This window comes from Pseudomonas sp. FBF18, assembly GCF_024261405.1.
GTDB classification, from domain to species: Bacteria; Pseudomonadota; Gammaproteobacteria; order Pseudomonadales; family Pseudomonadaceae; genus Aquipseudomonas; species Aquipseudomonas palmensis.
Genome location: NZ_QKRS01000025.1, coordinates 4,717 through 55,327, shown reverse-complemented (window position 1 = coordinate 55,327; position 50,611 = coordinate 4,717). Strand labels below are relative to the sequence as shown.

The 50,611-nt window shown below is 67.5% G+C and carries 28 protein-coding genes; 17 read left to right on the top strand and 11 right to left on the bottom strand.

From position 1 onward, the window contains the following. Window positions 1–12,320 (bottom strand): non-ribosomal peptide synthase/polyketide synthase (locus DN387_RS25120; protein WP_254506389.1); only part of this gene is annotated, 12,320 nt, incomplete at its 3' end. 251 nt (window positions 12,321–12,571) lie between these two features. On the opposite strand from DN387_RS25120, the gene DN387_RS25115 reads away from it, so the two are divergent. The 9 genes from DN387_RS25115 to DN387_RS25075 all read left to right on the top strand — a co-directional run bounded on the left by DN387_RS25115 (window position 12,572) and on the right by DN387_RS25075 (window position 19,905). Continuing rightward, window positions 12,572–13,534 carry a siderophore-interacting protein gene (locus tag DN387_RS25115; protein WP_043862414.1) on the top strand — a complete coding sequence of 321 codons (963 nt, stop codon included), beginning with the start codon at window positions 12,572–12,574 and terminating at the stop codon, window positions 13,532–13,534. 198 nt (window positions 13,535–13,732) lie between these two features. Further along, window positions 13,733–14,932 (top strand): PepSY domain-containing protein, encoded by a 1,200-nt coding sequence (locus tag DN387_RS25110; RefSeq protein ID WP_054915564.1) that lies wholly within the window; start codon window positions 13,733–13,735, stop codon window positions 14,930–14,932. Beyond that, window positions 14,929–15,468 (top strand): hypothetical protein, encoded by a 540-nt coding sequence (locus DN387_RS25105; RefSeq protein ID WP_054915565.1) that lies wholly within the window; start codon window positions 14,929–14,931, stop codon window positions 15,466–15,468. Before DN387_RS25110 ends, DN387_RS25105 begins: the two co-directional genes overlap by 4 nt. Continuing rightward, window positions 15,468–15,806, top strand: a complete 339-nt coding sequence (locus DN387_RS25100; RefSeq protein ID WP_043862411.1) for a hypothetical protein — start codon at window positions 15,468–15,470, stop codon at window positions 15,804–15,806. Before DN387_RS25105 ends, DN387_RS25100 begins: the two co-directional genes overlap by 1 nt. Next, window positions 15,803–16,381 (top strand): DUF6162 family protein, encoded by a 579-nt coding sequence (locus tag DN387_RS25095; RefSeq protein WP_054915566.1) that lies wholly within the window; start codon window positions 15,803–15,805, stop codon window positions 16,379–16,381. The genes DN387_RS25100 and DN387_RS25095 overlap by 4 nt, the downstream gene beginning before the upstream one ends. A gap of 35 nt (window positions 16,382–16,416) precedes the next feature. Continuing rightward, entirely contained in the window at window positions 16,417–17,343 is a 927-nt protein-coding gene (locus DN387_RS25090; RefSeq protein ID WP_043862409.1) for a metal ABC transporter substrate-binding protein, read from the top strand. After that, window positions 17,340–18,101 (top strand): metal ABC transporter ATP-binding protein, encoded by a 762-nt coding sequence (locus DN387_RS25085; protein WP_054915567.1) that lies wholly within the window; start codon window positions 17,340–17,342, stop codon window positions 18,099–18,101. Before DN387_RS25090 ends, DN387_RS25085 begins: the two co-directional genes overlap by 4 nt. After that, complete coding sequence (locus DN387_RS25080) at window positions 18,101–19,000, top strand: metal ABC transporter permease (RefSeq protein ID WP_043862407.1); 900 nt, start codon at window positions 18,101–18,103, stop codon at window positions 18,998–19,000. The genes DN387_RS25085 and DN387_RS25080 overlap by 1 nt, the downstream gene beginning before the upstream one ends. Next, entirely contained in the window at window positions 18,997–19,905 is a 909-nt protein-coding gene (locus DN387_RS25075) for a metal ABC transporter solute-binding protein, Zn/Mn family (protein WP_043862406.1), read from the top strand. Before DN387_RS25080 ends, DN387_RS25075 begins: the two co-directional genes overlap by 4 nt. Before the next feature lie 75 nt (window positions 19,906–19,980). Here DN387_RS25075 and DN387_RS25070 read toward each other — a convergent pair whose 3' ends face one another. Further along, entirely contained in the window at window positions 19,981–21,507 is a 1,527-nt protein-coding gene (locus DN387_RS25070) for an MFS transporter (RefSeq protein WP_054915568.1), read from the bottom strand. 214 nt (window positions 21,508–21,721) lie between these two features. Here DN387_RS25070 and DN387_RS25065 point away from each other — a divergent pair, with 214 nt between their 5' ends. Further along, on the top strand, window positions 21,722–22,594 hold the full coding sequence (locus tag DN387_RS25065) for a LysR family transcriptional regulator (RefSeq protein WP_043862404.1): 873 nt from the start codon (window positions 21,722–21,724) through the stop codon (window positions 22,592–22,594). A gap of 15 nt (window positions 22,595–22,609) precedes the next feature. On the opposite strand, the gene DN387_RS25060 is transcribed toward DN387_RS25065, so the two are convergent. From DN387_RS25060 to DN387_RS25045, 4 genes are all read right to left on the bottom strand, one after another. Beyond that, window positions 22,610–24,022, bottom strand: coding sequence for an aspartate aminotransferase family protein (locus tag DN387_RS25060; RefSeq protein WP_054915569.1), 1,413 nt, complete (start codon window positions 24,020–24,022; stop codon window positions 22,610–22,612). Window positions 24,023–24,147: 125 nt separating this feature from the next. Next, entirely contained in the window at window positions 24,148–24,621 is a 474-nt protein-coding gene (locus DN387_RS25055; RefSeq protein WP_054915570.1) for a GNAT family N-acetyltransferase, read from the bottom strand. Window positions 24,622–24,689: 68 nt separating this feature from the next. After that, window positions 24,690–26,021, bottom strand: a complete 1,332-nt coding sequence (locus DN387_RS25050) for an ATP-binding protein (protein ID WP_054915571.1) — start codon at window positions 26,019–26,021, stop codon at window positions 24,690–24,692. Then, window positions 26,018–26,701, bottom strand: coding sequence for a response regulator (locus DN387_RS25045; RefSeq protein WP_043862400.1), 684 nt, complete (start codon window positions 26,699–26,701; stop codon window positions 26,018–26,020). The genes DN387_RS25050 and DN387_RS25045 overlap by 4 nt, the downstream gene beginning before the upstream one ends. Before the next feature lie 175 nt (window positions 26,702–26,876). Between DN387_RS25045 and dsbD the strand changes: the two genes are divergently transcribed. The 3 genes from dsbD to dsbG are packed head-to-tail and all read left to right on the top strand — an operon-like array spanning window position 26,877 to window position 30,192. Continuing rightward, on the top strand, window positions 26,877–28,595 hold the full coding sequence (gene dsbD, locus DN387_RS25040; RefSeq protein WP_054915572.1) for a protein-disulfide reductase DsbD: 1,719 nt from the start codon (window positions 26,877–26,879) through the stop codon (window positions 28,593–28,595). After that, on the top strand, window positions 28,595–29,440 hold the full coding sequence (locus tag DN387_RS25035) for a TlpA disulfide reductase family protein (protein ID WP_054915573.1): 846 nt from the start codon (window positions 28,595–28,597) through the stop codon (window positions 29,438–29,440). The genes dsbD and DN387_RS25035 overlap by 1 nt, the downstream gene beginning before the upstream one ends. Beyond that, a complete protein-coding gene (gene dsbG, locus DN387_RS25030) occupies window positions 29,437–30,192 on the top strand; it encodes a thiol:disulfide interchange protein DsbG (RefSeq protein WP_043862397.1) in 756 nt (251 codons plus the stop codon). Before DN387_RS25035 ends, dsbG begins: the two co-directional genes overlap by 4 nt. A 327-nt stretch (window positions 30,193–30,519) precedes the next feature. On the opposite strand, the gene DN387_RS25025 is transcribed toward dsbG, so the two are convergent. Then, on the bottom strand, window positions 30,520–31,893 hold the full coding sequence (locus tag DN387_RS25025) for a sodium:proton antiporter (protein ID WP_229590412.1): 1,374 nt from the start codon (window positions 31,891–31,893) through the stop codon (window positions 30,520–30,522). Between the two features lie 160 nt (window positions 31,894–32,053). Then, window positions 32,054–45,004: a non-ribosomal peptide synthetase gene (locus DN387_RS25020; protein WP_054915574.1), complete on the bottom strand. Its 12,951-nt coding sequence runs from the start codon at window positions 45,002–45,004 to the stop codon at window positions 32,054–32,056. 329 nt (window positions 45,005–45,333) lie between these two features. On the opposite strand from DN387_RS25020, the gene DN387_RS25015 reads away from it, so the two are divergent. Further along, window positions 45,334–45,873: an RNA polymerase factor sigma-70 gene (locus tag DN387_RS25015; RefSeq protein ID WP_043862395.1), complete on the top strand. Its 540-nt coding sequence runs from the start codon at window positions 45,334–45,336 to the stop codon at window positions 45,871–45,873. Window positions 45,874–46,014: 141 nt separating this feature from the next. Here the strand turns inward: DN387_RS25015 and DN387_RS25010 are convergent, their stop codons facing one another. Both DN387_RS25010 and DN387_RS25005 read right to left on the bottom strand, forming a co-directional pair. Next, a complete protein-coding gene (locus DN387_RS25010; RefSeq protein ID WP_054915575.1) occupies window positions 46,015–47,028 on the bottom strand; it encodes a GNAT family N-acetyltransferase in 1,014 nt (337 codons plus the stop codon). 65 nt (window positions 47,029–47,093) lie between these two features. After that, window positions 47,094–47,849, bottom strand: a complete 756-nt coding sequence (locus DN387_RS25005; protein ID WP_054915576.1) for an ABC transporter substrate-binding protein — start codon at window positions 47,847–47,849, stop codon at window positions 47,094–47,096. 189 nt (window positions 47,850–48,038) lie between these two features. Here DN387_RS25005 and DN387_RS25000 point away from each other — a divergent pair, with 189 nt between their 5' ends. Continuing rightward, window positions 48,039–48,590 carry an exonuclease domain-containing protein gene (locus tag DN387_RS25000; RefSeq protein WP_043862393.1) on the top strand — a complete coding sequence of 184 codons (552 nt, stop codon included), beginning with the start codon at window positions 48,039–48,041 and terminating at the stop codon, window positions 48,588–48,590. Window positions 48,591–48,660: 70 nt separating this feature from the next. Beyond that, window positions 48,661–48,945, top strand: coding sequence for a pyrimidine/purine nucleoside phosphorylase (locus DN387_RS24995; protein ID WP_043862392.1), 285 nt, complete (start codon window positions 48,661–48,663; stop codon window positions 48,943–48,945). An 81-nt stretch (window positions 48,946–49,026) separates the two neighbouring features. On the opposite strand, the gene DN387_RS24990 is transcribed toward DN387_RS24995, so the two are convergent. Further along, a complete protein-coding gene (locus DN387_RS24990) occupies window positions 49,027–49,716 on the bottom strand; it encodes an alpha/beta family hydrolase (RefSeq protein WP_043862391.1) in 690 nt (229 codons plus the stop codon). A 49-nt stretch (window positions 49,717–49,765) separates the two neighbouring features. Between DN387_RS24990 and DN387_RS24985 the strand changes: the two genes are divergently transcribed. Continuing rightward, window positions 49,766–50,611: cbb3-type cytochrome c oxidase subunit I (locus tag DN387_RS24985; protein ID WP_254506387.1), on the top strand; the 846-nt coding region annotated here is incomplete at its 3' end.

The window sequence follows — 50,611 nt, the reverse complement described above, 5'->3', positions numbered from 1 at the left end:
TGCGGCTGCTCGACGATACCCTGCAGCAACTGTCGCCAGTGGCTGGCCAGGCGCTGGATGCTCGCCTCGTCGAACAGGGCGGTCGCGTAGTTCAGCGTGGCGCCGAGCCCGTTCGCCTGCTCGACGGTCTCCAGGGTCAGGTCGAACTGTGCAGTGCCCTGCTCCCACGCCAGGCTCTCCACGGTCAGGCCCGGCAAGCTGTGACGCGCGCCCTTGACCTGGCTCTGGTGGCTGTACATCACCTGGAACAACGGCGTGTGGCTGAGGCTGCGCTGGGGATGCAACGCCTCCACCAACTGCTCGAATGGCAGGTCCTGATGGCCCTGCGCGGCCAGCGCCGTGCGCTGTACCTGCTGCAGCAACTGGGCAAAGGTGGTGTGCGAATCGAACTCGGCCTTGAGCACCTGGGTGTTGACGAAGAAGCCGATCAGGCGCTCGGTCTCCAGCCGGGTACGGTTGGCGATCGGCACCCCGACACGAATGTCATCCTGCCCGGTGTAGCGATGCAGCAAGGCCTGGAAGCTGGCCAGCAGCAACATGAACAGCGTCACGCCCTGGGCCTTGGCCAACTGCTCCAGCGCGCTGGCCAGCGAAGGGTCGAGTTCGATGCCCAGGTTGGCCCCGGCATGGCTTTGCGTGGCGGGGCGCGGCCGGTCGGTGGGCAACTCCAGCAACGCCTGGCCACCCGCCAACTGCGTGGTCCAGTAGGCCAGTTGGCGGGCCTGCTCACCGGCCTCCATCCACTGGCGTTGCCACACCGCGTAGTCGGCGTACTGGATCGCCAGCGCCGGCAACTGCAGCGGCTGGCCCCGGCGATGGCCTTCGTAGAACTGGATCAGTTCCTCGACCATCACCGGCATCGACCAGCCATCGGAAACGATATGGTGCAAGGTGAGCACCAGCACATGCTCGCCCTCGGCCAGGGCCAGCAGCTTGACGCGCAACAGCGGCCCCTGCTGCAGATCGAACACGCGACGGGTTTCGGCCTCCACCAGCGTCTTGACCCATGCCTGCGCATCGGCACCGGCCGGCACGCCGACCTGCTCGACCTGCAGGGTGAATGGCGCGGGTGCATGGATCACCTGCACCGCCTGACCATCGGCCTGGCTGAAAGTGGTGCGCAAGGTCTCGTGACGTTCGATCAGCGACGTGAAGCTGGCCTGCAGGGCATCGATGTCCAACGCGCCCTTAAGGCTCAGTGCCAGCGGCATGTTGTAGGCCGTGCTGTGGGCATCCAGCTGCCAGAGGAACAGCTGGCGTTGCTGGGCATACGACAGCCGCAGTGGCTGGTTGCGCGCCACGTGCCGGAAGGCCGGCGCCGTGGCACGGCTGGCGCCCTGCACATCGGCGATGAAGTCGGCCAGCAGCGGTGCCTCGAACAGCGCACGCAAGGGCAGTTCGACCTCCAGTTGCTGGCGTAGACGCGACACCACCTGGGTCGCCAGCAGCGAGTGCCCGCCCAGCTCGAAGAAGTTGTCGTTCAAGCCCACCTGCTCGACCTTGAGCACCTGCGCCCAGATCGCCGCCACCTGCTGCTCGAGCACACTGACCGGTGCCACGAACTGCTGCTGCACCTGGCTGGTATCCGGTGCCGGCAGGGCCTTGCGGTCCAGCTTGCCGTTGGGGTTGAGCGGCAACGTGTCGAGGAACACGAAGTACGACGGCACCATGTACTCGGGCAGCATCGCCTTGAGGTGGTCGCGCAGCGCACCGCGCAACTCGGCCTGCCCTGCCCCGCTGGCCACCACGTAGGCCGCCAGCTGCTTGCCGCCCAGGCCCTGCACAGCGAGCACCACTGCCTCGCGTACGGCGGCATGCGCCTGCAGCGCGATCTCGATTTCGCCCAGCTCGATACGGAACCCGCGAATCTTGACCTGATGGTCGGTACGCCCGACGTATTCGAGTACCCCGTCGGCACCGTGGCGCGCCAGGTCGCCGCTGCGGTACAGGCGCCCGCCACCCTGCACACTGGTGTCGAACGGATCGGGCAGGAAGGTCGCCGCGGTACGCCTGGCATCGCCCAGATAACCGCGCCCCACACCGATGCCGGCCACGAACAGCTCGCTGATGGCGCCGTTGGGCACCGGGTCGAGGTTGCCGTTGAGCAGGTACAGGCGGTTGTTGTCGGTGGCCACGCCGATCGGCAGGCGAATCCCCGTGGTCGAGGCCGGCAGGACGTTGAACAGTGCCACGTCGTCGGAACACTCGGCCGGGCCATAGGCGTTCACCAGGCCCACCTCGGGATAACGCTGCACCCAGCGCCGCGCCAGCTCCGGCGCCAGCGCCTCGCCGGTGGTCAGCAGCCAGCGCAGCCGACCCAGTTCCTGGCCGGGGCTGCCCAGTTGTTCAAGCTCGTCGAGCATCACCTGCAATAGCGACGGCACGCTCTCGAGCAGGGTGATGCCGCGCTCGCGGACGTAGCTGAGCAACGCCCGCGGGTCATGCGCAATGCGGTTGGGCACGATATCCACCTGCGCGCCGAACAACGGCGCGGCCAGCAGTTGCCAGACCGAAATGTCGAAGCTCTGCGAGGCGGTCTGGGCGATCACGTCCGCGTCGTCCAGTTGCAGGTAAGGCACCTTGCTCAACTGGTTGTTGAGCATGCCGCGCTGCTCCACCTGTACCCCTTTGGGCGTGCCGGTGGAGCCGGAGGTGTAGATCAGGTAGGCCAGCGCCCGCCCGCCCGTGTGGCGACCGGGGTAATCGATCGGCACGTCCACCGGCGGCAGTGCATCGTCGATCAGCAGCGTCGCTCGGCGAGCCTCGGGCAGCAGGGCCAGCAGGGTCCGGGCACGGGTCGCGAAGTCGCTGCTGGCCAGCAATACCGGCGTACCGGCCAGGGCCAGCACCTCGGCCAGGCGCTGGTCGGGCAGTTGCGGGTCCAGCGCCAGGTAGGCGCAGCCGGCCTTGAACACCCCCACGGCCATGCCCAGCAGCTCCAGATTGCGCTCGCTGAGCATCGCCACCGGCTGGTCCGGCTTGGCCCCGGCGGCCATCAGTGCCTGCGCCACCCGGCTGGCGTGCGCGTCCAGCTCGCGGTAGGTCCATGCCTGCGCTTCGCAGCGCGCCACCACCTGCTCGGGGTGGGCCGCCAGTTGCGCCTCGAACAGGTTCACATACCCGGCCTCCAGCGGGTATTCGGCCAGGGCCTCGGGCTGTTCATGCACCTTGGCCAGCTCCGGCGCGCCCACCAGGGCCAGCTCGTCGAAGCGACCATGAAAGCCCTCGGCCAGGGCCAGCAGCAGGCGACGGAAGTCTTCCAGCAGCGCGGCAATGGTGGGCTCGTCGAAGTAGCTCTGGTCGTAGGACAGGTGCAGGCCCAGCTCGTCGCCGGGGTAGATCACCACTGTCAGCGGGTAATTGGTGTGGGTTCGCGACGTGGAACCGGCCACGTTGAGCTGCTGCGCATTGCTCAGCACCTTGCTTTCCATCGGCGCGTTTTCATACACCAGCAGGCTGTCGAAGATCGGGTGCCCCGCTTCTACCGCACTGCACGCCTGGATCTGCACCAGCGGCAGGTACTCGTACTCGCGCAGGGTGAAGTTCTTCTCGAACAGGCGCTGCAGCCAGGCCTTCACGCTCAGGTCGTCACCGGCCTGCGGAATGTCCACACGCAGCGCGATGCTGTTGATGAACAGCCCCACGGTGCTCTGCATCTCCGGGCGATTGACCGGGCGGCCCGCCACCGTCACCCCGAACAGTACGTCGTGCAGGCCGCTGTAGCGGTGCAGCACCAGCGACCAGGCAGCCTGGGCGAAGGTGTTGACGGTGATCTGATTGCGCTGGGCCAGTTCATGCAGCAGGCGCCCCTGCTCGGGGGCCAGGTACACGTAGTTGTCGCCGATGCCGGCCGACTCGCCATCGCCCTTCTTACGGTCGAACGGCAGCGCGGTGACTTCGCTGAAGTCCTGCAGCTCTTCGCGCCACATTGCCAGCGCGGCCTGCTCGTCCTGTTGCTGCAACCAGCCGATGAAGCTGCCGAAGCGCTCGGCGGCCGGCAGGGTCTGACCGTTGTAGAAGGTGAAGAAGTCTTCGAACAGCTGCGAGTGGCACCAGGCATCCAGCAGGATGTGGTGGTTGCTGAGGATGAACCAGTAATGGTCGGTTTCACGGCGGATCAGACGCACCCAGATCGGCGGCTGCTCCAGCAGCCTGAAGCCCTGGTCGCGCTCCTCGCGCAGCAGCGCCTGCAACGACACCTCCTGCTGCTCAGGCGTCTGCTCGCTCCAGTCCAGGAAGCTCACGCTCAACTGCGCCTGGCGGTGCACGATCTGCAGCATCTGGCCATCACGGTCGAGGCTGAACGAGGTGCGCAGCGGTTCGTGACGCTGCGCCACCGCACGCCAGGCCACGGTGAAGCGCTCGAAGTCGATGGGGCTGCGGATGCTCTTGCGCGCCTGCATGAAGTAGATGCCCGAATGCGGGTCCATCAGGGTGTGCAGCAGCATGCCCTGCTGCATCGGTGACAGCGGGTAGATGTCTTCGATATCGCGCGCGGCAACCGGCAACTCGTCCAGGCGTGCCTGGGTCAGGCCGGCAATCGGGAAGTCCGATGGGGTCAGGCCGAAGCTGTCTGGCCGGACGCAATGCGCGATGAGCGCCTTGAGCTCTTCGGCATACGCCTGGGCCAGGGCCTGGATGGTCGGTTCGTCGAACATGCGGCGGCTGAAGCTCCAGCCCAGTTTCAATTCGCCGCCATACACCTGGCCATTGATCGCCAGCCAGTTGCCCAGCGGCGCCTCGGGGCTCTGGTTGGCCCCGGCGTGCTCGCTGGCCGGAGTGAGGAAGGCGTCCTGGCCGTCTTCGGCAAAGCTGCCATCGAACTGGCCCAGGTAGTTGAAGGTGATACGCGGCACCGGCAGCGCGGCCAGTGCTTCGCGGGCCTGCGCGTCACCCAGGTAGCGCAGCGCACCGAAGCCGATGCCTTTGTCCGGCACCGCACGCAACTGTTCCTTGATGCGCTTGATCGAGCCATCGAGGCTGTCGGTGGGGCTCAGCTTGACCGGGAACATGCTGGTGAACCAGCCCACTGTGCGGGTCAGGTCCACGTCATCGAACAGGTCTTCGCGACCATGCCCTTCGAGCTGGATCAGTACCTCATCACGCTCGGTCCAGCGTGCGATCACCCGCGCCAGGGCGGTCAGCAGCAGGTCGTTGACCTGGGTGCGGTAGGCGGCCGGGGCCTGTTGCAGCAACTGGCGGGTGGTGGCCGCGTCGAGCACGGTGTGGGCCGTGGCCAGATGCACGCCCTGCAGCGAACCCTGCGGATGGTCGCACGGCAGTTCGGCGCTGACGCCCGCCAGATCGGCGGTCCAGTACGCCAGTTGCGGTTGCAGGGTGGCGGCATGGGTTTGCAAACGTTGCGCCCAGGCCTGGGTCGAGCTGGTCTTGGCCGGCAGGGTCACGGCCTGTCCGGCAGCCAGTTGCGTGTAGGCCGTTTGCAGGTCCTCCAGCAGAATGCGCCACGACACGCCATCGACCACCAGGTGGTGGATCGCCAGCAACAGGCGCTGACTGCCATCGGGCAGGGTCGCCAGTACCGCACGCAGCAGTTCACCGCGTTCGAGGTTCAGGCTGCGCTGGGCCTTTTCGCACAGCGCCTGCAACGCCTCGGCGTGTTCTGCCGCAGCCGCCCACACGATGGTCTGTTGCTGGGCCACGGCACCGTAGTGCGCGGCCCATTGGCCGTCGGCCTGGAGGCTGTAGTTCAGGCGCAGCGCATCGTGCTGGGTGGTCAGCGCCTGCAACGCCTGCTCCAGTGTCTGCGCCTGCAATGTCTGGCCGGGCTTGAGCAGCACAGCCTGGTTCCAGTGGTGCTGTTCGGGCATCTGCGCGCCGAAGAAATACTGGTGCACCGGCAGCAGCAGCGCCTGGCCGCTGGCAGCGCCCTGGTCGATCTGGCGGGCCTGCTCGCCCTGGCGCGCCACCGACGCCAGGCCCTGCACGGTCTGATGCTGGAACAGCTCCTTGGGGCTGAAATGGATGCCGGCCTGGCGCGCGCGGCTGACCAGCTGGATGGAGATGATCGAATCGCCGCCCAGTTCGAAAAAGTTGTCGGTAACGCCCACCTGCTCGACCTTGAGCACGCCCGCCCAGAGGGCGGCGAGCTGATGTTCCAGGTCGCTCTGCGGCGCCACGTAGGCCTGTTGCAGCAGGCTGGCGTCCGGTTTGGGCAGCGCCTTGCGGTCGAGCTTGCCGTTTGGGGTCAGCGGCAAGGCGTCGAGCACGATCAGGTGCGCCGGTACCATGTAGTCCGGCAGCACTGCTTTGAGGTGTTCACGCAAGGTGTTGCGCAGCTCGGTGTGCTGCTGCGCATCCGGCGCGGCCACGGGCACCAGGTAGCCGGCCAGCTGTTTGCCGCTGGGGCCGGGGATGTCGACGACCACCGCTTCGCGCACCTGCGGGTGCCCCTGCAGACGGGCCTCGATCTCGCCCAGCTCGATACGAAAGCCGCGAATCTTGACCTGATAGTCGATGCGCCCCAGGTAGTCGACCAGGCCGTCGGCGCGCACCCGCGTGAGGTCGCCACTGCGGTACACGCGCGTGCCGTCGGCGGCGAACGGGTCGGGTACGAAGCGTTCGGCGGTCAGGCCGGGGCGGTCCAGGTAACCGCGTGCCACGCCCTGCCCGCCCAGGTACAGCTCACCGGCAAGGCCGTTGGGCAAAAGGTTCAGCTCGGCGTCCAGCACATAGGCCGTGCGGCGCCCCACCAGGCTGCCGATGGGCGCGTAGGCGGCGCCACAGGTATCGCCTTCACGGGCCTTCCACAGCAGCGGCGTTACCACTGTTTCGGTCGGGCCGTAGCCGTTGACGATGTACTGCGGGCGCAACACACGCCAAGCCAGTGCATAGCTCGCCTGCGGCACGGCATCGCCGCCAAAGCAGTAGATGCGCACGGCCGGCGGGTTGCCGGCCTGTTCGACATGCTCGGCCACCTGCTGCAGGTATACCGGCGGCAGCGCAGTGACAGTCACGCCCTGCTCGCGCATCACCTGGCAGGCCTGCTCCGGCGACCACAGCTCGTCGCCGCGCAGCAGCAGGCGGGCGCCGTGGCTCAGGGCGGTCAGCCAACGCTCGTGGGCACCGTCGAAGGCCAGCGACATGAACTGCAGCTCGCAGTCGCGCGGGGTCATTTCATAGCGCTCGCCGATGGCCAGCACGTGCGCCACCAGCGGGCCATGCGCCACCGCCACGCCCTTGGGCTGGCCGGTGGAACCGGAGGTGTAGATCACGTAGGCCAGGTTGCCTTCGTTCAGCGCCACCTGCGGCGTGGTGTCGGCCCGCTCCTGCCAGGCCTGGGGCTGGTCCACCAGCAAGGTCGCCATCGCGCCGGGCAGCGCCAGCTGGTCGAGCACGTCGTGCTGGGTCAGCACCAGTGCAGCCTTGCAGTCCTCGATCATGTAGTGCAGACGGTCCTGCGGGTAGGCCACGTCCAGCGGCACATAAGCACCCCCGGCCTTGAGCACCGCCAGCAGGGCCACCACGGTGTCGACCGAGCGGCGCAACGCCACGGCCACGCGCACCTCGGGGCCTACGCCCAGTTCAATCAGGTGATGCGCCAGGCGATTGGACTGGGCGTTCAGTTGCGCGTAGGTCAACTGGCGCCCTTCGCAGAGCACCGCCACCGCGTTCGGCGTCAGTGTCGCGTGGTCTGCGATCAACTGGTGAACCTGGCGCTGGCTCGACTGCTGGCCGGGCTGCCACTGGCCGAGGATCTGCCGGCGCTCGTCGGCGCCCAGCAGGCTCAGTTGCGCCAGGCGCTGACGCGGGGCCTGGCAGATGCCTTCGAGCAGGTTCTGCCAGTGCGCGGCCATGCGCTGGATGCGCGCGGCGTCGAACAGGTCGGTGCAATAGTTGAAGGTGGCCACCAGCCCGCTGGCGCGCTCGAAGGTGTTGAGCGAGATATCGAAATGCGCGGTCTGCTCGACCAGGTCGATTTCCTCGACGTGCAGGCCGTGCAGGCTGTCGGCCGAGACCTGGCCGCCAACGTCGCGCAGGTGGTTGTACATCACCTGGAACAGCGGGTTGTAACCCAGCCCGCGCTCGGGCTTGAGTTCATCGACCAGTGCGTCGAACGGTACGTCCTTGTTGGCCTGGGCCTGCAAGGCGGTGTCCTTGACGGCCTCCAGCAACTGGCTGAAGGTCAGCGCCGGGTCGATGCCCACCCGCGCCACCAGGGTGTTGACGAAGAAGCCGATCAGCCCTTCGAGCTCCAGGCGATTGCGGTTGGTGACCGGGATACCGATGTTGACCTTGGGCTTGCCGCTGTAGCGTGACAGCACGATGGCAAACGCCGCCAGCAATACGTGGAACAGCGTGGCGTTGTGCTGCACCGCCAGTTCGCGCAGGCCGCTGGCCAGCGTGTCCGGCAGGCGGATGTCGATACGCCCGCCCTGATGGCTCTGCTCCTTGGGTCGGCTGCGGTCGGCCGGCAGTTCGAGCACCGCGAAGTCATCTTCGAGCTGGTCCTTCCAGTACTCGAGCTGGGCCTGTTGCAGCCCCTGGGCCAGACGCTTGCGCTGCCAGGCGGCGTAGTCGGCGTACTGCACCGACAGCGCCTCCAAGTGCAGCGGCTCGCCGCGCACACGGGCGTTGTAGGCGTTCGCCAGCTCGCGCATCATCACCCCCATCGACCAGCCGTCGGAGACGATGTGGTGCAGCATCAGGCCCAGCACATGCTCGTCACCGGCGCACTTGAACAGGCTGACGCGCAGCAGCGGGCCGTGCGCCAGGTCGAACGGGGTGGCGGCCTCTTCGTCCAGGCGCTGCATCAGTGCCTGTACAGGCTCGGCGCTGAGGTCGTGAATCGCGATGGCCAGCGGCGCAGGCGGCAACACGCGCTGCCACGGCATGCCGTCGCGCTCGTCGAACACGCTGCGCAGCGACTCGTGGCGACCCACCAACGAATCGAAGGCCGACTGCAGGGCCGACAGGTCCAGCGCGCCGTGCAGACGCACAGCCAGCGGCGTGTTGTAGGCCGCGCTGTGCGGGTGCAGCTTCCAGAACAGCCACTGGCGGTACTGGGCATGCGAAACCGCCAGCGGCGCGCTGCGGTCCAGTACCTCGAAGTCGGCTTGCGTTACCGGCGCCAGGGCTTGCGCCACGTCGGTGAAGGCCAGCAGGTCGGCGCTGTCGAACAGCGCGCGCAGCGGGATATCCAGGCCCAGTTGCTTGCGCACCCGCGAGACCACCTGGGTGGCCAGCAGCGAGTGTCCGCCCAGGGCGAAGAAGTTGTCGTCCAGGCCCACCTGATCCATGTGCAGTACTTCGGCCCAGATCTGTGCCACCACTGCCTGCAATGGTGTCTGCGGCGCACGGTAGGTAGTCTGTGCCGCTGCCGGCTGCGGCAGGGCCTTGAGGTCGAGCTTGCCGTTGGCGGTCACCGGCAGGCGTTCGAGCAACGACAGGTGGGTGGGCACCATGTGTTCGGGCAGGGCCTGCTTGAGCGCGGTGCGGCTGGCATCGAGCAGGGCCTGCTGCGCGGCATCGCCGTGTGGCGCGTCAACCGGCACCAGGTAAGCGGCCAGTTGCTGCGCCTGGCCCTCGCCCACCACACGCACCACGGCAGCACGAATGCCGGGCAACTCGCGCACGCGACTCTCGATTTCTGCCAGTTCCACACGATAACCGCGAATCTTGACCTGACCGTCCATACGCCCGGCGAACAGCAGTTGCCCCAGGCCGTTGCGACGCACCCAGTCGCCGGTGCGGTACAGGCGCCCGCCGGCAGCGTCATCCGGGTCGGGCACAAAGCGTTCGGCGGTCAGCCCGGCACGCCCCAAGTACCCCCGGGCCAGCCCGGCCCCGGCGATGTACAGCTCGCCTCGCGCCGCGCCTGGCACCGGCTGCAGGCAAGCATCGAGCACCTTCACGCGAAGGTTGTCCAGCGGCGTGCCCAGCACCGGCTGGCCATCCATTGCATGGGTCAGCACACCCACGGTGGTTTCGGTGGGGCCGTAATGGTTGATCACCGCAAGCGTCGGGGCCAGCCCCGCGATGCGTTGCAGCAGAGCAGGCGTGCAGGCTTCGCCGCCGAGGATCAGGCACTGGCGGGGCAACGCTGCTGCACCTGCAGGCAGCATGGCCTCCAGGTGCGAAGGCACGATCTTCAGCGCATCCACCGCGTGCTCGTGCAGGTAGCGGGCGAAAGCGTCGGCATCCAGCACCGTCTGCTTGTCCAGCAGGTGCAGGGTCTTGCCGCTGCACAGTGCACCGAACAGCACGGTGTGGCCCAGGTCGGCGGCAGGCGTGGTGACCATCGCCAGGCTCCGGATGGCCTGCATCGGCAGGCGTCGACCGACCCCGCGCACGTAGTTGACCAGCGCGCCATGGCTGATGCCGACACCCTTGGGCCTGCCGGTGGTGCCGGAGGTGTAGATCACATAGGCCAGGTTGTCCGGCGCGACCGCCACCACCGGCGCGGCAGCGTCGGGGTACACGGCATCGGCGTGCATCAGGTGTACCTGCACCGGCAATGTTTCGGCCCAGGTCGAAGCGGCCAGCACCACGCGCACGTTGCTGTCAGCCAACATGAAGTCGAGCCGCTCGCGCGGCTGCTCGGGCTCCAGCGGCAGGTAGGCGGCGCCTGCTTTGAGCACAGCCAGGATGGCCACCAGCATGTCGATGGAGCGGTCGGCAACCACGCCGACCCGCTCGTCCACCTGCACCCCGGCCTGGCGCAACGCCGCAGCCAGTGCGTCGCTGCGCTGGCACAGGGTGGCATAGGTGATCTGCCGACCGGCGCTGATGGCCGCGATGCCCTGCGCAGTGGCTGCGCCCGCCTGCTCGATCAGATGATGGATGCAGGTGTCGTCCAGCGCGACGGCCGGCGTGTCGATGTGCGGGGTACCGGCGACCAGCAGCGGCAGCTCACCGACGGCACGCGACGCGTCCGCCACCAGGCCTTGCAGCAATTGCACCCAATGCTCGCCCATGGCGACGATGGTGGCCGCATCGAACAGGTCCAGCGCATAGGTGAAGGTGGCGTGCAGGCGACCGGCGCTTTCGTAGGTGTCCAGCGCCAGATCGAAACGCGCGCTGTGCTTGTCCAGCGCGACCTTCTCCAGGGCCAGGCCCGAGCGGGTGGTGATCTGCGCGGCATCGGCGATGTTGGCCTGGTGGTTGAACAGCACCTGGAACAGCGCGCCCTGGTTGGCGCTGCGTGGCAGGTCAAGCGCTTCGACCAGGCGCTCGAACGGCAGGTCCTGATGCGCCTGGGCGCCGACAGCGGTGTGCTTGATGCGCTGCACCAGCTCGGCCACGTCGATCAGCGGGTCGATATCGGTGTGCAGCACCTGGGTATTGATGAAACAGCCGATCAGGCCCTCGACCTCGGCGCGGTTGCGGTTGGCCACCGGCACCCCGACGCGGATCGCGCGCTGGCCGCTGTAGCGTTGCAGCAGCAGCTTGAAGCCGCCCAGCAGCACCATGAACAGCGTTGCGCCCTGGGCGCGGGCGAGGCTGCGCAACTGCTCGGCCAGCGCCGGCTGCACTTCGAAGACATGCCGCGCACCGCGCTGAGTCGGTATGGCCGGACGCAGGTGGTCGAACGGCAGCGCCAGCGGCGCATGGTCGTCACCGAGCTTTTCGCGCCAGTAGCCAAGCTGGCGTTCCTGCTCGCCGGCCTCCAGCCAGCTGCGTTGCCACAGCGCGTAGTCGCGGTACTGGATCGGCAGCTCGGGCAGGGCCGCTTCGCCCGAACTGCTGGCGGCGTCGTAAAGGCGGATGAACTCGTCGATCAGCACGTTCAGCGACCAGCCGTCGGCGACGATGTGGTGCAGGGTCAGCAGCAGCACGTGCTCGCACGCGTCGAGCCTGAGCAGTTGCACGCGCAGCAGCGAACCGTTGCCCAGGTCGAAGGGGCTGCCGGCATCGGACTCGACCCGTGCGCCGACTTGTGTTTCGCGGTCTGCGGGTGCGAGATGGCTCAGGTCATGGGTGACGATCGTGACCGGTGTGGGCGGCAGAACGCGCTGACGGACCTGCCCGTCGCCCTGTTCGAACAGCGTGCGCAGGGTTTCATGGCGAGCCACCAGCGCATCGAAGGCCTGTTGCAGGGCATGGTTGTCGAGTTCACCCTTGAGGCGCACGGCCATGGGCAGGTTGTAGGCGGCGCCTTGCGGGTCGAGCTGCCACAGGAACCACATGCGCCCTTGCGCGTAGGACAGGCCGTCGCGCTCGCTGCTGGTGGCGTTGGCCGGGATCGGGAACTGCGAGAAATCGACGCCCTCCTTGCGCAGTGCTTCCAGGAACAGCGGACGCTTTTCGGTTGGCAGTTCAATAAAGCGGCGAGCGAGTTTCAGCGAGTCTTGGGCATTCATGCAATGCGTCCTTGTCGATAGGATGCGGGACCACAAGGTCCAGTCGTATCCACAAGAACGAAGCAGGTGCAGGGTGATTTAGGCTGTGAAAGCGCCGGCGCATGCGTTGGCCAGCAAGGCTGGCGCCTGCACAGCGTGCACACGGCACATGCAACGTGCCGGGGCCTGCGGAACTGGAGTGGCCAGCCCCCTAATTTCCCCCCGTCTTCCCTCGTCTCCAAAGAGAACCCGCTGCAAGAAAGGCCTATGCCATGTCCACCGCCTCCTCCCTGACCCGCGCCGTCGGGCGCGGCCTGCGCAAGCTGGCCGGCGCACAGCCCGAGCGCGCCTACCGCCTGTTCGATGTCACCCTCAAGCAACGCATCCAACTGAGCCCGTCGCTGAGCCGCCTGGTGTTCACCGGCCCGGACGTGGCCCGGATGCACACCCTGGCTGCCGATCAACGGGTCAAGCTGTTCTTCCCCGCCGCCGACGGCAGCCCGCCCGAACTGCCCAACGACCTGCACTGGAACGAAGCCCGCCGCGCCCTGGCCGAGGCCAGCCGCCCGCCCATGCGCACCTACACCATCCGTGCCCTGCGCCGCGAACAGGCCGAGGTGGATATCGATTTCGTACTGCACGGGGTCAACGGCCCCGCCTCGGCCTGGGCCACCCACGCCCGCACAGGCGACCGTCTGCAGATCCTGGCACCCAACCTGGCCTTCGCCGGCGACCCCGGGGGCTACGAATGGAACCCGCCCGCCGGGGTGCGCAACATTCTGCTGGTGGGCGATGAAACCGCCTTGCCAGCCATTGCCGGCATTCTCGAAACCCTCGCCGGGCAAGATGACCCGCCCCAGGTCGAAGCCTATGTCGAGGTGCCGCTGCAACAGGACTGCCTGGCCCTGCGCTGCAATGCCAGCACCACCTTGCACTGGCTGCCACGCGACCAGCAACAGCGCATCCAGGGCCAGGCCATGGTGCACGCCGTGACCCAGCTGGCCACCCTGCCCGCCAGACGCCCGCCCGCCGACACCCGCCTCGAGGAGGTGGACATCGACCAGCAGATCCTCTGGGAGCGTGCCAGCGCCAGCCACCAGAGCTTCTACGCCTGGGTGGCCGGGGAATCGGCTGCGGTGATGCAGATCCGGCGCTTTCTGATCAACGAACAGGGCCTGGACCGCAACGCGCTGACCCTGATGGGCTACTGGCGCGCCGGCCGCACGTTCGAGTAGGACCGCAGGCGTTTTCCAGGGCTCCGGGCGGCAGGCCGGGAGCCTTGGAAACATTTGCTTGCATTTTTTAGTGCAGGATTTCTGCTTCTCATTCGTCCTAACAATTACCACTGCACCCTTTCGAGCGAGCCTGAGCCCAGACACCCCGTGCTCCGGAACCTCATGCTCACCACACTCCGAATCGAAGTTGCCTGCCCAATGTCGAAAAAGTCACGTTCAAAACTCTGGTTTCTGGTCCACAGCTGGCTAGCCCTGCCGATCTGGTTCTTCGTGCTGATCGTCTGTTTCACCGGGACGCTGGCCGTGGTCAGCCAGGAAATCGTCTGGTTGGCGCAGCCCGAGGTCCGCGCCTCCAAACCCGACGGCGACCCGCCGATGCTGGGCTTCGACCAGGTGCGCGCCGCCGTCGAGGCCGCGCAGCCGGGGGTGTATGTCAGCACCATCGTGCGCCCGGACGAATCGCATTTCGCCCTGACCGTCAGCGTCACCTACCCCGACTCGCGCTCCACCACGCTCTACGTCAACCCGTACACCGGGGTGGTCCAGGGCGAGGCGGCGCAGTTCAACTTCCAGGCCTTTACCCGCGCCCTGCACGGTTGGTGGCTGGTGCCGTTCACCAATGGCTACAGCTGGGGCTGGTACCTGGTGTCGCTGCTGGGGCTGCCGATGCTGGCCTCGCTGGTCACCGGGCTGGTGGTGTACAAGCGCTTCTGGAAGGGCTTTCTCAAGCCGACCCTGCGCCTGAAGCACGGTGCGCGGATTTTCTGGGGCGACTTCCACCGCCTGAGCGGGATCTGGTCGATCTGGTTCATCGCGGTCATCTCGATCACCGGCACCTGGTTCCTGATCCAGGCGATTCTGTTCGACAACCAGATCTCGATTTCCAGCAACCAGGTGCTGCCGGTGATCGCCCGCGAGAACGTGCCCACCGCGCCCGCCGGCCAACCGGCCCCGGTGCTGAGCCTGGATGCCATCGAAAAGATCGCCATCGACAAGATCCCGGGGCTGGACGTGAGCTTCATCAGCCTGCCGAGCAACGCCTACAGCCACACCGAAGTGGGTGGGCGCAGCTGGTACCCGCTGATGTACCAGACGGCATCGGTCAACCCCTACAGTGGCGTGGTCGAGGCCCATGAGCTGCTGTCCGACCGCAGCAAGCTCGAATTCGTCACCGAGTCGATGCGCCCGTTGCATACCGGTGATTTCGGCGGCATCTGGATCAAGCTGATCTGGTTCGTGTTCGGCCTGCTGCTGAGCATGATGGTGCTCAGCGGCCTGCTGATCTGGACCAAGCGCACCGCCATCGCCACGGCCACCGCCCTCAAGCGCAGCGAAAAACCGGCACGCGCCAAGCGCGCCGCCGCTGCCACCCCTACCCCTTCGGAGAGCCAGGCATGAGCAAGGCAATCGCTGCACAACCGCCTTCGCGCCTGCGCCAGTTCTGGCTGAAATGGCGTTTTCACATCAACATACTGCTGTTGTTGGTACCGCTGGGTTTCATGCCCAAGTACTTCGCCGATGTGGCCTTGTTTCGCGGCGACGTGGGCCTGGGCGAACGCGAGGTCGGCGATATACAGGTCGGTCCCTGGAGCCTGAAGCTGGCCGAGCTGCGCAACGAGGCACCGCGCCTGGATGGCGCAGCCGGCTACATGAAGAGCTTCAACGCCAGCCTGTGCGAAGCCTGTATCCCACAGGTCAAGGCCACCTACCTGCGTATTGGCAAGCCGCGCAGCCTGCGCGCCGCCGGCGGGATCTTCTTCGGTTCCCCTTACCGCATGGGCGCCACGGTGCCGGTGCCGCTCAAGACCAGCCCCGACGCCGAACTGTGGGTGACCATGGAAGGCTGGGACGGCAGCATGCACCAGGGTTCGGTCCCGCTCAGCAAGGCCTCGCCAAGCACTGTCGCCTGGCTTCAAAAACAAGGAGGCAAATGATGCCTGTTTCTGACCTGCTGCGTCGCCTGGGTGGCGCGGCACTGCTCACTTCGCTCGCCACCTTCAGCAACCTGGCGCTGGCCCACAACCCGATCTGCGAATGCAAGCAGATCGAAGGCGGCCAGATCCAGTGCACCGGCGGCTTTTCCGACGGCAGCGGCGCCCCCGGCGTAACCCTCGACGTGATCGGCTACGACGAAAGCATCCTGGTGCCCGGCAAGCTGGGCGAAGACTCCAAGCTCACCTTCAAGCGCCCCGATGCCGAGTTCTACGTGCTGTTCGACGCAGGCCCCGGTCATGTGGTGGAAATCGACCAGGCCGATATCGAGGCACCATGAGCACCCCGACCACGACCCAGACCATCCGCCCGGCCGGTGCCGGCCATGAAACGCTGTACGTGCTGCTGTTCTGCGCCCTGGTGCTGCTGGTGGCCGGCGCGGTGGTCAGCTGGCGAGGCGAAACCACCGAAACCAGCGAAGTGGCGGCCCATCAGTTCGATGCGCGCCGCGACCTCACGGCCGGCGAGCAAGGGGTATACGCCGACCTGCGGGTTACCCTGGAGGAGATCCAGCTGCGTCAGCAGGAAGAACAGCGCCTGCCCACCCCGGCCGAGCTGGATGCCGAGGGCTACGCCCCGTTCGCCCGCGACGCCAGCGCCGTGAGCCGTGGCGGCCACACCTGGCAGTTGCTCGAAGGCGGCGCCTACCTGGGGCTCAGCCAGGCCAGCGAAGTGGCCGGCTCGTTTCTGATGCGCCTGGGCGCACAGCCCGACAGCCCGGCCGATATCTGGCTCAACCGCAGCACCGACCTCACCGCCCCCCACGACCTCAGCGACGCCGCCTTGAGCGCTGCGGGCTGGCAACAGGTCGTCGCGCAATTCGATGCCGGGGTCACTCGCCAGCATCGGCACTGAACCCACGGATACACCTGAGAGAAGACCGCCTGCCCATGTCTATTTCATCGTTTCTGGTCAACCGCCGACGCATCCTGGCCGGCGTGCTCGCCCTGTGCCTGGCGCCCCTGGCGCACGCCGAAGAGGCCAAACGCCTGCGTATCGGCATCACCCTGCACCCCTACTACAGCTACGTGGCCAACATCGTCGGCGACAAGGCCGAGGTGGTACCGCTGATTCCGGCAGGCTTCAACCCGCACGCCTACGAGCCACGCGCCGAGGACATCAAGCGCATCGGCACGCTGGACGTGGTGGTACTCAACGGCGTGGGGCATGACGATTTTGCCGACCGCATGATCGAGGCCAGCGAAAAGCCTGGCGTGGCCACCATCGAGGCCAACGCCAACGTGCCGCTGCTGGCGGCCACCGGCATCGCCGCACGCGGCGCGGGCAAGGTGGTCAACCCGCACACCTTCCTGTCGATCAGCGCCTCGATCGCCCAGGTCAACAACATCGCCCGCGAGCTGGGCAAGCTCGACCCGGCCAACGCCAAGGCCTACACCGCCAATGCCCGCGCCTATGGCAAGCGCCTGCGCCAGCTGCGTGCCGAGGCCCTGGCCAAGCTCACCAGCGCGCCCAATGCCGACCTGCGCGTGGCCACCGTGCACGCGGCCTACGACTACCTGCTGCGTGAATTCGGCCTGGAAGTCACCGCCGTGGTCGAGCCCGCCCATGGCATCGAACCGAGCCCCAGCCAGCTGAAGAAGACCATCAACCAGCTGCGCGACCTGGACGTGAAGGTGATCTTCTCGGAGCTCGACTTCCCGTCCACCTATGTGGACACCATCCAGCGTGAGTCCGGCGTGCGCCTGTACCCGCTGTCGCACATCTCCTACGGCGACTACAGCGCCGAAAAGTACGAAAAGGAGATGACCAGCAACCTCGATACCGTGGTGCGCGCGATCCAGGAGGCCGGGGCATGAGCGCCATCGAGCCGATCACCCTTGCCAGCCAGGGCCCCGGCGTGGAGTTCGACGCCGTTGGCCTGACCCTGGGCCGCACCACCATCCTCGACCAGGTGAGCTTCAGGGTGCGCCCTGGCAGCGTGCATGCGCTGGTGGGGCCCAACGGCGGCGGCAAGAGTTCGCTGATCAAGACCCTGCTCGGCCAGATGCCCCACCACGGCCGCCTGAACCTGCACTGGGCCGGCGCCCCCGGTTGCATCGGCTACGTGCCGCAGGCCCTGGAATTCGACCGTGGCCTGCCGATGACCGTGGACGACTTCATGGCCGCCATGTGCCAGCGCCGCCCGGCGTTCCTGGGGCTGTCGCGCCACTACGCAGCGAGCATCGGCCAGGCGCTGGAGCGCGTGGGCATGCAGGACAAGCGCAAGCGGCGCATGGGCGCCCTCTCCGGCGGCGAGCGCCAGCGCGTGCTGCTGGCCCAGGGGCTGATTCCGGCGCCGCAACTGCTGGTGCTGGACGAACCGATGTCGGCGCTGGATGAAGCCGGCATCCGCATCTTCGAACAACTGCTGCTGGACTGGCGCGCCAGCGGCACCACCGTGCTGTGGATCGAACACGACCTGGAGGCGGTGAAACGCCTGGCCGACCACGTCACCGGCCTCAACCGGCGCATCCTTTTCGACGCGCCGCCCGAGCAGGCCCTGCGCCCGGAGGCGCTGCTGCAACTGTTTTCCACCCACCCGCGCAGCGCTGCGGTGACCGGGAGCCACGCCTGATGAACTATGAAGAATTTCGCCTGATGATCCAGGGCCTGGCGTCCTCGGGCTACCTGCCCGAAGCCCTGGCCTATGGCTTCGTGGTCAACGCGCTGCTCGCCGGCCTGCTGATCGGGCCGGTGCTGGGCGGGCTGGGCACGCTGGTGGTGGTCAAGCGCTTTGCGTTCTTCTCCGAGGCGGTGGGCCACGCGGCCCTGACCGGGGTGGCCATCGGCATCCTGCTCGGCGAACCCTATACCGGCCCCTACGGCAGCCTGTTCGGCTACTGCCTGCTGTTCGGCGTGCTGCTCAACTACCTGCGCAACCGCACCGGGCTGGCCCCGGACACCCTGATCGGGGTGTTCCTGTCGGTGTCGCTGGCGCTGGGCGCAAGCCTGCTGCTGATACTGGCGGGCAAGATCAACGTGCACATCCTGGAGAACGTGCTGTTCGGCTCGGTGCTGACGGTCAACGGCAACGACCTGCTGGTGCTGGCCATCGTCGGCGCGCTGGTGCTGGGCCTGAGCCTGCCGCTGTACAACCGCATCATGCTGGCCAGCTTCAACCCGCAGCTGGCGGCAGTGCGCGGGGTGGCAGTGAAGACCCTGGACTACCTGTTCGTGGTGCTGGTGACGCTGATCACCGTGGCCGCGGTGAAGGTCATCGGCGCGATCCTGGTGGGCGCACTGCTGGTGATCCCGGCCGCTGCCGCCCGCCTGCTGAGCCAGTCGCTCAAGGGGTTTTTCTGGACCTCGGTGGTGATCGCCACCCTCAGCACCCTGAGCGGCATCCTGCTGCCGATCGTGTTCGACCTGCCGTTGCCTTCGGGCGCCGCGATCATCCTGGTCGCCGGCATGGCCTTCGCCCTGGCCGCCATCGCCCGTGGCACCCTGCCCAGCCTGAAAGGAAACATCGGATGAAGCCGACATTTCGCCAACTGACCCTGGTACTGGCCCTGAGCGGCGCCTTCAGTGTTGCCGCACAGGCCGCCGAAGCCGCGCGCCCGGTGCAGGTACTGGCGTCCCTGCCCATCACCTACGGCCTTGGCCAGTTGCTGCTCGACGGCAGCGAGGTGAAGCTGCAACGCGCCGCCGCGGCCAACCTGCCCGGCTCGCGCCAGACCGCCTACTTCAGCGGGCGTGGGGCGCCGGCCCTGCAGAAGCTGGCCGTGAACGCCGATGCGGTGATCGGCCTGCGCTCGGTATGGGCGGACGACCCGCTGTACCCGATGGCGCGGCGCAGCAATATCCGCATCGTTGAAGTGGATGCCGCACGCCCGGTGGATGGCAGCCTGCCCGGCATTGCGGTGCAGCCGGGGGCGCCAAAGGACGGCCTGAACAGCCAGCCGTGGCTGTCGAGCAACAACCTGGGGCGCATGGCTGACGTGACCGCCGCCGACCTGGTGCGCCTGGCGCCGGCCGCCAAGCCGAAAATCGAGGCCAACCTGGCCACGCTCAAGCAGCAGTTGCTCAAGCTCAGTGCCGACAGCGAAGCGCGCCTGGGCGAAGTCGACAACCTCAGCGTGGTAAGCCTGTCGGAGCGCTTCGGTTACCTGATCGGCGGGCTGAACCTGGAGCAGGTGGCCTACAGCGTACCCGCCGAAGACCAGTGGACCCCCGAGGCACTGCAACAGCTGACCGCTCTGCTCAAGGACAACGACGTGGCGCTGGTGCTCGACCACCGCCAGCCGAGCGAGGCGGTAGCTGCGGCAGTCGCCAAGGCCGGCAGCCGCCTGCTGGTGCTGGAGGGCGGCGGCGAAAACCCGGTGAGCGAGCTGCAGGGCAGTATCGATGAAGTGATCAAGGCACTCGCCGCGAAGGCCTGAAGGTCGGCAAAAACAAAGCCCCAGTGCGCAACGCCTGGGGCTTTTCAGTTGCGCCGAACGCCCGCGTGCGCGCGATCAGCGCGCCGGCAGCGGTTGCGGCACCGGCAGCGGCCTGCCAAGCAGCACACCGACCACCACGGCGAACACCAGCGCCGCCACCCCGGCGCTTTGCAGCACCGTCTCGAAGCCGCCGATGAAGGCGTGCTGCGCCAGCGGCGCGAGGGTTTCGCGCAGTGCCGGGTCGACCATAGCCAGCGCTGCCGGCAGGTCACCGGCGGCAACCCGGGTGGCCATGTCGCCGACCTTGTCCAGTTGCCCAGGCGCCACCCCTGCCACCGCCTCGCGCAGCAACTGCCCGCTGCGCGCCGCCAGGATGCCGCCCAGAATGCCGATGGCCAGCACGATGGCACCAAAGCGCGTGGTAGTGCTCAGGCCCGAGGCCATGCCGGTGCGCTCGCGCGGCACGCAGGCCATGATGTTCTTCTGCGTGTCACCGTTGAGCAGACCGGCCCCGGCGCCCAGCACGATGCTGGCCAGGGCGAAGCTCAGGTAGCCGCCATAGCTGGCCGCCGCGCCGCACAGCAGGTTGCCCGCGCCCACCAGCAGCAGGCCCAGGGCGAACACCTGGGCGCTGCTCAGCCGCGCCGACAGGCGCATGCCCAGGCGCGGGGTCAGCAGCATCGCCAGGGCAAACGGCAGCATGCCCGCGCCGGCGGCCAGGGCCGACAGTTGCAGGCCGTTCTGCAGGTACAGCGGCAGCAGGGTCATCATCACCTGGGCGCAGGCGGCGTAGGCGAACATGCCCAGCAATGCACCGATGAAGCGTGCGCTGCGCATCAGTTGCAGGTCGATCATCGGCCGCGCCTGATTGCGCTCCACCAGAATGAACAGGCCGAACAGGAACGCTGCGATCACCAGGCGCCCAAGGGTCTGGGCACTGCCCCAGCCGACCTGGTTGGCATCGATCAGCGCCCAGATCAGGTAGCCCAGGCTGCCGGCGAAGGTCAGGCTGCCAAACGGGTCCAGCCGCGCGGCGGCGCTGTCGCGGGACTCCTCGACACTGCGCCGCACCATCACCGCCAGCACCGCCACCAGCGGCAGGTTGATGTAGAAGATCCAGCGCCAGCCCAGGGTGCTGGCGATCAGCCCGCCCAGCAGCGGCGCGAAGGTGATGGTCGCGCCCATGCACGCGCCCCAGAACGCCCAGGCCCGCATGCGCGCCTCGGGCTCGTGGAAGCGGTGGCCGATGGCAGCCAGTGCCGAGGTCAGCAGCAACGCCGCGCCCACGCCCTTGGCGGCCCGTGCGATGTCGAGGAACACCAGGGTGGGCGCCGCGCCGCAGGCCAGCGAGGCGAGGCCGAACAGGCCCAGGCCCAGTTGCAGCATGCGCCGGCGCCCGAAGCGGTCGGCCAGGCTGCCGGCGGGCAGCAGCAGTGCGGCGAAGGCCAGCAGGTAGGCGCTGACCACCCATTCGATGTCGGCGAACGAGCCGGACAGGTCGCGGGCGATGCTCGGCAGGCTGACGGCGACGATATTGGTGTCGAGGATGATCAGGGCGCACACGGCCGAAGCCGTGAACAGGGTGAAACGGGCGGAGGACATTGCAAGGCTCCTGTGCAAGGCGATCTGGGGCCGGTGTCGCGGTGTCCGAGCAGGCTGCCGCGACGGGGCCGGTGTAGCCACCGGATGCTCATCGGCGCAGCGGCTTTGCCGCCACGTCACGCATCTTGTAGTGTTACTACACATTACCGCCGCAACGGCCTGGCCTTGTTAGCCAGGATCGCCTGCGTCATTAGCCTGCAGCTAACGAGACCCCATGGAAATCCGCCATTTCCGCTATTTTCTCAGCGTCGCCCGCCTCGGCCACTTCACCCGCGCCGCCGAGCAACTGGGCATCGCCCCGCCGACCCTGAGCCGGCAGATCCAGGACATGGAAAGGCAGCTGGGTGTGCGCCTGTTCGAGCGCAGCCAGCGCGAGGTGTGCCTGACCGCCGCCGGCGAGGCGCTGCTGCCCGAGGCCGAACAGGCGGTGCGCCAGTTCGATGCCGCGCAGCTGGGCGCACAACGGGCCGGGCGCGGTGACGTGGGGCGTATCGAGTTGGGTTATGTGGCCTCGGCGGCCTTTTCGGGGCTGCTCCAGCAGCAGGTGACGCGCTTCAGCCAGTCGCACCCGGGGGTGGTGCTGAACATCCGCGAGCAACCCATGGCCGAGTCCCCCGCGCTGGTGCGTGACGGTGTGCTGGATATCGCCTACGTGCGCACGCCGATGGACCTGCCCGACGAACTGGTCGCGATGGACCTGCACGAAGAAGGCTTTGTCCTGGCCCTGCCGGCCAGCTCGCGGTTGAACGAGCTGCCGCAGATCATGGCCGCACGCCTGGCCACCGAAACCTTCATCTTGCCCGAGCAGATCTCCGGCACCCTGGCCGTCGCCGCCCAGGGTGGCTTCGTGCCGCGCCTCGGGCCGCAGCCGGGTAGCCTGGTGGCGGTCATCACCCTGGTTTCGCTGGGCCAGGGCGTGGCGCTGGTGCCCGAGTCGGTGCTGCAACACATCACCCTGCCGCAGGTCAGCTACCGGCGCATCGCCGACAGCCAACCCACCTCGTGCCTCACCGTGCTGCATCGGCGTTTCGAGAAGGCGCCCGCGGTGATGCGCTACATCGAGGCCCTGCGCAGCGGCCAGGGCTGATCGCACCCGCGCGCCTTACAGACGCTGCAGGGCCGCCGGCAAGGCGCGGGCGAAGCGCTCGGCCACGTCGTCCACCTGCGCGGCGGTAATGATCAGCGGCGGCAGAAAGCGCACCACGCAACCGTTGCGCCCACCCAGTTCGATGATCAGCCCGCGCTTGAGGCATTCGTTCTGGATCAGCGAGGCCAGCTTGCCGAACCCCGGCGCATGCCCCAGCGCATCGGCGGCCCCTTGCGGGTCCACCACCTCGACGCCGAGCATCAGCCCGCGACCGCGAATGTCGCCCAGGTGCGGGAAGTCGCGCTGCAGCACCGCCAGATGCTCGCACAGCCGTGCGCCCATGGCCTCGGCGTGGGCAGCCACGTCGTGTTCCTTGAGATAACGCATCACCGCCGAGCCTGCAGCCATGGCCATCTGGTTGCCACGGAAGGTGCCGGCGTGGGCGCCCGGCAGCCAGGTGTCGAGCCAGTCGCGGTACACCACCACTGCCAGCGGCAGGCTGCCGCCGATGGCCTTGGACAGCACCACCACGTCCGGCACGATGCCGGCGTGCTCGAAGGCGAACATCCTGCCGGTGCGGGCAAAGCCGCTCTGGATCTCGTCGACGATCAGCGCCACGCCCGCCTGCTCGGTGATGCGCCGCACGCCGCGCAGCCAGTCGAGGTCGGCCGGGATCATGCCGCCCTCGCCCTGCACCACCTCGACGATCACCGCCGCCGGCAACTGCACGCCGCCTTCGGGGTCGCTCAGCAGGTTTTCCAGGTAGCGCAGGTTGACCTGCACGCCCTGCTCGCCGCCCAGCCCGAACGGGCAGCGGTAGTCGTAGGGGTATGGCAGGAACTGAACGCCGTTGCCCAGCAGCGCGCCCATCGGTTTCTTCGGCCCCAGGCTGCCCATCAGGCTCAGCGCGCCCAGGCTCATGCCGTGGTAGCCGCCCTGGAACGACAGCACCGTGCTGCGCCCGGTGGCAGTGCGTACCAGCTTGAGCGCGGCCTCCACCGCATCGGTGCCGGTCGGCCCGCAGAACTGGATCCGGGCCTGGGCGCTGAAGGCCGGTGGCAGCAGGCCGAACAGGTCCTGCACGAACTGGTCCTTGACCGGCGTGGTCAGGTCCAGGGTATGCAGCGGCAGGCCGTCTGCCAGCACCTGCTGGATCGCCTCGATCACCACCGGGTGGTTGTGGCCCAGGGCCAGGGTGCCGGCGCCGGCCAGGCAGTCGATGAACTGGCGGCCCTCGACGTCTTCGACGTAAAGCCCCTGGGCACGCTTGAGCGCCAGCGGAATGCGCCGCGGGTAACTGCGTGCATTGGACTCCTGCTGCTTCTGTCGCGTCAGCAGTGGCGAATCTTCGAAGTGATAAAGCGTTTCGCCAGGCTCGTCGGCTGAAGAAGCCGGCTGTGCCTGGGCAAGGCAGGTAGCGACTGACATCGGAAGTAACCCTCGCAAGCAAGCGGATGGTCCCGCCACGCGCCGATGGCCAGCGTTGTGTCGGGATGTGTACTCGCTTGAAAGACGCACCAACGCCCTGCGGATTTAGCGCGCGGGGCGGTCTTCTAGAAGGTTTTGTGCATCAGTTGCAGGTGCAGGCCATGAAATCCCAGCGCATCACCGCTGGGCGAATAACCCAGGCGTGCGAAAAAATCCTGGGCCGAGGCGGTGCTGTACAGCGATGCATGGGTACAGCCCCAGCGGCGCAAGGCGTGCTCCAGGTCCAGCACCAGTGCCCGACCGATGCCACGCCCGGTGTGGTCGCGCTGCACGAAGCACTGGCAGATCTCGCCGCTGCGCAAGGCCAGCGCGGTAGCCACCGGGCGACCCTGCCAGCGCCCCAGGTTCAGGTACAGGGCCGGGTCGCCCAGCCAGTCGGTGATCTGCGCACGCTGCTTGCTGCGCGACCAGGCGTCGATCACCTGCAGGTCGCCGTGATGATCCTGGTCGGCTGCGGTGGCGATGCTCTGCTGCATCAGCCGCTCGATCAGGGCGGCCTCGGCCGGCCGGGCCCTGGCAATGCGAATCCGTTCGTCCATGAGTACTCCCTGGTGCTGTGCGGTCCACACCTTACGGGGGCGACCGGCGCCTGACGAGGCCGGCGGGGTTACATTTGATGTGCACGCAACGGCATCTGCAGCAACACGCGCAAGCCGTCGGCGTGGCTGTCGAACGTCAGCGAGCAGGCGCAGCGCTGCACGATCGCCTGCACGATCGCCAGGCCCAGGCCACAGCCTTCGCTATGGCCATTGCGCCAGAAACGCTGGGTCACATGCTGCAGGTTCTGTGCATCGATGCCCGGCCCATGGTCGCGTACCAGAAAGCCCACGGTGTTCGCCTCGACCTGAACATGCAGCTCCACCGGCGCATCGGCGGCGCTGTGGCGCAGGGCGTTGTCCAGCAGGTTGCGCAAGGCCGCCACCGCCAGCGCCGCGGGCATGTCGGGAAACACCTGGGCCGCCGGCGCCGCAACCTGCAGCACGATGCGCCGGTTGTCGCCCAGGCCCGCATCCTGGATGGCCTGGCGGGCGATCTGCTCGGCGCTGTACTGCACGCCATCATCGAACGACAGGCTGCCCTCCACCCGCGCCAGCAACAGCAGCTGCTCCAGGGTACGGTGCAGGCGATCGGCGCCCTGCTCGGCATGCTCCAGGGCCTGCTCGCGCACCTTGCCATCGGTCATGCGGGCCACTTGCAGGTGGGTCTTGATCGCCGTCAGCGGGCTGCGCAGTTCATGCGCGGCATCGCCGGTCAGGCGCCGTTCGCGCTCGATGGTCTGGCCGATGCGCTGGAACAGCTGGTTCTGGGTTTCGAGCAACGGCTGCAATTCGCTGGGCAGGGCACGCACCTGCAACGGCTCCAGCGAATCGGGGCTGCGCCTGCGCAGTGCGTCGCGCATGCGGTTGAGCGGCGCCAGGCCCTTGCCCACCCCCAGCCACAGCAGCCCGAGGCTGCCCAGCAACGCCACCAGCACAGGGGCCGAGGCCGCCAGCAGGATCGAGCGGTTCAGCGCCTCGCGCTCCAGGTGCCGGTCGGCAGTGGTGATGCGCACGTCGCCGCGTGCATAGGTGAAGCTGCGCCACAGTGCGCCATCGATCATCTGGTCGTGAAAGCCGCTGCGCTGATCGTCGAGGGTCTGGTCGGCATGGTTGTGGCTGCGCGCCAGGATCTCGCCGCGCAGCGAGCTGACCTGGCAGGCCATGCCATCGGGGATGCTGAACTGGTCGGTGCTCAGGCGCGTGCCCTCACCCTTGCTGGTCAGCGGCTGCGGCAACTGGTCGATCAGCCCGGCGACCATGCGCGCCGACGCCACCAGGCGCTGGTCGAGAGAGAACATCATCTGCTGACGCAGGTCGCACAGCATCCACGTCGCGGCCAGGGCCCAGATCAGGATGAAGGCAGTGCCCAGAATCAGGCTCAGGCGCAGGCGCAGGCTCATCGTTGCAACGCCTGCGGCACCTGGGCCGGCCCCAGGCGATAACCCAGGCCGCGCACGGTCTCGACGATGCCGTTGCCCAGCTTGCGGCGCAGGTGATGGATGTGCACGTTCAGGGCATTGCTTTCGACCTCGTCGCCAAAGCCGTAGACGCTGTCCTTGAGCTGCTCGCTGGACAGCACCCGGCCGCGGTTCTGCAGCAGGGCCTGGAGCAGCGCCTGTTCGCGGCGCGACAGGTCCACCGGCTGACCGGCCAGGTGCGCTTCGCAGCTGGAGGGGTCGAAGCTCAGCGGGCCGTGTTCGATGACGTTGACACAGCGCCCGGCCACGCGGCGCAGCAGGGTGTGCAGGCGCGCGGCCAGCTCGCGCAGATCGAAGGGTTTGAGCAGGTAGTCGTCGGCGCCGGCCTGCAGCCCGTCGACCCGGTCGGTGACCGCATCGCGCGCGGTCAGGATCAGCACCGGCAGGCTGTGGCCCTGCTGGCGCAGGCGTTGCAGCAGCTTGAGGCCGTCTTCGTCGGGCAGCCCCAGGTCCAGCACCATCACGTCGAAATGCGCGGCCTGCAGCATCGCCCGCGCCGCACTGGCGCTGGCCACGCGGTCGACGGTCAGGCCCTGGGCACTCAGGCCGGCAATGATGCCGCTGGCGATCAGGTCATCGTCTTCACAGAGCAGTACGTGCATGGGGCGGGCTCGGTCGTTGGCAGAAAGGCCCAGTGGGCCACAGGCGGATTAACCGGGGATTATGCCGCGCCCAGGCGCACACGTCGCCTGCGAGGCGACGGCTGCCCATCGGTTAACCCTGGGTTAATCCATGCCGGTCAGTCTTGCGGGCTTATCGCACTGCCAAGGCGTCGACATGCGCGTATTTCTTCTAGCCCTGCTGTGGCTGTTCAGTTCGCTGAGCCAGGCCCAGCCCTTCAACAACCCTTTTGCCCAGAGCGAATTCCTGCCCGTGGAAAAGGCCTTCGTGTTCAGCAGCGAGCGCCTGCCCTCGGGGCAGATGCGCCTGCACTGGCAGATCAGCGACGGCTACTACCTGTACCAGAAGCGTCTGAAGTTCGATGGCCTGGCCCCCGAGGCGGTACCACCACTGCCGCCGGCCCTGCCCCACAGCGACGAGTACTTCGGCGAAACCCAGGTGTACCGCGGCGAACTCGAGCTGCTGATACCGGCCAACGCCACCGGCCAGTTGCGCATGGGCTGGCAGGGCTGTGCCGACGCGGGGCTGTGCTACCCGCCCCAAACCAGCCCGGTCGACCTGGGCGGGCAGGCCGCAGGCGCCGAACAGGCCAGCGACCAGGCCCTGGCCGGCAGCCTCGGCGAACACCCGCTGGCCTGGAGCCTGCTGGCCTTCTTCGGCCTGGGACTGCTGCTGGCCTTTACCCCCTGTTCGTTGCCGATGCTGCCGATCCTGGCCGGGCTGGTGATGGGCAACGGCGCCAGCACCCGCCGCGGGCTGGTGCTGGCAGGCGCCTACGTACTGAGCATGGCGCTGGTGTATGCCGCCCTGGGCGTGGTTGCCGCACTGCTTGGCGCCAGCCTGCAGGCATGGCTGCAGCAGCCTTGGCTGCTGGGCAGCCTGGCCGCGCTGTTCGTGCTGCTGGCCCTGCCGATGTTCGGCGCCTTCGAGCTGCAGCTGCCCACCTTCGTGCGCGACCGCCTGGAGCGCGCAGGCCGCAACACCCGTGGCGGCAATCTGTATGGCGCGGTACTGCTGGGGGCCTTGTCGGGCCTGCTGATGGGGCCGTGCATGACCGCCCCGCTGGCCGGCGCGCTGCTGTACATCGCGCAGAGCGGCAATGCCGTGCATGGCGCGCTGGTGCTGTTCAGCCTGGGGCTGGGCATGGGCCTGCCGCTGTTGCTGCTGGTGACCGTGGGCAACCGCTACCTGCCACGTCCGGGGGCCTGGATGAACCGGGTCAAGGCGGTGTTCGGCTTCGTGTTCCTGGGCATGGCGCTGTACACCCTGCGCGCGGTGCTCGACCCTGCGCTGTGGCTGGGCCTGTGCGGGGCCTGGCTGATTGCGCTGGCCTGGGGCGCCTGGTCCGCGGTCCACACCCTGCTCGCCCTGCAACCGGCCGTGCTGCTGGCGGGCCTGTGGGGCGTCTTGCTGGTGGTGGGCGCGGCCGGTGGCGCGAGCAACCTGCTGCAGCCCCTGCAACCCTATGCCGGTGGCACCGGCAATGCCGTGGCTGCGCCCCACGCCGACGCCTTCACCACGGTGCGCACCCCGGCCGAGCTGCAGGCGCAGCTGGACGCCGCCAAGGCCCAGGGGCAGTGGGTGTTCCTGGATTACTACGCCGACTGGTGCGTGTCGTGCAAAGTCATGGAAAAACAGGTGTTCGCCCGCCCCGACGTGCTCGCCGCGCTGGAAGGCGTGCGCCTGGTACGCCTGGACGTGACCGCCGATGCCCCGGCCAGCCAGCAGCTGCTGCAGCGCTACCAGGTGCCCGGCCCGCCGAGCATGCTGTGGATCGGCCCCGAGGGCGACGAGCGCCGGGCCAGGCGCATCACCGGTGAAGTCAACGCCGCCACCTTCCTGCAACACTGGACCGACACCCGGAGCCAAGGCTGATGCTGACCGTTAACCTGGGCCCCCTGACCATCGCCCTCGACCACCTGCTGCTGCTCTGCGCCCTGGGCCTGGCCACGCTGGTGGGCTGGCGGGTGGCCAGGCGCGGCGGCGACAACCCCGAGGCCGCACTGTTTCGCCTGTTCCTGCTTGGCCTGCTGTGCGCCCGGCTGGGGTTCGTGGCGCGCTACTGGTCGATGTATGCCGAAGACCCGGTGCAGATCATCGACATCCGCGATGGCGGCTTTTTGCCCTGGGCCGGCCTGGTGGCGGTGCTGCTGGGGGCGGCCTGGTACTCCTGGCGCCAGGCGAGCCTGCGCCGGCCACTGGGCTGGGGCCTGTTCAGCGGCGCGCTGTTCTGGTTGCTGGCCAGCTGGGCCAGCCACCTCTACGAGCAGGGCACGCAACTGCCGGACCTGGCCCTGCGCGATGCCCAGGGCCATTCGGTGGCGCTACACAGCCACCGCGGCCGGCCGTTGGTGATCAACCTGTGGGCCACCTGGTGCCCGCCGTGCCGGCGCGAGATGCCGGTGCTGCAACAGGCCCAGCATGATTATCCGGACGTGACCTTCCTGTTCGTCAACCAGGGCGAAACCCCGCAGATCGTCACCAACTTCCTGGCCACCACCGGCCTGAACCTGTCCCATGTACTGTTCGATACCGGTGGCCAGCTGGCCCAGCAGGTCGGCTCCATGGCGCTGCCAACCACCCTGTTCTACGACGCCGAGGGGCGCCTGGTGGGCAGCCACCTGGGGGAGCTGTCCCGTGCCAGCCTGCGCCATGCCCTCGAATCCTTCGACCGCGATACCGCGCTCGCTCCCACCGTTCCAGCAAGGACGACACCATGAAAGTTTCCGCCATTACCCTCGCCCTGGGCATGTTCGCCACCCAACTGGCCGTCGCCGAAGAATTGCCCAAGGCCGTGCAGCAGATCGAGGCCAAGGGCGCCAAGGTCACCGGCAGCTTCGATGCGCCCAATGGCCTGAAAGGTTATGCCGCGCAGTTCCAGAACCGTGGCGTGGCCCTGTACCTGACCCCGGACGGCAAGCACGTGCTGGTTGGCAGCCTGTTCGACGAACAGGGCCAGGACCTGAGCGAGGCGCCGCTGGAGAAGCTGGTGTATGCGCCCATGGCCAAGCAGGTGTGGGCCAAGCTCGACAAGACCGCGTGGATTGCCGATGGCAAGGCCGATGCACCGCGGGTGGTGTACCTGTTCAGCGACCCCAACTGCCCGTACTGCAACATGTTCTGGCAGCAGGCACGGCCGTGGGTGGACTCGGGCAAGGTGCAGTTGCGCCACATCATGGTCGGCATCATCCGCGCCGACAGCCCGGCCAAGTCGGCCGCGTTGCTGGCCAGCGCCGACCCGCAGAAGGCCTTGCAGGCCCATGAAAGCGCGGGCAAGGCCAGCACGCTCAAGCCGCTGGCGAAGATTCCGGCGCAGGTGCAGGCCAAGCTGGATGCGAACCTGGCGCTGATGGAGGAGCTGGGGTTGTCGGCTACGCCGGCGATCTTCTACCTGGATGACAAGGGGCAGTTGCAGACCCAGCAGGGTGCGCCGCGGCCAGAGATGTTGGGGAAGATACTGGGCAAGCGCTGAGGTTGTTGGGACGACAAAAATCTGAAGCCGGGCACCAGGGCTGGCGATGCAAATCCCACAGGCCATGGCCTGCAGGATCGGTGTTGTCAGCCTTGTTTGTTCGGCCGAAGATCGCAGTAGGGCCATCATAGGCCAGTCGACACCTTTGCAGCGCCCTCAGGATCGAGCGCCGCCCGCGCGGCGCATCGCGGGTCAAGCCCGCTCCCACATTTGCTGCAACGTGCCATGGCCTGCAGGATCGGTGTTGTCAGCCTTGTTTGTTCGGCCGAAGATCGCAGTAGGGCCATCATGGCCTTTGGGGGTTGGGGGTTGGGGGTTGGGGTGGCTTTACAGCATCACCAGCGTCAACACCACCAGCAACGGCAACAGCACCGCACACGACCACGCCATGTACCCGAAGAAGCTCGGCATCTTCACCCCGCGCTGCTCGGCTATCGCCTTGACCATGAAGTTCGGCGCGTTGCCAATGTAGGTCATCGCCCCCATGAACACCGAGCCCATGGAGATCGCCAGCAAGGTCTGCGGCATGCGCTCCATCAACACCTGCGCATCCCCAGCCGCCATGTTGAAGAACAGCAAATAGGTCGGCGCATTGTCCAGGAAGCTCGACAAGGTCCCGCTCAACCAGAAGTACATGCTGTCGATCGGCTCGCCCTGCGCACCACTCACGCTCGCCACCAACCACGCCAACTGGCCGTCACTGCCGGCCCGCAATATCGCAATCACCGGGGCAATGGTGAGAAAGATGCCCGCAAACAACTTGGCCACCTCGACGATCGGCCCCCAGTCGAACTCGTTGGCAACCCGCAGGCCGCGCGGGGTGAACCACAACGACAGCAAGGCCAGTACCACCAGCAGGCCGTCACGCAACAGGTTCTGCACCTCGACCCGAGTGCCCATCAGCTCGACGCCAATCCCCGGTTTCCAGAGGCCCGACATCAATACCGCCAGCACCACGCCCGCCAACAGCAGGAAGTTGCGCTTGCCCAGCAGGCGCAACGGCGCATCCGGCGTCGGGTCTTCGGCCAGCATCTCGTTTTCGCGGCGATAGTAGTAGCGGTCGATCAGGTAGAACACGCCCAGCAACGGCACCGCCAGCAGCACCACCGGCAAGGCCATGTGCTGCAGGGTCCAGGCAAAGCTCACACCCTTGAGAAAACCCAGGAACAACGGCGGGTCGCCCAACGGGGTCAGGCCGCCGCCGACGTTGGCCACCAGAAAGATGAAGAACACCACCACGTGCGCGGTGTGCTTGCGGTTGTCGTTGGCACGCAGCAGCGGGCGGATCAGCAGCATCGCCGCCCCCGTGGTGCCCATCACCGAGGCCAGCACCGCCCCCAGCGCCAGCAACCGCGTGTTGAGCCACGGCGAGCCATGCAGGTTGCCCTCCACCACGATCCCGCCCGAAATGGTGAACAGCGCAAACAGCAGGATGATGAACGGCAGGTACTCGGCCAGCAGTACGTGCACGCCCAGCCCCAGGCTGGCGTGCCAGCCGAAGGCAAAGCAGAACGGCAGCGCGAACAGCAGCGTCCAGCCCAGGGTGATCTTGCCGAAATGGTGATGCCACAGCGGTGCGGCCACGATGGGCAGCAAGGCGATGCTCAGCAGGATGCCGGCAAACGGCACGCCCCACAGCAGGCCCATGCGCGCGCCATCGACCTCGGCGGCGCTGGCGATGCCCGGCAGGCACAGCAACAAGAGGGCCGCCAGCAGCGACAGACAGGAACAACCACGAAACAAAGCAGGGAAAAGGCGCATCGATACCGACCGTGTGCAGATGAACAGCAGCGCGCCAGCCCGAAGGCTGGCGCGCATGAGCGAAGCATGGATGCTAAACCAAAATGCCCCGCTCGGCTGCCTACAACGCCTCCAGCGAAGCCATCAGGTCACTCAGCCGGTCGACCTTGTCGTCGCTCAGCACCGTGGCCTCGAGGCCCTCCACATAGATCGCCAGTTCCTCCACGCTGCTGCATTCGAACATGGCCCGCAGCGGCACGTTCAGTTGCAGCACCTTCTGCACCCGCGAAGCAATCTGGGTGGCCAGCAGCGAATGCCCGCCCAACTCGAAGAAGTTGTCGCGCACCCCCACCCGCTCGACCTTGAGCACATCGGCCCAGATGTCAGCCAGTTGCTGCTCCAGTTCGCTGCGCGGCGCCAGGTAGGCCTGGCTGTGCTGCTGGCCGAACTCGATGGCCGGCAGCGCCTTGCGGTCGAGCTTGCCGTTGGCGTTGCGCGGCAACTCGGCCAGCCACGCCCAGTGCAGCGGCACCATGTACTCCGGCAGTTCGGCGCGCAGGCGCTGGCGAACCTGTTCCAGCAATGGCGCCGTGTCGGCACGGCTGTCGGCCGCCACCAGGTAGCCGACCAGGTGCTTGCCGTTGGCACCCTCCTGCACGCCCACCGCCGCGTCACGCACCTGGACCTGTTCATGCAGGCGTGCCTCGATTTCGCCCAGTTCGATGCGGTAGCCGCGAATCTTCACCTGGTGATCGATGCGCCCCACGTACTCCAGCACCCCGTCGGCACGCCGGCGTGCCAGGTCGCCGGTGCGGTACAGGCGCTCGCCCGGGGCGCCGAACGGGTGCGGGATGAACGCCTGGGCCGTGCGCAGCGGGTCGCCCACGTAGCCGCGCCCTACCCCGGTGCCGGCCACGCACAGCTCGCCCACCGCGCCCAGCGGCACCAGCTCGTGATCTTCACCGAACAGGTACAGGCGGTTGTTGTCGGTCGGCGTGCCGATCGGCAGGTAGCTGCCCTGGGTGGAGGCCGCATCGACGCGGAAGAACGCCACGTCATCGGAGCACTCGGCCGGGCCGTAGGCATTCACCAGGCCGACCTGCGGGTAGCGCTCCAGCCACTGCCAGGCCAGCTCCGGCGGCATCGCCTCGCCGGTGGGCAGCATCCAGCGCAGGCCGCTCAGGTGCTGGCGCTCGTTGCCCAGCATGCCCTGGATCAGCGACGGCACGCTTTCGAGCACCGTGATGCCGGCGGCCTGCACATGCTCCAGCAACCCTTGCGGATCGTGCGCGATGGCATTGGGCACGATCGCCACCTGCGCGCCGAACAGCGGCGCGGCAAGGAACTGCCACACCGAGATATCGAAGCTCTGCGAGGCGGTCTGCGCGATCACGTCCGCCTCGCCCAGTTGCAGGTACGGCACCTTGCTCAGCTGGTTGTTGAGCATGCCGCGCTGCTCGACCATCACGCCCTTGGGCAGGCCGGTGGAGCCGGAGGTGTAGATCACGTAGGCGAGGTTCTCCGGCGCGCTGTAGATGCCCGGGTTGGCTTCGCTGCCGTCGCCGGCCTGAATGTCCTCCCACACCAGCAGGCGCGGCCGCCCGGCACACCCCAGTTCGTCGAGCAGGGCCTGTGCCTGGGCCAGGCAGGCCCGGGTGCAGACGATCACCGGGGTGCGGCTGAGCTCGACGATGCGTTGCAGACGCGCGCCGGGCAGGCCCGGGTCCAGCGGCAGGTAGCCGGCGCCGGCCTTGAAGCTGCCGACGATCATGCCCAGCAGCGCCAGCCCGCGCTCGGCCAGCAGTGCCACCGGCTGGTCGACCTGCACCCCGGCCGCCACCAGGGCATGCCCGAGGCGGTTGGCCTGGCAGTTCAGCTCGGCGTAGCTGCACTGCTGTTCGAGGCAGCGTGCGACCACCCGATCGGGATGCGCCGCCACCCTCGCCTCGAACAACGCCGCGTAGCTCTGCTGCAGCGGATAGGCATGCTCGCTGCGGTTGCAGTCCTGCAGCAGGAAGCGCTGTTCCTGCTCGCCCAGCAGTGCCAGCTGCGCCACATCGCCGTGCAAGCCCTCCATCAGCGCCAGCAGCAGGCGCTTGAATTCGCCCAGCAGGCGTTCGACGGTGGCGCGGTCGAAGTAGCGCTGGTCGAACGACAGGTGCAGGCCCAGATCGTCGCCGGGGTAGCACACCGCCGTGAGGGGGAAGTTGGTGTGGGTGCGGCCCGAGTCGGAGGTGGCATTCAGGCTCTGGGCGCGGTCCAGCACCGCCACCTCGACCGGGGCGTTCTCGAACACGAACAGGCTGTCGAACAGCGGCTGGCCCTTGGGCAGTTCGCTGCATTCCTGGATGTTGACCAGCGGCAGGTACTCGTACTCGCGCACCTCCATGTTGCGTTCCAGCAGGCCCTGCAGCCACTGGCGCACCGAACACCGCTCGCCGGGGGCCGGCAGGGTGACACGCAGTGCGATGCTGTTGATGAACAGGCCCACGGTGTGCTGCATCTGCGGCAGGCTGACCGGGCGCCCGGCCACGGTCACGCCGAACACCACGTCACGCTCGCCGCTGAAGCGGCTGAGCACCAGCGCCCAGGCCGCCTGGGCGAAGGTGTTGACGGTCAGCTGATGGGCCTGGGCCAGCTCGCGCAGGCGTACCCCGTCCTCCACCGCCAGGCGCGTGTAGCAGTCGCCCACCTGCATGCCGCCGTGATCGCCCGCGTGCTCGCGCAGCAGCGGGCGGTCGCTTGGAAGGTAGGTGGTGCGCTCGAAGCCCTGCAGGTTCTGCCGCCACCACTGGCGCGCCTCGTCCAGGCTCTGGTGCTGCAGCCAGCCGATGTAGTCGCGGTAGCGCGGCGGCGTCGCCAGCTGCGCCTCACGGCCCTCGCCCAGGGCCAGGTAGATCTCGAAGAAGTCGTTCATCAGCAGCGAGCGGCACCAGGCATCGATGAGGATGTGGTGGTTGCTCATCATGAACCAGTACTGCGCCTGGCCCACGCGGATCAGGCGCAGGTGGAACGGCGCCTGCTGCAACAGCTCGAAACCGGCCTCGCGCTCCTGCTTGTGCAGGGCCTGCAGGCGTGCTTCGTGATCGGCCTGCGGGTCGGCGCTCCAGTCCTGATAGTCGATGGGCGTGGTGCCGGGCTTGTGGATGATCTGCAGCATGCCTTCGCCGGCATTCCAGCAGAACGAGGCGCGCAGGGCTTCGTGCCGCGCCACCACCGCCTGCCAGGCCTGGGCGAAGCGCTGCGGGTCGATCTCGCTGTTGATGCGGTAGCGGTCCTGCATGTAGTAGATGCCGGTGCCCGGTTCGAGCAGGGTGTGCAGCAGCATGCCCTCCTGCATCGGGGTCAGCGGGTACACGTCCTCGATCTGCGCGGCGGGCACCGGCAGGCTGTCGATCTGTGCCTGGGTCAGGCGCGCCAGCGGGAAGTCCGACGGCGTGAAGCTGCCGTTGGCGTCATCCAGGCAATGGACGATCAGGCTCGCCAGCTCGCCGAGGTAGGCGCGGGCCAGCTCTTCGATGGTCTGGGTGTCGAAGCGCTCGCGGCTGAAGGTCCAGCGCAGCTGCAACTGGCCGCCGTACACCTGGCCGTCGACGCTCAGCCAGTTGGGCAGCGGTGCGTCGAGGTCGTGGGCCAGGCCCGCGGGTTCGTCCACCGGCTGATACAGCGCCGCACTGCCGAACTGCTGGTCGAACTGGCCCAGGTAGTTGAAGGTGATGCGCGCCTGGGGCAGCGCGGCCATGGCTTCGCGGGTGGCGTCATCGGCCAGGTAGCGCAGTACCCCATACCCCAGGCCCTTGTGCGGCACGCTGCGCAGTTGCTCCTTGATCGCCTTGATCGAGGCCGCCTGCCCGGCGGCCTCCTCGATGTTCAGCGGGCTCAGGCGCAGCGGGTAGGCGCTGGTGAACCAGCCGACGCTGCGGCTCAGGTCGATCTCGTCGAACAGGGTCTCGCGGCCATGCCCTTCGAGCTGCACCAGCACCGAGGTATCGCCGCTCCAGCGGCACAGCACCCGGGCCAGCGAGGTCAGCAACAGGTCGTTGACCTGGGTGCGGTAGGCCGCGGGGGCCTGCTGCAGCAACTGGCGCGTCTGCCCCTGGCTCAGTTGCACGCTGACGGTGTGCGCCTGGCGGTGCAGGTTGGCACCCTGGGGGTGGTCGCACGGCAGCTCGCGGGTGGCGGCACTGAGCTGCGCCTGCCACCAGTGCTGCTCGTCACGCAGCGAGTCGCTGCCGGCATAGGTGGCCAGGCGTGCGGCCCAGTGGCTCATCGCGCTGGTCTTGGCTGCCAGCGGCTGGCCACGGTACAGCGCCTGCAGGTCTTCGAGCAGCACGCGCCACGACACGCCATCCACCACCAGGTGATGGATCGCCAGCAGCAGGCGCTGGGCGCCCTGCCCGTCCTCCACCAGCAGCGCACGCAGCAGTGGGCCGTCGGCGAGGTCGAGGCTGCGCTGCACATCGCTGTACAGGGCCTGGCAATCCTGCAGATCGGCCACCGAGGCCTGCCACAGCAACTCGCGCGCGTCGGTATGGGCATAGCTGGCGTGGCCTTCACTGAAGCGCAGGCGCAGCGCATCGTGATGCGCCACCAGCGCGTGCAAGGCCTGCTCCAGCGCCTTGCCGGCAAGACGCTCGGCCGGTTGCAGCAGCACGGCCTGGTTCCAGTGCTGCGGTTGCACCACGTCGCTGTCGAAGAACCAGTGCTGAATCGGCGTGAGCGCTGCAGCGCCGCTGAGCGGGCCCTGTTCGATCAGCGTGACCTGGCTGCGGCTGACCACCGTGGCCAGGGTCTGCACGGTCTGCTGCTGGAACAGGTCGCGGGCGCTGAAGTGCAGGCCCAGCTGGCGGGCGCGGCTGACCACCTGGATCGACAGGATCGAGTCGCCGCCCAGTTCGAAGAAGTTGTCCTGCAGGCCCACGCGCTCGACGTTGAGCACATCGCGCCAGATCGCGGCCAGTTGCTGCTCCACCTCGCTGCGTGGCGCCTCGTAGTGCTCGCGGCCCTGCTCCCTGTCCGGCAGCGGCAACGCGTGACGGTCGAGCTTGCCGTTGCCGGTCAGCGGCATCTGATCCAGCAGCACCAGGTGGGCGGGCACCATGTAGTCGGGCAGGTTCACCCGCAGTTGTGCCTTGAGGCTGTCGCGCAGCGCCGCCTGCTGTTCGGCGCCGGCCTGTGCCTGCTCGCACACCAGGTAGGCAGCCAGTTGCTTGCCGCCGGGCATGTCCAGCGCCAGCACCACGGCCTCGCGCACGTCGGCATGTTCCAGCAGGCGGCTTTCGATCTCACCCAGTTCGATACGGAAGCCGCGGATCTTCACCTGATGGTCGATACGCCCCATGTACTCCAGCAGCCCGTCGGCGCGCTGGCGCACCAGGTCGCCGGTGCGGTACAGGCGCCCGCCCCGCTGGCTGAACGGGTCGGCGACGAAGCGTTCGGCGCTCAGCCCAGGTCGATCATGGTAGCCCTGGCCCAGGCCTGCGCCACCGATGTACAACTCGCCAATGGCGCCCTGCGGCAGCAGCGCCAGGTCGGCATCGAGGATGTACGCCACGCGGGCGCCGATCACCCGGCCGATCGGCACGCTGCCGACGCCCGCTTCAAGGGCCGGTGGTGCCAGGCAGGCCAGCGGCATCACCACGGTTTCGGTGGGGCCGTAGGCATTGAAGAACTGCGCCGGCTTGAACGCCTCGCGAATGCGTTGCAGGTGCTCGCCGGTCAGGGCTTCGCCGCCGGTGATGCACAGGCGCACCGGCAGCTGTTCGTCGCGGCTGGCCAGCCATTGCGCCAGCTGGCTGCCGTAGCTCGGCGTGAAGCCCAGCACGCTGACCTGCTGCTGGCGGATCAGCGTGCAGATTTCCTCGGCGCCCCACTGCCCCTGGGCGCGCAGCACCACCCGTGCGCCGCTGAGCAATGGCACCAGCAGGCGCTCGGTGGCCGCGTCGAAGTTGATCGAATAGAAGTGCAGCTCGCAGTCGTCGCTGCGCATGCCGAACGCCTCGATCACCGCCAGGCAGTGCATGGCGATCTCGCCATGGCTGACCACCACGCCCTTGGGCTTGCCGGTGGAGCCGGAGGTGTAGATCAGGTAGGCCTGATGGCCCGGCAGGCTGAGTGACGGCAAGGCCTCGGCGCTGTAGCCGTGCAGCGCCGCCGCGTCGTCGTCCAGGCACCAGCGGGCCATGCCGGGCGGCAGCTCGCCCAGCCTGTCGAACAGCGCGCGCTGGCCCAGCAGCAGGCCGATGCCGCTGTCCTGGATCATGTACTGCAGGCGTTCGAGGGGGTATTCCGGGTCCAGCGGCACGTAGGCACCGCCGGCCTTGAGAATCGCCAGCAGGCCGATCACCAACTGCGCCGAACGCTCCAGCGCCAGGCCCACCCGCACCTGCGGGCCCACGCCACGTTCGCGCAGCACCCGCGCCAGGCGGTTGGCCCGGGCATCGAGCTGGGCGTAGCTCAGGTGTTCGCCGGCAAAGGTCAGTGCCAGTGCATCCGGGGTGCGCTGGGCCTGTGCACTGAACAGGTCATGCACGGTGCGGTTCAGGCCCGGCGCTGCGGGGTCGCCGGCCAGGTTGTCGAACAGGGCCTGGCGCTCGCCCTGGCCCAGCAGCGGCAGTTCGCACAGGCGTTGCTGCGGGTCGGCCAGCAAGGCGTCGAGCAACCGCTGCCAGTGCGCCGCCATGCGCGCGATGCGGGGCGCGTCGAACAGGTCGCAACTGTAGGTCAGGCAGCAGCCCAGGCGACGGTCGAGGTCGGTGACTTCCAGGTTGAGGTCGAACTTGGTCGCCCGGGCATCGTTGACCAGGTACTCCACCTGCATGCCGGCCAGTTGGCGGCTCTGCTGGAATTCCCAGCGCTGCACGTTGCACATCACCTGGAACAGCGGGTTGTAGGCGGCGCTGCGCGGTGGCTGCAAGGCTTCGACCAGGTGATCGAACGGCAGGTCCTGGTGCGACTGGCCGTCGATCACGGTCTGGCGCACCTGCTCGATCAGGTCGGCCACGCGCATCTGCCCGTCCAGCTGGCAACGCAGCACCTGGGTGTTGAGGAAGGCGCCGATCAGCCCCTCGCTTTCCGGGCGGATGCGGTTGGCCACCGGTGCGCCGATGCGCAGGTCGGTCTGCCCGCTGTAGCGGTACAGCAGCAGCGCCAGGGTGGCGGTCATGGTCATGAACAGGGTCAGGCCATGCTCGGCATTGAAGGCGCGCACCCTGGCGGCCAGCTCATCGCTCAGGTCGAAGCGGTACAGCTCGCCGCGGTGGCTCTGCACCGCCGGGCGCGGACGATCGGCGGGCAATTCCAGCACCGGGTGTTCATCGCCCAGCTGTGCGCGCCAGTAGTCCAGCTGGCGCTGGCGCTCGCCGGCCTCCAGCCACTGGCGCTGCCACACGCTGTAGTCCAGGTACTGCACCGGCAGCGGTTCGAGCGGCGAATCGCGGTCGTCGAGAAACGCTTCGTACAGCTCGCCCAGCTCGCGGGCAAAGATGTCCATGGCCCAGCCTTCGGTGACGATGTGGTGCAGGGTGAGCACGAAGTAGTGCTCCTGCTCGCCGGCCTTGACCAGGCAGGCACGCAGCAGCGGCCCGGTCTCCAGGTCGAACGGCTGGTGCGCCTGCTCGTCGGCCAGAGCCTGCAGGCGCTGCTGGCGCTGCACCTGGTCGTGGGCCGAAAAATCCAGCCAGTTCATCACCAGCCCGGTGTCGGGCGAAACGGCCTGGTACGGTACGCCATCGATGCTCGGGAAGGTGGTGCGCAAGGTCTCGTGGCGCACGATCAGCGCCTGCAGGGCCTGTTCGAAGCGGCTGACGTCCAGCACCCCGCGCAGGCGTGCCATGCCGCCGACGTTGTAGGCCGGGCTGTCCGGCTCCATCTGCCAGAGGAACCACATGCGCTGCTGCGAGTACGACAGCGGCACCGGCTGGCTGCGGTCGATGCGCGTTATTTCGCCTTGCAGGTTGTGCTGCCCGGCCAGTTGCAGGGCCTCGATGCGCGCGGCGAAGGCGCCCAGCGCGCTGGCTTCGAACAGGGTGCGCAGTGGCAGTTCGACGTCGCAGGCCTGGCGCGTGCGGGCGATGATCTGGGTGGCCAGCAGCGAGTGCCCGCCGAGGGCGAAGAAGTCATCGTCCAGGCCGACCCGCGCCAGGCCCAGCACATCGCACCAGATGGCGGCGATCTGCTGTTGCAGCGGCGTGACCGGGGCAACATGCACGCGCTGCTGCCAGCTCGGCTCGGGCAGCGCCTTGCGGTCGAGCTTGCCGCTGGGGCCCAGCGGCATCTGCGCCAGGTGCACCAGTTGCGCGGGCACCATGTAGGGCGGCAATTGCGCCGCCAGTGCGCTCAGCAATGCTTCGCCGCAGTCGTGCGCGTGGGTGTAGTAGCCGACCAGTTGCGGGCCGGCCGCCGTGTCGCGTACCAGCACCACGGCCTGCTCCACGCCCGGCTGGGCCAGCAGGCAGGCCTGCACCTCTTCGGGCTCTACACGAAAACCGCGCAGTTTGACCTGCTGGTCGATGCGGCCCAGGTATTCCAGTGCCCCCAGGTCGGTCAGCCAACGCGCACGGTCGCCGCTGCGGTACAGGCGCTGGCCGTCGGCGCCGGGCACGAAGCGTTCGGCGGTGAGGCCCGGCCGGCCCAGGTAGCCACGGGCCAGGCCCGCACCGCCCAGGCACAGCTCACCGGGCACCCCCACAGGCGAAAGCGCCAGCTCCTCATCGAGCACCTGGCACTGCACGTTGGCCAGGGGCCGGCCGATGGGCGAGCGCAGGCCGTCTTCACGGCGGCAGTGCCAGTGGGTGACGTTGATCGCGGTTTCGGTCGGCCCATAGCGGTTGTGCAGTGCCACGTGCGGCAGTACCTGCAGCACACGGTCGCGCAGCGCCGCCGGCAACGCCTCGCCGCCGGAGAACACCCGGCGCAGGCTGGTACAGGCGGCCGCCAGGGGCTCCTGCACGAACACCTGCAACAGCGGCGGCACGAAGTGCAGCGTGGTCACGCCATGCTGCTGCACCAGTTCGGCGATGCGCTGCGGGTCGCGGTGCTCGCCGGGGCCGGCCAGCACCAGCGTGCAGCCCTGGGCCAGCGGCCAGAAGCATTCCCACACCGACACGTCGAAGCTGATCGGGGCTTTTTGCAGCAGCACGTCGTGGTCGTCCAGCGCATAGGTGGCCTGCATCCAGTGCAGGCGCTCGGCCAGGGCCGCATGGGTGTTGCCCACGCCCTTGGGCTGGCCGGTGGAGCCGGAGGTGTAGATCACGTAGGCCAGGTTGTCACCGTGCAGGTGCAGGCCCGGCGCCTGGCTGGGCCAGTTGTCCAGGTGCAGGGTGTCCATGGCGATGGTACTCACGCCCTCGACCTGGGGCAGGCGCTCGAGCACCTCGCTGTGGCTGAGCAGCAGGCTTGCGCCGCAGTCGGCGAGCATGTAGGCCAGGCGCTCGGCCGGGTAGTCGACGTCCAGCGGCACGTAGGCACCACCGGCCTTGAGAATCGCCAGCAGGCCCACCAGCAGCTGCGGCGAACGCTCGGCGGCAATCGCCACGCACACGTCCGGGCCCACGCCCTTGTCGCGCAGGTAATGGGCCAGGCGGTTGGCCTGGGTGTGCAGGCTCGCGTAGTCCAGGCTGCCGCCGGCCCATACCAGCGCGGTGCGCTGCGGGGTGCTGCGCGCCTGTTCGTTGAGTTGCTCCACCAGCCACTGGCCGGGGGCCGCTGCCGGGGCCTGGCCCCAGTCGAGCAGTTGGGCGCGGCCCGGGGCGTCGAGCAGGTTCAGCTCGGCCAGCGGCAGCTGCGGCGCGCTGCTCACCTGCTGCAGCAGGCTGACCAGTTGCGCGGCCAGGCGCTCGATGCTGGCAGCGTCGAACAGCTCGTCGGCATAGTCGAAGGAAAGGCTGATGCGGCCCTGGTGGTCTTCTTCGCTGTGCAGTTGCAGGTCGAACTTGGCCTCGCGGCTGTGCCACGCCAGTTCGTCGGCCAACAGCCCCGGCAGGCGGCGCAAGGCGCCGAGGTCGCGCTGCTGGTGGTTGAACATGACCTGGAACAGGCCCTGCTCGCGGGCCTCGGGGAAGGCTTCGACCAACTGCTCGAACGGCAGGTCCTGGTTGGCCTGGGCTTCAAGGGTGCGCTGGCGCACCTGGGCCAGCAAGGCACTGAAGGGCTGGCGCGGGTCAAGCTCGGCACGCAGCACCTGGGGGTTGATGAAGAAGCCGACCAGGCCCTGGGTTTCCAGGCGCGGGCGGTTGGCATTGGGCACGCCGACACGGATGTCGCGCTGGCCGCTGTAGCGGTGCAGAAGGGTTTGCCAGGCCGCCAGCAACAGCATGAACAGGCTGGCATCGTGGGCCTGGGCCACCTGGCGCAGTGCAGTGCCCAGCGCCGGCTCAAGACGCAGGCTCAGGCGCGTGGCGCTGTTGCGCTGCTGCACCGAGCGCGGGTGATCGGTGGGCAGGTCGAGCACCGGCTGCGCATCGCCGAGCAAGGCCTTCCAGTAGGCGAGCTGGCGGGTACTTTCCCCCTGGGCCAGCCACTGGCGCTGCCAGCTGGCATAGTCGGCGTAATGCACCGGCAATGCATTCAGTCGCGCCTGCTGGCCCTGGCAGGCGGCGGCATACAGGCGCGCGAATTCGCCCAGCAGAATGTTCATCGACCAGCCGTCGGCGATGATGTGGTGCAGGGTCACCCACAGCTGATGGGTTTCGTTGTCCTGGCGTACCAGGGTGACCCGCAGCAGCGGCCCGCGCTCCAGGTCGAAGGGTTGGCGCGCCTCGTCTTCGCGCAACTGCTGAACGCGGGCCGGGGTTTCGTGCCCCAGGTCCAGGCTGTGCACCTGCAACGCCAGGTTCGCCAGCACGCGCTGCACCGGTTGCCCGTGGTGGTCGGCAAACACCGTGCGCAGCGCTTCATGGCGGGCCACCAGCGCCTGGAAGCTGCTGCGCAGCGCAGCCTCGTCCAGTTCGCCGCGCAAGCGCAGGCCCCCCGGGATGTTGTAGGCCGCACTGCCGGGCTCCAGTTGCCACAGCAGCCACAGCCGGGCCTGGGCCAGCGATTGCGGCAGCGCCTGTTCCCGGGGCAATTGCGCGATGGCGCCCTGGGCCACCCCGCCGTCGATGTGCAGGCGGGCCACCTGGGCAGTGAAGCCTGCCAGGGTCGGCGCTTCGAACAGCAGGCTCAGGCTCAGTTCCAGCCCCAGTTCGTCACGCAGGCGCGCCGTGAGCTGGGTGGCGGCGATGGAGTTGCCGCCGAGCAGGAAGAAGTGATCGTCTTCGCCCACCTCGGCCACGTTCAGTTGCTCGCACCACAGCCGCGCGATCAGCGCCTGCAACCCGTCGCCGCTCGGCGCCGCGTGGCGTGCGGCAGGCGCCTGGGCCTCCGGGAAGCGGGCGTAGCAGTCCAGGCTGCCATCGTGCAGGCGCAGGCGGCAGGCCGAACGCTGCAACTTGCCGCTGGAGGTCTTGGGCAACGCACCGGGGTTGAGCAGCAGCACCACCGCCGGTGCCTGCTGGCAGGCATCGGCGATGACCTGGCGCAGGGTGCAGATCAGGTTCGCCGGCTCGATGACCTTCTGCACGTTGCGGCTGATCTCCACCGCGATGCCGATACCCTCCTCGCCCTGGTCGTCGACGGCGAACACTGCCACGCGGCCCTTGCGCAGCACGTCGACCTCGCGCTCCAGGGTCTTTTCCAGGTCCTGCGGGTAGAGGTTGTGCCCGCGCACGATGAGCATGTCCTTCAGGCGCCCGGTGACGAACAGTTCGCCGTCACGCATGAAGCCCAGGTCGCCGGTGCGCAGCCAGGTGCGCCCGCCGTGCTCGACGAAGGTCTTTGCGCTGGCCTCGGGGTTGCGCCAGTAACCGTGGGCGATGCTCGGGCCGGCGGCCCAGATCTCGCCCACCTGGTTGTCGCCCAGCACAGCCAGGGTGTGCGGTTCGACGACCTGCACCGCGTGCAGCGGCTGGCTGAAGCCGCAGCTCATCTGCACGCTGCCCTCGCCTGCTTCGGCGCGGTTGTGCGCCAGTGCCGCGCTGTCCAGCGCCAGCGCGGGGATACCGCCGCCGCGCACGCTGCCACTGACGAACAGGGTGGCTTCGGCCAGGCCGTAGCTGGCGAAGAAACTCGAGGGCACAAAACCGCACGCGGCGAATTTGTCGGCAAAGCTGTCGAGGCTGTCCTGGCGGATCGGCTCGGAGCCCGAATAGGCCACGCGCCAGCAGCTCAGGTCGAGGCTGGCCAGCGCCGCACTGCTGACGCGCTCGTTGCACAGGCGGTAGGCGAAGTCCGGCCCGCCGCTGATGGTGCCGCGGTAATCGCTGATCGCCTGCAGCCAGCGCTGCGGCCGCGCCAGGAAGTAGGCCGGGGCCATCAGCACGCAGGGCACGCCGCTGAAGATCGGTTGCAGCAGGCCGCCGATCAGGCCCATGTCGTGGTACAGCGGCAGCCAGCTGACGATCACGTCGTCGGGGTTCACGTCGATGCCGAAACCGTGGCGGATCAGCACTTCGTTGGCCACCAGGTTGCCGTGGCTGACCTGCACGCCCTTGGGCAGCGCGGTGGAGCCGGAGGTGTACTGCAGAAAGGCGATGTCGTCCGGCTTGAGCGACGGGGCCTGCCACTGCTCGCCCAGGCCGGCGTCAAGGTGATCGACGCTGAGCAGCTGCGGCGCATCCTCGCCCTTGAGTGCATCCAGGGCCAGCAGGCTGTTGTGCAGGTTGTCGACGGTCAGCAGCAGGCGCGGCTGGGCGTCCTCGATGATCGACAGCAGGCGGGCCTGGTGGTGGGTGCGCGAGGATTCCGGCGGATAGGCCGGCACGGCGATCACCCCGGCATACAGGCAGCCGAAGAACGCGGCGACGTAGTCCGGGCCACTGGGGAACAGCAGGATCGCGCGGTCGCCCGGCACCGCACGCGCCTGCAATGCGGCGGCGATGCTGCATGCACGCAGGTGCAGGTCACGGTAGCTGAGCACGGCCTGGTCGCGGGCGTCTTCGGCGAGAAAGCGCAAGGCCACCCGCTCAGGGGTCAGCGCAGCACGCTGGGTGAGGGCCTGGACCAGCGTAACCGGGAGTTCGAAGGCGTCCGTCATGGAAAGTTCCTGCCAGTGTCTGTACGTGAAAATCGGCATCGCGGGGCGCAGGGAGCCGGGTGTTCGGGCACCGGCACACGCCCTTCAGGGGCCGAGGATGTACACAGGGGAACGGATGAACGGGTGAAATAATTAGGCGCCACTGTGGCGCGGCGACAGGTGATTTTCGAAGCGGATCACGGGGTGGTGCTTAGAACCAAAAAACAGTTTGAAGTATTACTTTTCGCATTTGACAATAATTATCATTAAGAATAGCTTGTCGCACGTCGTAGGAAGCATCTCCTCGCGGAGTGCTTCGCTTCCCTCTTCGAGAACAAGGTGAAATTTCCATGGCGGAACAACTGTCCACAAGTAAGTGCGATTCACCGTTACTCCAAGCGTTCGTCGACAATCGCAGCATTCTGGTGAAAATTGCCGCCCGGATCACCGGGTGTCGCTCACGCGCCGAGGATGTCGTGCAGGACGCTTTCTTCCGGCTCAGTGCAGCCCCGCAGATCACCTCGTCGTTCAAGGCGCAGTTGAGCTACCTGTTCCAGATCGTGCGCAACCTGGCCATCGACCATTACCGCAAGCAGGCGATGGAGCTGAAGTATTCCGGCAGCGAAGAGGAAGGTCTGAATGTGGTCATCCATGGTGCCTCGCCCGAAGCCACGCACATCAATTTCGCGACGCTTGAGCACATTGCCGATGCGCTGAGCGAGCTGCCGCAGCGCACCCGCTATGCGTTCGAGATGTACCGCCTGCATGGCGTGCCGCAGAAGGACATCGCCAAGGAGCTGGGCGTGTCGCCGACCCTGGTGAACTTCATGATTCGCGATGCGCTGGTGCATTGCCGCAAGGTGTCGCTGGCGCGGGGTGAGGTGGCCTGAAGGGGCCACCCTGCGCCGCTGCTGCCCTGTAGGAGCCGGCGTTGCCGGCGACCCTCCAGGCCAGATGCCGGGTGTCCGGCAGCACGAGCGCCTTGTGCTGGTTCGCCGGCAACGCCGGCGCCTACAGGATCGGGTGCCGGCCTATACCAGCCTGCAGCGCTCGAAGAAGCGCTCGCGCCCCAGGATCATCAGCGCCGCACGCTTGTGCGGGAAGTCGAATTCCTTCTCGCAGTGAAAGCACTGGTCATGCATGTAGCCGATCATCTTGGCATTGTCGGCCCGAGGCTCGGCCACCACGCGCTGGGTACGCGGGTCGTCCAGGAACAGGTAGTGCACCAGCGCCGACAGCCAGCTGGCCACCTTGTGCGGCCCGCGGTGCGTCTGCTCCCCTACCAGCATGTGAATGCCACGGTCGTAGTCGTCGGCCGCATAGAACGGTGCAATCCGGTCCTCCTTGGCCCAGTAGGCTTCGAAGTAGGCAAACGGCTGGTCGTCGAAGCAGCCGATCAGGGTCAGTGTGTGCGGGTCGGCCTCAAGCTTGCTCAGGTAGTCGCGGTGCTGTTCGAGGCTGCCGCCCTCCTGCCAGAAGCTCAGCACCCGCGGGTTGTTCTGCCAACGGTTGAAGCGCTCCAGGTCGTGGTCGATTTCCAGGGTCCGCAACGAGATCCAGGCCCCCAGCCGCGCATCGAAGCGCCGATACACTTCCCCCCGCGGCTTGGGCGCACGGCGCGGATGACGCTTGCCGGCACTGATCTGCATCTGCTGCGGGTACACGCCCGACAGCGATTCGCCCAGCCACGGTTGCGGCAACTGCCAGAACAGCGTGCGCTCGCAGCGGTAGCGCCCCGCCTGTTCGTCGGCCACCAGCAGGCCGCTGGCCAGTGCCGCCTCGGGCACCTGCGCCAGATGCCAGCACAGGCGCTGACACCCCGGATCGCGGGAAAACAGCCAGTAGCACGCGGCCCACAACGCCTGCTGTGGGCGCTCGGGGCAGGTGTATTGCAGGTGCACGTTGAGGTCATCACCGCGCTCCAGACGCAGGCGCACCAATGGCGTGTCTTCGAGCACCAGGCTCAGGTGGCAGTCGGTTTCATCGGCGCTGAGGCTGCGCCAGCGCGGCAGGGACAACGCGCAGGTTGCGGTATCGGAAGGCATGGTCTTGGGCTCACGAAGTGGAAGAGACAATCTCACTGCTGTTGACGTGAAAACCGTAGGCGAATTTAGGGCGAATGGGCCGCGCTGACACCGATCTGGTAAGGCCCGAAGATGTCCTGCAACTGACCGTTCTCGTGCAGTTGCTGCAACAGACGGGCAAAGGCCTCGCCACTGATCGGTGCCTGAGGACGCAACAGTGCGTAATGGTGATAGGTCTGGTCGGTACGCTCGGAGGCCAGGAACTGGCCTCGGTAATCCTCGTGGCGCGCCAGAAAGTCGTACAGGTACGAACGGGTCACCAAGGCCACGTCGGCGCGGTCGCGCTGCACCATCATCAGGTTGCTGTCGTGGGAATAGGTCAGGGTGGCGCCGAATGTTTGCTGCAGGTACCTGGCGTCGGCATTGAAACCGGCGAAGGCGTAGTGATAGCCGCTGTACAACGCCAGGCGCTTGCCCTGCAGGCTGTCGAAGTAGCCCTGGCCGCGGCCTTCGATATTGTGCGTGACGAAGACTTCGGCATCTTCGAGGCCGAGATCGACCTTGACGAAGTCGATGCCTTTCCAGCCCCAGTCAGGGTTTTCGAAGATCGCCATGTCGATGCGACCCTCGTTGAAGTCGCGAAAGCGTCGCGGTATGGAGGTGGGCACCAGCGTGAAATGGTAGTTGTCCTGAAGCGCGTTCAAGGCCTGGATCAACTGCGCCAGCAGGCCGCTGCCGGTATCGCGTTCGGGATTGACGGTGTACGGGGGAAAGTGCGCTGCGCCGATCCTGATCTGCTCCTGGGCACACGCCGGTGTGGTCAGCCACGCCACCGCGAGCATCGACAGGGAGAGCACGACCTGTGGCAGTGACGCTGAACTCAAGGCAACACACTCTTTACGGGTTCGCGCCTAAACTAGGCGTTTTCCTACGCTTGCACAACTGGCAGAACCATCAGGCAAATGGCCACGGGATACCGCACAGGCCACAGATTGGCTACGCTCAGGCGAGTATCTGTCAAGGAGCCTGCCATGGGCCACTGGTTGGTGATCGACCTGGAAGCTACCACCGACGAGGGTGGCTGGCCGATCGAAGACATGGAAATCATCGAGATCGGCGCCAGCCTGGTCAACCGCGAAGGCCGCGAGGTGGACCACTTCCAGCGCTTCGTCAAACCCCGGCGGCGCCCGCTGCTGACGCCCTTTTGCCGTGAGCTGACGCATATCGCCCAGGCGGACATCGACGCCGCCGCCTCCTTTGCCAAGGTGTGGGACGGGTTCGAGCACTGGCTGCAGCATCAGCAGGCGCACCTGCAGGGCTGGGTCAGCTGGGGCGACTACGATCGCCGCCAGCTGCTGCAGGAATGGCAGGTGCACCAGGTGCACAGCCTGCTGGCCGACACCTGCCACCTCAACCTCAAGCAGCGCTTCGCCAAGGCCCGCCACCTGAAACGCCCGCCCGGGCTCAAGGGCGCGCTGGCCCTGGCCGGGCTGCAGTTTGTCGGGCAGCAGCACCGCGCTCTGGAAGATGCGCGCAATACCGCACGCCTGCTGCCGCTGAGCCTGCCGGCCCAGGGCGCCTGAAAGCGGATGACGCCACCGGGAGGCTTGGGCATACTGGCCAGCCCTTTTTTGCCCCTTTCAGGAGTCGCCCATGTTTAAGGTCAACGAGTACTTTGATGGCACGGTCAAGTCGATCGCCTTCACCAGCGCCGAAGGCCCGGCCACTGTCGGCGTGATGGCCCCGGGCGAGTACGAGTTCGGTACGGCCAAGCGCGAGATCATGCACGTGGTGTCCGGCGCCCTGATCGTCAAGCTGCCGGGCAGCGACAACTGGGAAACCTTTACCGCCGGCAGCCAGTTCAATGTGCCGGCCGACAGCAAGTTCCAGCTGCAGGTGAAGGTCGATACCGCCTACCTGTGCGAATACCGCGACTGATTCAAAGGCTTCGCCGGCAAGGCCGGCTCCTGCAGGGGACTGCGGTCGTTGCAGGAGCCGGCCTTGCCGGCGAAGCGGCCATCAGCGTAAAAACGCCACGATGCTGTCCGCCGCCGCCCCCAGGTGGTGCGCATGGCTGAACCCCGAGGCCTTCAGCGGCTTCAAGTCATGATCCCCTGCCACCAGCCAGCACAGCTCGATGGCTGACGACAGTGCATACCCCTCCACCGTCTCGCGATTGCCCAGCGCATCACGCTCGCCCTGCACGATCAGGGTTGGCGTCTTCAGTTCGGCCAGGTGCGCCACCCGCGGCTTCTCGGGCTTGCCTGCGGCATAGAACGGATACCCCAGGCACACCAGCGCATCCACCCCCAGTTCGTCCGCCACCAGGCTGGCCATGCGCCCGCCCATGGACTTGCCGCCGATCACCAGCGGCCCAGCGACCAATGGTCGCACCTGGGCCACCACTTCGCGCCAGCAGTCGAGCAGGCGGGCCTGGGGGTTTGGCGGCCTTCTGCCACCATCGAGCCGGCGCTGAGCCATGTAGGGAAACTCGAAGCGCAGTACCGCCAGCCCTTGCGCGGCAAGCCTCTGCGCCATGTCGGTCATGAACGCGCTGTCCATGGGTGCGCCCGCGCCGTGGGCCAGGATCAGGCACCCCAGGGGCGACGCATCTGCCTGATTTTGCGGGGCATCGTACAACCAGCCGCGTTGTTCGACCCACTGCGCCCATTGATCCCCGTCAATACCGGCCACTTGCCCATTACTCATGCTTGCCTCGCTGTTTAGCCTGCCTATAACCGTGGATGGGAACCCATACATGAACACAACCAGCAGTACCGCCTACAACTACCAGGTGGTCCGCCAATTCGCCATTATGACGGTGGTGTGGGGAATCGTCGGGATGGGGCTCGGCGTTTTTCTCGCCGCGCAGCTCGTCTGGCCTTCACTCAACTTCGACCTCCCGTGGACCAGCTTCGGGCGCCTGCGCCCCTTGCACACCAACGCGGTGATCTTCGCCTTCGGGGGCTGTGCACTGTTCGCCGCCTCCTACTACTCGGTACAGCGTACCTGCCAGACCGTGCTGTTCTCGCCACGCCTTGCCGCCTTTACCTTCTGGGGCTGGCAACTGGTGATCGTGCTCGCGGCCGTCAGCCTGCCGCTGGGTTATACCAGCTCCAAGGAATACGCCGAACTGGAATGGCCGATCGACATCCTGATCACCATCGTCTGGGTGGCCTACGCCGTGGTGTTCTTCGGCACCCTGATGAAGCGCACCACCAAGCACATCTACGTGGGCAACTGGTTCTTCGGTGCGTTCATCATCACCGTGGCGATCCTGCATATCGTCAACAACCTGGAAATCCCGGTCAGCCTGACCAAGTCGTACTCGCTGTACGGCGGCGCCACCGACGCGATGGTGCAATGGTGGTACGGCCACAACGCCGTAGGCTTCTTCCTGACCGCAGGCTTCCTGGGCATGATGTACTACTTCGTGCCCAAGCAGGCCGAGCGCCCGGTGTACTCGTATCGCCTGTCGATCGTGCACTTCTGGGCCCTGATCACCCTGTACATCTGGGCCGGCCCGCACCACCTGCACTACACCGCCCTGCCCGACTGGGCGCAGTCGCTGGGCATGGTGATGTCGCTGATCCTGCTGGCGCCC

Bases quoted from the DNA above. Each gene is read 5' to 3' on its own strand.
- DN387_RS25070 (WP_054915568.1), bottom strand. From the start codon at position 21,507: ATGTCCTCCGCCCGTTTCACCCTGTTCACGGCTTCGGCCGTGTGCGCC.
- DN387_RS25005 (WP_054915576.1), bottom strand. From the start codon at position 47,849: ATGCTCGCGGTGGCGTGGCTGACCACACCGGCGTGTGCCCAGGAGCAG.
- dsbD (WP_054915572.1), top strand. From the start codon at position 26,877: ATGCGCGTATTTCTTCTAGCCCTGCTGTGGCTGTTCAGTTCGCTGAGC.
- DN387_RS25090 (WP_043862409.1), top strand. From the start codon at position 16,417: ATGTCTATTTCATCGTTTCTGGTCAACCGCCGACGCATCCTGGCCGGC.
- DN387_RS25115 (WP_043862414.1), top strand. From the start codon at position 12,572: ATGTCCACCGCCTCCTCCCTGACCCGCGCCGTCGGGCGCGGCCTGCGC.
- DN387_RS25080 (WP_043862407.1), top strand. From the start codon at position 18,101: ATGAACTATGAAGAATTTCGCCTGATGATCCAGGGCCTGGCGTCCTCG.
- DN387_RS25060 (WP_054915569.1), bottom strand. From the start codon at position 24,022: ATGTCAGTCGCTACCTGCCTTGCCCAGGCACAGCCGGCTTCTTCAGCC.
- DN387_RS25045 (WP_043862400.1), bottom strand. From the start codon at position 26,701: ATGCACGTACTGCTCTGTGAAGACGATGACCTGATCGCCAGCGGCATC.
- DN387_RS25085 (WP_054915567.1), top strand. From the start codon at position 17,340: ATGAGCGCCATCGAGCCGATCACCCTTGCCAGCCAGGGCCCCGGCGTG.
- DN387_RS25000 (WP_043862393.1), top strand. From the start codon at position 48,039: ATGGGCCACTGGTTGGTGATCGACCTGGAAGCTACCACCGACGAGGGT.
- DN387_RS25050 (WP_054915571.1), bottom strand. From the start codon at position 26,021: ATGAGCCTGCGCCTGCGCCTGAGCCTGATTCTGGGCACTGCCTTCATC.
- DN387_RS25020 (WP_054915574.1), bottom strand. From the start codon at position 45,004: ATGACGGACGCCTTCGAACTCCCGGTTACGCTGGTCCAGGCCCTCACC.
- DN387_RS25075 (WP_043862406.1), top strand. From the start codon at position 18,997: ATGAAGCCGACATTTCGCCAACTGACCCTGGTACTGGCCCTGAGCGGC.
- DN387_RS24995 (WP_043862392.1), top strand. From the start codon at position 48,661: ATGTTTAAGGTCAACGAGTACTTTGATGGCACGGTCAAGTCGATCGCC.
- DN387_RS25100 (WP_043862411.1), top strand. From the start codon at position 15,468: ATGCCTGTTTCTGACCTGCTGCGTCGCCTGGGTGGCGCGGCACTGCTC.
- DN387_RS25105 (WP_054915565.1), top strand. From the start codon at position 14,929: ATGAGCAAGGCAATCGCTGCACAACCGCCTTCGCGCCTGCGCCAGTTC.
- DN387_RS24990 (WP_043862391.1), bottom strand. From the start codon at position 49,716: ATGAGTAATGGGCAAGTGGCCGGTATTGACGGGGATCAATGGGCGCAG.
- DN387_RS25095 (WP_054915566.1), top strand. From the start codon at position 15,803: ATGAGCACCCCGACCACGACCCAGACCATCCGCCCGGCCGGTGCCGGC.
- DN387_RS25110 (WP_054915564.1), top strand. From the start codon at position 13,733: ATGTCGAAAAAGTCACGTTCAAAACTCTGGTTTCTGGTCCACAGCTGG.
- DN387_RS25065 (WP_043862404.1), top strand. From the start codon at position 21,722: ATGGAAATCCGCCATTTCCGCTATTTTCTCAGCGTCGCCCGCCTCGGC.
- DN387_RS25015 (WP_043862395.1), top strand. From the start codon at position 45,334: ATGGCGGAACAACTGTCCACAAGTAAGTGCGATTCACCGTTACTCCAA.
- dsbG (WP_043862397.1), top strand. From the start codon at position 29,437: ATGAAAGTTTCCGCCATTACCCTCGCCCTGGGCATGTTCGCCACCCAA.
- DN387_RS25010 (WP_054915575.1), bottom strand. From the start codon at position 47,028: ATGCCTTCCGATACCGCAACCTGCGCGTTGTCCCTGCCGCGCTGGCGC.
- DN387_RS25055 (WP_054915570.1), bottom strand. From the start codon at position 24,621: ATGGACGAACGGATTCGCATTGCCAGGGCCCGGCCGGCCGAGGCCGCC.
- DN387_RS25035 (WP_054915573.1), top strand. From the start codon at position 28,595: ATGCTGACCGTTAACCTGGGCCCCCTGACCATCGCCCTCGACCACCTG.